The sequence below is a fragment of the Panacagrimonas sp. genome (genome assembly GCF_965216805.1).
Classification (GTDB): Bacteria; Pseudomonadota; Gammaproteobacteria; order Nevskiales; family Nevskiaceae; genus Panacagrimonas.
Map to the genome: position 1 here is coordinate 458,818 of NZ_CBDCGN010000002.1, position 55,057 is coordinate 513,874.

The window sequence follows — 55,057 nt, forward strand, 5'->3', positions numbered from 1 at the left end:
TTTACGAAGAAGGGCTGAAGATGTCGCCCTTCAAGTGCGCCGAGAACTACGAGCTCAAGAAGGATCTTGTCACCTTTCTTCAGAACTCGGTCCGCGAGCCGAAACTGCAGTTCGAGGACATGAAGACCAAGCTTTTCACGTGTCGCCGCATGGAGCAGCGCATCCATGGCTGCATTCAGGAGTTCGGCCTGGATTATGTGCTGGCTTCACTGCGCAAGGGCCTGGAGGACGCCAAGGCCGAGACGCAGCGTCGTCTGGCCGAGTGGCCCGACGGCAAGGTCCGTTCGATTGTCATGGCGGATTCGACCCTGCGCGAGAACGCGCTGATCAAGATCCAGTGCGAAGTGAGCAAGATCGGCAGCGAGCTGATCTGCGATTTCCGCGGTTCGTCACCCGAATTCGCCAATCGGGCCAACAACACGCTGCTGTCCTCGCTCAAAGGCATGCTGGCGCAGCTTTTCCTCGCGTTCGTGTGGCCGGACATGCCACGCAACCAGGCGGTATTCGCGCCGATCAAGGTCATCACGGATCCCAAATCTGCGCTGCACTCTTCGTACAATGCGCCGAACGCGCAGTCGATGATGACGTTCTTCCCGTCCTTCAGCTGTGTGCAGCTGGCGGTGGCGAAGTTCGTGTACTCGACGCCTCTGAAATATTCAAAGGTCATCGCGCCCTGGCACAACATGATCCGCACCTTCATCTGGGGCGGCATCACCCAGCACAACGAGATGGTTGGCAACCTGTGCGCCGATCTCAACGGCATGGGCGGCGGCGCACGCGCGGATCGCGACGGCGAACATGCTGTTGCCCCAATCTTCGCGGCCATGTCCGACCTCGGCGAGCAGGAACTCAACGAGGAGGAGATCCCGTTCATCCAGATCGTCAGCAAGAAGGTGATGACGGATAACGTCGCCTTCGGCAAGTTCCGCGGTGGCCAGGGCTACGAGATGATCGCCAGCTCCATCGGCAGCCCGCTGTGGGGTTTCATGACCACCTGCATCGGCAGCAAGGTGGGCTGCGTTCCGGGAGTCTTCGGTGGCTACGGCGCGCCGACCTACCCGCTATGCAAGATCAAAGACGTCGATGTGTTCGAGGTCATGAAGACCGACCCCGAGGCGTTCGAGTTTTCGATCGTCGATCTTATGAACAAGAAGCCGTTCAAGGATGCTACGTACACCACGCATCACACCGGTCTGCAATTTGAACTGGCCAAGCGGGGCGAGCTGTACATGATTACGCAGGGTTCGGGCGGTGGTTATGGAGATGTGCTCGACCGTGACCCGGAGCTGGTGATCAGGGATATCGAGGAGAATCTGCTGTCGCACGACGCGGCGCGGCGGGTGTATCACGTCGTCTACAACCCCGAGACCTTGGTACTCGACCGCGAGGGAACCCAGAAAGCGCGCCAGGCCGAGCGTGAGGCGCGAAAGAAGCGCGGTGTTCCGTTCAAGGAATTCGTCAAGCAATGGAACAAGCCGGAACCTCCGGCGGACCTACCGTATTATGGAAGCTGGGGAGGGGATCGCGAAACCATCTATGCGGGCCCTTACGGTGGCGTGCCAAGAGCAACCATGAACGCATCTGATATCCAACCGATTTACATGCCGAACCCGCGCGACGTCAAGATCGCTCAGTTGGAGGCGCGCATCAGGCAGTTGGAGGGCGGCAACTAGGTGTAGTCTATAGCCGGAAGATACAGCGTTAACACTTAAGGGTAATTGCTAGTTCCTGACGGATCGGAATCCAGGTTACCCCGGTTGAACGTAACGGATATGTCTTACGTTTTAAGCGCTGCGCACCGCGTGTCGGGTGCTAAGCGTGCGCCAAACTAGAACCGGATTTCAACCGCCGGAACCCCAGGTTGAACTGAGGAGGAGGGAAACAGCATGCGTATCAGAAAGTATGATTTTGACTACAGCCGTCGCATCTTCATGGAGAAGGTGGCGATGGGTGCTGGAGCCGGGGTATTGGCGCCGTTGTGGCCGACGATTGCCAACTCTGCCGATGACATCAGCAAGGCCTATCCGGACGAGCTGCTGTCCATCGAGATGTACACCAAGGGCAAGGTCAAGCCAGGTGACGTCATCACCGCCGACAACGTCGAGGTGGTCAAGGATCTGCTGGAGCCGATTGCCTACGAACAGGTCAAGAACCACGGCCGCCGGATCAATATCGTCGAATCCAACAAGGACGTCACCAAGCTGTTCAACGCCACCTACCTGGAAAAGACCCTGCAGAACAAGGGACGCGCCAAGGTCGGACCGGACGGCAACATCTGGACCGACGGCGACACCTCCAAGCCCTGGATTGGCGGCCTGCCCTTCCCCGACGCCACCGATGGCTTCCAGACCCAGGCCAACCTCACCCTCAACTGGGGACGGCATGACTACAGCCAGTACGCCATCCCCTTCTACAGCCTGAACCCGGACGGCGAAGTCGGCTACCGGCATGAGCTGGTGTGGTGCGAACTCAACACCACCTCGCGCCTTGACGGTACCGTGTTCCAGGGCCAGGGCGACAAGCTGCGTCTGCAGTCGGTGTTCTTCACCGCCCCCAACGACACCAAGGGCAGCTCCTTCCTGTCAGTGTGGTACTACGACCAGCGCAAGTTCCCCGATCTGTACGGGTACTTCCCCGCGTTCAAGCGCGTGCGCCAGTTCCCCACCAACCAGCGTTTCGAGCCGCTGGTGCCGGGCGTCACCTTCTTCCTGTCCGACGCCTGGGCCGCTGGCGACCCCATCCTGACCTGGGGCAACTACAAGATCGTCAAGCGCATGCCCATGCTGGGTGCGATCTCGGGCTACCACAATTGGCCGGGCGGCAAGCACCCCACCTGGGACATGACCACCCATGGCGGCCCCAAGGGCAAGACCTTCTACGACACCTGGATGGAACTGATTCCCGAAGCCATCGTGTTCTCGGCCGAGCCCACCGGCTACCCACGCGCCCCGGTGGGTCGCAAGGAAGTCTATGTGGACGCCCGCAACATGATGTTCCCCAGCCAGGTCACCTATGACCGTCGTGGCGACATCTGGAAGCAGTTCGAGCCTGGCTTTGGCCAGTACAAGAACGATGTCGAAGAGATTCTGGCGCTGGACGGCAAGCCGGACTGGAGCTGGATCTACTGCCATACCCACGACATCCAGTCGGGCCGCATGACCCGTTTCCGCCACGAAAAGAGCCTGCCCTCGGGCTACAAGAGCAAGTACTCGACCGAAGGCGAGGACGTCTATAACAAGTACCTCACCACCTCAGCCATGGCACGCCTGGGGACCTGAGGCAGAACTGTCCACGACAGAACGGTTGTCTCCTCAACAGCGCCCGGCCTTTATGGCCGGGCGTTTTTTTTGCTAGGTCTGGCCGCGTCGCGGTCGTGTCTCCAGCATTCGCGACCACGGGGCTTCGGCCTATTTACCGAATACAGGAACCCAAGTTCGCGTAAACGCCGACAAGCGGTGCGTCCACTGCATTGGAAGCCCCGTAGATAGGACATCTGATCGGTTTTCGGAACGGTAATACAGGTTTCGGGTCGATCAGATGAGGAACCCATAAAGTCGGTGTCGGGCTTGCGCCCAGTCACCGAATCCCAGCGCAACGATTTGAGGACTACGGTAGGAGACTCACCATGCGTATCAGGAAATACGATTTTGATTACAGTCGCCGCACATTCATGGAGAAGGTCGCCATGGGTGCCGGGGCGGGCGTGTTGGCGCCGTTGTGGCCGACGATTGCCAACTCTGCCGATGACATCAGCAAGGCCTATCCGGACGAGCTGCTGTCCATCGAGATGTACACCAAGGGCAAGGTCAAGCCAGGTGACGTCATCACTGCCGACAACGTCGAGGTGGTCAAGGACCTGCTGGAGCCGATTGCCTATCAGCAGGTGAAAGAGCAGGGTCGCCGCATCAACATCGTCGAGTCCACCAAGGACGTCACCAAGCTGTTCAACGCCACCTACCTTGAGAACACCCTCAAGAACGCGGGTCGCGCCAAGCTGGATGCCGACGGCAACATCTGGACCGACGGCGACACCTCCAAGCCCTGGATTGGCGGCAACCCCTTCCCCGATGCCAAGACCGGCTTTGAAGTGCAGGCCAACCTCACCCTCAGCTGGGGTCGTCACGACTACAGCCAGTACACCGTTCCCTTCTACAGTCTGAGCCCGGACGGCGAAGTCGGTTACCGGCATGAGCTGGTGTGGTGCGAGCTTAACACCACCGCCCGCAGCGACGGCACCGTCTTTCAGGGCCACGACGACAAGCTGCGCTTCCAGTCCGTCTTCTTCACCGCCCCCAACGACACCAAGGGTAGCTCCTTCCTGAGCGTCTGGTATTACGACCAGCGCAAGTTCCCCGACCTGTACGGGTACTTCCCCGCGTTCAAGCGCGTGCGCCAGTTCCCCACCAACCAGCGTTTCGAGCCGCTGGTGCCGGGCGTCACCTTCTTCCTGTCCGACGCCTGGGCCGCCGGCGACCCCATCCTGACCTGGGGCAACTACAAGATCGTCAAGCGCATGCCCATGCTGGGTGCGATCTCGGGCTACCACAATTGGCCGGGCGGCAAGCACCCCACCGACGACATGACGGTCCACGGCGGCCCCAAGGGCAAGACCTTCTACGACACCTGGATGGAACTGATTCCCGAAGCCATCGTGTTCTCGGCCGAGCCCACCGGCTACCCACGCGCCCCGGTGGGTCGCAAGGAAGTCTATGTGGACGCCCGCAACATGATGTTCCCCAGCCAGGTCACCTATGACCGTCGTGGCGACATCTGGAAGCAGTTCGAGCCTGGCTTTGGCCAGTACAAGAACGACGTGGCCGAAGTGGCCGGTCCTGGCGGCAAGCCGGACTGGAGCTGGATCTACTGCCACACCCACGACATCCAGTCGGGCCGCATGACCCGTTTCCGCAACGAGAAGAGCATCCCCTCGGGCTACAAGCGCCAGTTCACCACCGAGGGCGTAGACGTCTACAACAAGTTCCTCACCACTTCGGCGATGGCACGCCTGGGGACCTGAGAAACCTGTTTTACGTTCAAATGCGCCCGGCCTTCATGGCCGGGCGTTTTTTTTTGGCGCGATCCGGAAGCTGCGTCTGAACAAGGCATCCAACGGATTGGTGGACAGCCAGCGCAGGACTTCCCGGCGATCCGCGGTCCTGCCGGACTGGATCGCCGCGCGTTCGCGCCAGGTCGCCGGAAGGCCGGCCAGGCCGTCGCGCACCGCCGTCAGCATCGCTGCACGCTGTGCAAGCGAACCGCGCTTGAGCACGCTGCGCAGCAGCGTCCATGCCACGCTGCCCGGCAGGCTGAGGGCGAGCCAGGGCATCGGCAAACAGCGTGTCAGTACCCAGATCAGATTGCGGTTGCCGTGGTAAAGCGAAAAAACGCTGGTGCCCGACTCGGTGCTGGCGCCGCCAACGTGTTGGATCTGCGCCAGTGCTGACTGCCACACCTGCGCGCCCTGCAGTCGTGCTCGCAGGCACAGGTCCACATCCTCGACGTAGCAGAACAGTCGTTCCTCGAAGCCGCCCAACCGTTCGAACCAATCCCTGCGGATCATCATGGCGGCTCCGCAAGCCGCCAGGACCGGTCCTTGCGCAAGCACAGCCGGCACCGGCCTGCCGTAGCCGGCACGCCAGGTCACGCCGAACAGGGACAGACAGTCACCGCTACCGTCCATCGTCGTCGCTGTCCCGGCGCGGAACTGGGTGGACCCGAAGATCGAATAATCCGGATGCCGGCGTGCCTCCTCCAGCAGACAGTCCAACCAGTTCGGGGCCGCGATGGCATCCGGATTGAGCAACGCCAACCACGGCGCGACGGCGTCGCGTGCGGCCAGATTGTTGCCGGCAGCGAAGCCCAGGTTATGTGGCAGCGCAATGCGTCGAAACCGCCGGTCCGGCAACGTTGGATAAGCCGACTCGTCGGTGGACGCGTTATCTACCAACACCACCTCGAACTCCGGCATCGTCTGCATGCGCAAGGACTCCAGGCAGCGTGCGAGCCAGCGGCCGCTGTTGTAATTGACCACCAGCACGCGCACACGGGGTGGATGCGGGGGAGCACCGCTCATGGTCTTATCCGGCCGCCAATTCGCGCAGCGCGGCGTCCAGCCCGACCCGCCAATCCGGCGCGGTCAAGCCGAGTTCCGCGCAGGCGCGCCCGCTGTCGAGGCGCGAATTGCCGGGGCGCGGCGCACGTGTGGGGTACTCTGCGGTGGCGATCGCTTCGATCTGCGGCAGGCTGTCAATCAAGCCGGCCGCCTGTGCGCGGATGAGAATCTCCTGTGCAAATCCGTGCCAGTTCAGATGTGGCACGCCGCCGTAATGCCACGTGCCCGTCGGCACGGGCTGGCCGTCCATTAGTCTGCCCGTCAGCGCCAGCACGGCTTCTGCGATGTGTCCCGCCCAAGTGGGCCCGCCCCATTGGTCGCTGACGACGCGCAGGTGGTCGCGGGTTGCGCCCAGGCGCAACATGGTCCGTACAAAGTTGCTGCCATGGGCAGCGAATACCCAGCCCACGCGCAGAACCGAATGCCGCTCTGCGCTGCGGGCCGCCAATTCACCGGCGAGCTTGGAAGCGCCGTAGATGCCGCGCGGATTGGCGAGGTCATCTTCGCGGTACGGCCGTTCCAGCTTGCCGTCAAAGACGTAGTCGGTCGAAAGGTGGATGAGGTGAGCCTGAGCCTGCTGCGCATAAGCGGCCAGAACCTCGATGGCGTCGCGATTGACGCTAAACGCCAGGGCGGATTCGTCTTCCGCGCGGTCCACCGCGGTGTAGGCGCCGACCGACAACACCAGCTCCGGGCGAAATCGTTGCAGCCAAGGTCGCAGCGTGGCGGGGCGGGCGAGATCGAACTCGGCCCGACCCGGCGCCAGCAGCTGGAAGCCGGCCGCTCTCCGACGCACCTCGGTGCCGACCTGCCCGCTGCCGCCTGTCAGCAGGACCCGCATCGTCCGCTCAGTCATAACCGGGCAGGTCGGGGTGGTCCGACAGTGCGGGTAACTCGCGGTCCTTGCCAGAAAGTATGGGCGCCACCCCCGTGTCCGGCCAGACGATGCCGATATCCGGGTCATTCCAGATCACGCCACGTTCCGATTGCGGGTGGTAGTAGTCGGTACATTTGTAGATGAAGTCGGCCTCCTCCGACAGCACCAGGAAGCCGTGCGCAAAGTCGGGCGGTACATACAGCATGCGGTGACGAATATCGTCGAGCTCCAGACCGAACCACTGGCCGAAATGCGGCGATCCGCGGCGGATGTCGACCGCCACGTCAAACACCCGACCGCGCGAAACCCGCACCAGCTTGCCCTGTGGCTGCACGCGCTGGAAATGCAGGCCTCGCAAGGTGCCCCGACGCGACCGCGAATGGTTGTCCTGCACGAACCGCCCGCCGATGCCGGCCTCGCGCAGCAGCGAATCGCGAAAGGTTTCGACAAAAAATCCACGAGCGTCGCCATGAACCTCAGGCTCCAGGACGAATACGCCAGGCAGTGCAGTGGAAGCGACGTTCATGCGACAGACTCTGAAGCGCGGTGCATTGGTGAAGCGGGGTAGAAGAAGGCTAACAGCTTGAAGCCGGCTCTCCCAAGGTCGTATCCGGGCGCGCCGGCTGCACTAAAATGCGGGCTCCGGTCCGGCCCGCGCGCGGACACCCCAGTTGCCGGCGCAAGGGCGCCCATCCGATCCCGTGATTGCCGCCACCACCCTCAGCGAAGCTTTCGGTCATTGCTACCTGACCGACCCCGAACGCTGCCGTCCTTACGAAGTTCCCGAACGAGGCCTGCCGGGCTACAGCAGCGGTGTACTGCTGCCGGATACGCCGGAGCAGGTTTGGCAGGCGCTGGAAATCGCCAACCGCGAGGGGCTGAGTTACGTGCTCAGCGCCGGTCGCACCGGCTTGGTCGAGGCGCAGCGGCCGCAAGGCGAAGTCGTGCTGAGCCTGGAGCGCCTGCGGGAGGTGAAAGCGTTTCGCCTCGCCGACGGACGCGGGTGCGAGTTTGCGCCTGGCATCGGCATCGATGAGGCGCGCCGGCAGTTACTGGCGTGGTGGACGCACCAGGGACGGCCCGAGCTGGCCGGTGCCACCGTCATCGCCGAGGCGGGCCTTGCTGTGGACGCGCTCAACGAGCTGCTTGGCGCGGTCGGTCGGATGTTTCCGATGGAGATGGGATCCACCGCGACCGCCAGCGTCGGCGCCTGCGTGGCCAATGCCTCGGCCGGGGCCAACGCGGTGTGCTACGGCACCGCTGCGCATATGGCGGCGGCGGCTTGGGGTTACTGGGGCGATGCGAGCGAGGCGGGGCCGTGTAGCGCTGGAGGTTGGACGCGACCCGCGGTGGACGAGCTGGCCATCGATTCCATGCGTCTGCCGCCTGCCTGGGGACTGGCCGGATCGCAGGGCGTTTTCGGCCTGATCACGCGAGTCGAGTTACGTACTCAGGCGATCCCGCAAAGTCGGGAGGGCGTGCTGCTGGCAGTGGACGGCATGCCCGAAGCGATGGCCCTGCTGTCGCTCGCCCGCGCCGAATTCGGCAACGGCATCGAAGAATTCGAGTTTCTGTCGCGCAGCGCCGTCGAGTTGGTGCTGCGACGCCGGGGCGGCGACGTGCGCCTGCCGTTCGATGCCACCCCGGACCTGCCCTACCTAGTGCTGCTGCAGATCAGAAGCGATCGCGAGGACGAAACCCTGGCCGAGCGGCTCTATGCATTCTGCAGCGGTGCCGGCGGAATCGATGACCGTCGCATCGGCTACGCGCCGCTGCCCGCGCTGAAAAAAATCCGCCACTCGGTGACCGAGGCCAGCAACCTCGAACTGCGCGCCCTCGGCGGCGGTCGGCTGTCGTTCGACACGGCCACCCCGGTGGCCCGTTTCGGTGCTTATCTGCACAAGCTGGCCACCGAACTGCGCCGCATCCGGCCGGATGTGCAGCTGATCGACTTCGGTCATGCCGGCGTCGGCGGCGCGCACCTGCACCTCCTCGGCAGCGCCGATCGTTCGGTCGCTGCGGATGCCGCCGAACTGACCCGCTGCGTCATCAACATCACTCTGGACGCTGACGGCACTTTCAGCGCCGAGCACGGCGTCGGACCGAAGTGGGCAGACGAGATGCTGTCCTGCACACCGGCGGCGCGGCTGCAGGAACTGGCCGCGCGCAAGCGCCGCTACGATCCCCGCTTGGTGCTGCAGCCGCGCAGCTTCGGCTTTGACCGTCTGCTGAAAGTTTGAGCGCATTCTTGCTCCTGCTGACCTGCCCGTTACTGGGTTGGATGGCGGCGCGCTATCGGTGGGTGCCCGAAGGTGCGCGCGACGGCATCAATGCCTGGGTCCTGCGCATCGCCTTTCCGGCCTTGGTGCTGGAACTGGTGCCGCGTTTGCAATGGGACAGCCGCCTGCTGTTCGCCGCCGCCACCCCGTGGCTGACCGTGCTGGGGGCCGCCATCCTGATTCCCCGGATCGGGCGTCGCGCCGGCTGGAGTCGCGACAGTATCGGCGCGTTGGTGTTGACGTGCGGGCTGGGCAACACCGCTTTCATCGGCTTGCCCATGATCCAGGCGCTGGCAGGTCCGCAGGCACTCGGACCTGCGCTGATCGCCGATCAGCTTGGCAGCTTTCTGGCGCTGTCTTCGGTTGGGGTGGTGCTGGCGTCCGTGTATGCCGGGGATCGCGTCGAGGTCCGCGACGTGGCGCGGCGTCTGTTGAAGTTTCCACCTTTCATAGCACTGCTGCTCGCGTTCGCGGTGCGGCTGACGGTCGGCGACTGGCCGGCGCCGGTTTCGACCGTGCTGCACCGCCTGGGCGATACGCTGACCCCGCTGGCCTTGTTCGCCGTGGGCCTGCAGTTCCGCTTCGGAGCCCTGCGCGGTCGGGCGCCGATGCTGGCGACCGGATTGGCGTGGAAGCTGGTCCTGGCGCCGCTGGCAGCGGTGCTGCTGGCCTCCGCTGTGGGCGTGGGCGGTACGCCGATGCTGGCTGGGGTGCTGCAGGCTGCCCAGGGCCCGATGATTACTGCGGGCATTCTGGCGCAGGAGCACCGGCTGGATCCGGAGTTGGTGACCGTGGTCGTCGGCGCCGGCATCGCCATCTCGTTCGTCACCGCGCCGTTGTGGTACCTGCTGTTGTCGTAACCCGGTGGGCCACCGCGTCTCGATGGCGTATCTTTCGGGCTACCAGATCAACCCGACAGGAAAGCCTTGCATGCACCGTCTACCGATTTTCCTGGTCCTGGCCGCGCTGAGCGGTTGCGCCAGCCTGCAGCCGGCGCCGCCGCCGGCCCCGAGTGCGCAGTTCGTGGTGCCGGAAGGCAGCGAGTTCGTCTCCAACCTGTTTGGTTATTCTCAGGCTGTACGTGTCGGGCCGTGGATCATGGTCTCGGCGCAGCCGGGATACGACGTGGACAAGCGTGGCTTTCCGGAGACCCTGGCGGAGCAGGCGGCGATGGCATTCAAGAATCTGGCACTGGTGCTGGCCGCTTCGGGGGCCACGCTGAACGATGTCGTCTCCCTCGCCAGCCATCAGACCGACATGGAGCAGTTTCCGGAAGTGGTGGATGCGCGCAACGAGGCCTTCGGCGAGCATCGCCCGACCTGGACTGCGGTAGGCGTGTCGGCACTGCCGCTGGCCGCGATGCAGTTTCAGATCAGCGCCACGGCTTATGTCGGTCCTGGGGGCGTGCAGGGCGCTGCCCCACCAGCTGCCGTCGCACCGGCTGCGGGGAACGAGACCCTGGAATCAGCCGAACAAGGCAATCCGCCGCGCTTCTTCAATCGGCCGGGGTATTGACGATCACGCGGCGGTCTTGCGCAACCAGCCACCGTCGGCGGCCTGTTCGAACACATTGAGTTCGTAACCGCGTTCCTTGTAGTAGCGATAACGGTCGCGCGATTGCGCGCGTCGCGCAGGGTCTTCGGACACCACCTCCAGCACGCGTTCGAAGCTGGAGAACCAGGCGGGCACGCCCTCGGCCAAATTGACCAGAATGCTGCGATGACTGTCGGGAGGCTCCGCTCCACCGATCAGTACCGGCGGAATTGGATCTTCGATCGGTGACCCCGGGTGGTGACGTTCGTGCGGCACGAAGCCGCCCTGGCGGAAGCTCCATAGGGCTCCGTCCACGGCGTCGGCGGCGGCGGGGTCGGGCGCGTGCACATAGAGGCGATGACCGGCGCCTACCGCTTTCTCGCACAGACGGCAAGCGGCGGCCACCGCACCGCCGCCGTCCGACAGCAGATAGAAGTCGATCCGCGTCATGTCGGGTCAGTCTTCGCTCTGCCGCGCCGCCAGGTTGAGCAGGTACTGCACCAGCAGCGGCACCGGTCGACCGGTGGCTTTCTTGCCGATCCAGGCGGTGCCGGCGATATCCAGGTGCGCCCATTTCATCTTGCGGGTGAAGCGGTGCAGGAAGGTGGCGCCGATAATGGCGCCGCCCTCGCGGCCATTCTTGGTAGCGATGTTGGCGATGTCGGCGCACTCGCTCTTGATGTGGTCATCGTATTCCGGCCACAGCGGCAGTTCCCACACGCGGTCGCCGATCTGTTCGCCCGCCTGGGTCAGGGCACGTGCCAGTCCGGCGTTGTTGGCAAACAGGCCGCTGGGATAGCCGCCGAGTGCGACGACGCAGGCGCCGGTGAGCGTCGCCATGTCGATGCACACCGCGGGATCGAATTCGCGCTCCACGTAGGTCAGCGCATCGGCCAGGATGAGCCGGCCCTCGGCATCGGTGTTGAGGACCTCGATGGTGATGCCGGCCATGCTGGTCACCACGTCGCCAGGCTTGACCGCCTGGCCATCCGGCAGATTCTCCGACGCCGCCACCACGCCCACCAGGTTGATCGGCAGCTCCAGTTCCTGCACGGCCTTGAAGGTGCCCAGCACCGCCGCCCCGCCGCACATGTCGAACTTCATCTCGTCCATCTGCGCAGCGGGCTTGATGCTGATGCCGCCGGCGTCGAAGGTCAGCCCCTTGCCGACCAGCGCCACCGGCTTTTCGCCTTTCGGGCCGTTGAGATACTCCAGCACGATCAGTTTGGCCGGCTGCCGACTGCCGGCCGACACGGACAGCAGGGAGCCCATGCCGAGCTGCTGCATGTCCGCCTCTTCCAGCACCCGGACCTTGACGCCCTTGCGGGAAGCCAGCGCCTGGGCGGTTTCGGCCAGATAGGTCGGGGTGCAAAGATTGCCGGGCAGATTACCCAGATCTTTAGCCAGCGCCTGACCGACGCCGATGGCCAGCGCATCGCGCATACCGGCTTCGCCAGCCGGAAGGTCGGAGCGGCGCGGCACATCGAAGGTCAGGCGTTCGAGCTTGTAGCTGGGCAAATCTTCGCGCGCCTGCTCTCCGCGGCAGGCGTCGAAGCGGTAGTACTCCGCCTGCGTGGCGAGCAATGCCTGCAGCACGTTCCAGCGGAAATCGCGGCCCTTGATTTCCTGATGGGTGAGAAAGTTGACCGCGTCGATCGAGCCGGTGTTGCGCAACGCACTGCTGCTTGCCGCGATCGCCTTGCGGAAAGCGGCTTCGTCGAACCCGCGTTCGCGTCCCAGTCCCACCAGCATCACGCGGTCCGCGAAAGTACCCGGTACGTTGTGCAGGACCAGTGACTGGCCGAGTTTGCCGTCCATATCGCCGCGACGCATGACGCTGCCGACGGCGCCACCCGACGCGCGGTCGATGATCTCGGCCATCGTCGTCGGGCTGCGGCGTTCGAATATGCCCACAATCACACAGGCAACGCGCTGCTTTTCGGGGTTGCCGCTCTTGACGAAATATTCCATGGCTTCCTTTTTCATGACGAGTGCCGCGGGGCGCTTATTTGTTCGAGTCCAGGATCGCGAATCTGCCCCAAATTGAAATCCTTGCAGGGCCGAGACCGGCAAGGACGCGTCAAAGTTCAACGGTGGCGGCCGGGCCGCCGATATTATCCGGTTTGCGTGGAATTCATTCGTTCTGTCGGAGGCAGCGGCGACTAAAAACTTTCTGCGGTGCGCTTGCGAACCGGGGCAGACCGGTGGCGTCCAAGGGCTGCGGGCATTTGCCGATTAAACTTGTGTTTTCGACCGCCGGACTCTCGCTCCCGATGCTGCGTAGCACCCTAGACCGATATCTGCTGCGCGAAACGCTGGCCGCAACTTTGGCGGTCACCCTGGTCCTGCTGGCCATCATGCTGTCGGCACGCTTCGCGCGCTTCCTGGCGGCGGTCGCCACCGGCGATCTGCCGCGCGATCTGCTGGCACTGGTGGTGGGCCTTTCCAGTCTGCAGTACCTGGTGCTGCTGCTGCCGGCCGCCTTGTTGCTGGCGGTGATGCTGACTCTGGGCCGGCTCTACAAGGACAGCGAGATCGCCGCGATGATGGGTTGCGGTGTCAGCCTGGGCGGGCTTTATCGGCCGTTTCTCGGTTTGTCGGTGCTGATGGCGATCATCACCGCCTGGCTGGCGTTCGACGCCGGCCCGTGGGCCGGCCGGCAGGTCGACTTCATCTCCAAGGACGCCCGCCGACTGGTGCAGTACACGCCGTTCGAACCGGGGCGATTTCGTGAAGTCGGCGGCGGGCGCGCCGTGTTCTACACCGAGCAACTCGATGCCACGGGCGAAAAGCTCACCACGGTGTTCGCCCGAATTCAGGAAGACGATTCGGAAAGCGTGGTCATCGCCAGCGAAGGACGGCAGGTGATCGACACCCAAACCGGGGAGCGCCACGTGACGCTTTACGGGGGCTGGCGCTACGCCGGCACGCCGGGTCAGGCCAGCTTCGAGGTCGTGCGATTCGAGGAGTTCGAAACGCGCATCACCCCACCAGACTTTGTCTACGCCAGCAGCAAGCGCAAGCTGTCGACGACCGCGGACCTGTGGGCTTCGGACGACCCCGAAGACCAGGCCGAACTGGCCTGGCGGGTGGCGGCGCCGGTATCGGTGCTGGTGCTCGGCCTGCTGGCGGTACCGCTGGCACATCTGCGTCCGCGGCAGGGGCGTTACGGCAAGCTGGTGATCGGTATCGTGCTGTACCTGCTCTACTCGAATCTGCTCGGTCTGGGGCAGGCCTGGATCGCCAAGGGGCAGGTGCCGCCCTGGATCGGGTTGTGGTGGGTGCATCTGTTGTTCGGGGCAGGTGCGCTGTGGTTGTTCGCGCGGCGCCAGGGCTGGTGGCAGCGGGGCGCGCGGACATGAGGCTCTGGTTCGGGCGCCTGGACCGCTACGTGATGACGGCCATCCTGGGCCTGAGTGCCGTCGTCGGGCTGGGACTAGTGTCGCTGTACAGCTTCATCAGTTTCATCACCGAGATCGACCAGAGCAATGATCGCCTGGGCGTGGCCCAGATATTTGTCGTGACCCTGCTGACCATGCCGGCCGGTCTGTACCTGCTGATGCCGTTGGTGGCCATGCTTGGAACCTTGCTGGGCGTGGGCCAGCTGGCGACCCAAAGCGAGATCACTGCGATGCGCGCTGCCGGCTACTCCAACCTGCGGCTGGGTCGCGCCGCACTGATCGCCGGCCTGTTTCTGGGTTTGCTGGCGATGGCGCTGGGCGAAAGCGTGGCGCCGCTTGGGCAACAGGCGGCCGAGCGCATGAAGTCTGGTGTGCGCGCCGACAACCTCGACGACACCGGCGTGGGCCCGGTGTGGCTACGCGATGGAGCCGACTTCTATTACATCCGCCGTCTGCAGGCCGACGATCGCTTTGCCGATGCCGAGATCTACCGCTTCGACGACGAGCTGAACCTCAACTCCATACTCTCGGTCGACGGCGCCAGCTACGACGCCGGGAACTGGCAGTTCGAAGGCGTGGTGGAGACCCGTTTCGAGGCATCGGCCGTGCACGTGGAACGCCGGGCGACGCAGATCTGGCCCAGCGGTATCGAGCCGGAGGTGTTGGAGCTGTACGTGCTGGAAGCCGACACCTTGTCGGCGGCGGGTTTGATGCGGCTGATCGGCTACCTGGACAGCAACGGGCTGGATACTCGCGAGCAGCAACTGGAGCTTTGGCGCAAGTTTGTGGCGCCGCTGACCGTCATGGCCATGGTGTTGTTCGCGGTGCCGTTCGTGTTCGGGCCGACGCGCGGCGGTGGCGCCGGCCAACGACTGCTGATCGGCGTGTTGGTGGGTATCGGGTTCCATCTGCTCAACGAGATTTCCGCCAATTTCGGGGCGCTTTACGGCTGGCCAGCGCCTGTCGCGGCGGGCCTGCCCACTGCCTTGCTGATGGCAGTGGGAACCGCCAGGCTGGGTTTCGCCCGCTAGCCCGCATTTCTCTCGGGTGGATCGAGCGATGGCTGTATGTCGAGGACATGCAGGGCGCCGGGGTGGAGCGAACCCGGGGCGAGTGAACCGCAAGCCCTGCGCGCCGCAGGCAGGCCAGCGCCGATCCAGCCGGAGAATCCTCCCGACAGGTCGTTTCCGAACCCAGCTCCGGGAACGCCGTGAGGATGGGAAGTGGCAAGGGATTCTGCGGCGACCCGTGGGAAATGCGGGCTGGGGGTTCGGCATCTTTCCCGCGGCAGTCCGGGCAGCAGCTAGGGCGCGTCGGTCTCTTCGCCCACCAGTCGGTACAGCATGCCGTCGTAAGCGGTGACCAGAATCTCGCCGTCCGGATCGAAGCCGAAGCTGCTTGGGTTGGGCAGGCTGCCGATCTCCACATTGCCGGTTGCCACGCCGCCGGCCTCGGTCAACACCCAGACCCGGCCGCTGATGAAGTCGCCGTAGACGTAGCGACCCACCAGGGAGGGCAGCGCGCGCCCGCGATACACCACCCCGCCGGTGACGCTGCGACCCTGGGAGCGTGGATAGGTGAACACGGGCGCCACGAACTCGGTGAACGCCACATCGTCCGGGTTGACGTTGGAGCGAGTGCCTTCGTAAAGGCGCCAGCCGTAGTTGCCGCCGCGCTGGATCAGATCGATCTCCTCCTGGCTGCCCTGACCGACATCGCCCGCCCACAGGCGCCCGTCGGCGCTGTCGAACGACATCCGGAACGGATTGCGCAGGCCGTAGGCCCAGATCTCGCCGCGCGCGCCGGCGGTGTTCACGAAGGGATTGTCGGCGGGAATGCTGCCGTCGCTTGCGATGCGCAGAATCTTGCCGAGCAGATTGCCCAGATTCTGTGCGTTGTTCTGCGGGTCGTTGGCGCTGCCACCGTCGCCCGAGGCCACATAAAGACGTCCCTCCGGTCCGAATGCCAGCGCGCCGCCGTTGTGATTGCTGAAGGGCTGCGAGAAGCGCAGCAACTGCACCTCGCTGGACACATCGGCGACGCGGGTGATGCGGTCGGCGGTGAAACGGGCGACCACTGAATCGCCGGTGTCAGCGTTCGGATTGACGTTGGCGTTGTAATAGACGTAGACGTGACCGTTGCTGGCATAGTCGGGATCGAACGTCAGGCCCAGCAGGCCTTGTTCGCCGGCGGCGCGGGTGCGGTCGCGCAGGTCCAGGAAGGTCGGCGCCGCCGAGGCCGTCTCATCGCTGGCATCGAACACACGGATCAGGCCGCCTTGCTGGGCCACATACAAATGCGTGTCGTCGCCGGGCGCAGCGCTGATCGCCAGCGGCGAGTCGAAGCTCAAGCCGGGATACGCCGGCTGCAATGCCAGCTGCTGATCGATAGGCGGCTCACCGAATCCGCCACTGCCGCCACCGCCGCACGCGCACAGCATGGCCGCGAGCAAGAGCACACCGGGTTTGTACATGAGGACGCTCCGAATAGGTCGACTGGACCCTGCCGAAGCATACGCAGACATGGCACTCCGCGATGCAGGCCGTCCGTCTGACCGGCGGGCCGATTGGTTAGAATGTCTCTCCGTTCCGACCGACCTAGCGCATGTCGCGTACCGCACTCGTTGCCGGCCACACCGGGCTGGTGGGTCGCCAGCTGATCGCCGCCTTGGTGCTTGATCCGCGCTATGCCAGCGTCAAGGCGGTCGGCCGGCGGGCGCCTGACGTCAGCCACCCCAAGCTGGAGTTCGTGCAGACCGAGCTCGCAGAGCTGCGGCGTGTGCAGGACCGGCTGGGTGCCGACGATGCATATTGCTGCCTGGGCACGACCTTGCGTGCCGCCGGCTCCAAGACCGCATTCGAACGGGTCGACTACCACATGGTGGTGGACTTCGCGCGTGCAGCATGCGAGGCCGGCGCGCGCAGGTTCTATCTGGTGTCGTCGTTGTCGGCCAGTCCGCGATCACCGCTCTACTACAGCCGCGTCAAGGGCCGCACCGAGCAGGCGGTGATCGAGGTCGGATTCGACACCGTGCATATTCTCAGACCCTCGCTGTTGCTGGGTGCGCGCCAGGAGCATCGTCCGGGCGAAGCCATCGCGCAGAAGCTGGCGCCGCTGGTCAACCTGCTGCTTTCCGGGCCGTTGCGACGATATCGCGCGGTGCCGGCCGAGGAAGTGGCGCAGGCATTGCTGAGCTTGTCGAGCCGGGATACGACCGGGCCACACGTGCACACGTTGCCGCTGGAAGCTGAAGCCGCCTAGACCGCACTTCTCACGGGTCGCCGGAGAATCCCTTGCCATTTTCCGTCCTCGCAGCGTTCTTCGAGTTCGGTTCCGAAACAGACAGTCGGAAGATTCTCCGGCGCGTTTGGCTAGCAGGGAGTGACTCAATGTCACTCCCGGCCAAGGCCAAACGCCGTCCTCGACCTACGGCCATCGCTTGATCCCCCCGTGAGAAATGCGGGCTAGTGGTGGCGTGAACGCAGCGCCGCAATCGCCTGCAATTGCACTGGCGACGCATTGACCGGTTCCGAGCGACCGCTGACCAGGTCGGCAATGAACTGGGCGTCGCGGATCGACAGGGCCTGCTTGGCGTCGAATCCGGTGAAGCCGACGCTGCCGTGCTCGGCGTAGTAGCGCGACACCTTGAGCCACAGCGTCTGGTTGCGGCTGCGGTCGAATACGCGAAACCAGCTTTCCGCCGGCAGACTCAGCGCGAGCAATTCACTGTCGGGCGTGTCATCCCCGATCACCGGCGCGGCGAAGCTGCCCGCCGAAGTGGCTTGCGCCGCTGCGATGACGGGTTCGGGTCCGCCCGACGAAATCGGCGGCACCGGTTCTTCGATCCGCGGTGTCTGCGACTTGGCTGACGCGGCGATGGATGAATCCGGGCGCCGCTCGATCGGCGCCTGCATCGCTGTTTCCTCACCGGGCTCCTTGCCGCTCTGCACTAGGTCGGGCAGGCGCTGTGGCTCGGGTGGCGGGTCCAGACGCAGTTCCGGAACCATCGGCGGACGCAGCAACTCCGCGCCAGGCACGCGCAGTTGCGGCGAACCCGGGGCGGGGAATTCGGCCATCACCGCCGCGGTTTCCTGTGGACTGAGCAATTGCAGATCTTGTCGCTCGCGATCTTCCGGCGTCATCGCGGCCAGACGCTGATCCAGCTCGTCATAAGCCTGGCGCAGGCAGTCGGCAGCGGCTTCGATCTTGTCGTCGCGCATGCCGATCTCACCGAGGTCGGCGCGTACGGCGTCGATCAGGCGCTGGCGCATGCCGCGGTGATCGTCGTTGACCTCCAGAGCGTCCGTGCCGATCAGGATCTGCACCAGGCGGTTGATCGCATCGATCCACGGCCGGCTGTTCATGCCGTGCCGCAGGAGTCGCGCGGCCATCAGCGGGCCCCAGCCCAGGCGCAGAAAGCTCACCAGCGCCTGCGGCGGCCGCCGACCCAGGGTATGGACTTCCAGTTCCTGAGCCACCGTGCGCCGCACCTTGTTGAGCACGTTTTCGCGGCGGGTTTCGGATTCGTCGCGCTGCTGGTCCAGGAACGAGGCGATCTCGGTCATGGTCAGTGGCAGCAGGCGGCGCACCTCGGGTCGCACAAACGTGGCGGACAGGTCGATCTGTTCGGCGATATGGCGCAGGCGCTCTTCCAGGCGTTTGACCACCGCCGGGCTGGCGACGCGCGAGGACGCTGCGGTCTCCGCGGCCTCGGCCACCAGGCGGCGCACGGGATGCACGCGGTTGGCGAAGAAGCTGCCGTCGGCCAAAGCGATCTTGATCAGCGGAAAGCGCAGCCGTTCGAACAGCGGCCGCATGGCCTTGGGCAGGTGCGGATCGGACAGGATTTCGTTGCACATCTGCCCGACCAGCGACATCCGCTGGGCCGGGGCAACCTGGCCGATCGTAGGATGAGCCAGTGCGTCGATGGAGGTGAAGCCGAGCAGTTCCTCCGCGAACGCGGCATCTTGTGGCCGAAAGTCGCCCAGTCGGTCGCCGATATCCTGCAACGCCTCGCGGGTGGAGCGGTCCAGCGCCGGCAGTTCCAGCAGATCGCCGTCTTCCACCGGCGGCGTCGGCACACCGTAGGGCGACCACTTCGGCGCAGCCGCCTGGGGGGACGCCAACGGCGTCACGCCATGCGCGTCGAGCAAGCGGATGGCGGACTGGTACAACTCGCCCAGGCGCGAGGCGCAGTACTGGTCGAACAACTTGTACAACAGCAGCCGCACCGACAGCGCAAGGTCCAGTCCGCGCAGGCTGGCCTTGAAGGCGTTGCAGACGGTGGCGGGCGATAAGGCATGGCGCGACACCGGCACGCCCAGGTTGCGCACCAAGTGCTGCAGTCGCAGACCGAGTTCGCGCAGCGCGTCGCGATGCAGGGTTTCGGCCTTGGTCGACAGGTTGCCGACCGCGATTTTCTCCTCCAGCTCTTCGGTCTGCTGCAGCGCCAGGCGATCGAGGTCGAACTCGTCGGTCTCGTCGGGGGTCGCGCTTTCGAAACTGGATTGCACCGCGTGGTCGAACTCGCGTTCGATGCGCGCCCGTTCCAGGCGCAGCAACCGCATGGTATCGAAGGCAAAGCGCTGTTCGTCCCCTGCCACGGCGCGCTGGCTCATCGCAAACAGGCTGTCGTCGGCGCCCTCGAACAGCGCGCGCAACTGGTCACCGAGAATCGGCTGCGCCAAGTCGCGCAGCGCTGCGATCAGGGGATGAGCCATCGGCCGCTTTTCAGCAGCCGAACTGGGCGGCGGTTTGCTTCCGGGGTACGGAAACAGGCGGTGCACGGTGGCGCTCATCGCAGGACGCGTCGCAAAGGTTCGAAGGTTTGGCCGAGACCGGGTGGGGCCCGGTCGATGAATGCAAAGACGAGGCCCAACCTTAACCGGCGAGAATGAATTGTGCGCGTCAAGCGATCTCCCTCAGGGGTGGCGCAGACGCCGGGTGGACCTGCGCCGACGGACGGAACGCAGATGTGCTTGATCATTCATATCCGCTTATCCGCATAAGAGGATATGAAGCGTATAATCGTCGGATGTATGACGCCAGCGCCCCCGCCCTTCGCCCCGATTGCACCGCCCAGCTCCGGGACCTGCTCGCCCGCCGCATCCTCGTGATCGACGGCGCGATGGGCACCATGGTCCAGGGCTACAGGCTGGGCGAGGCCGATTACTGCGGCGCGCGGTTCAAGGACTGGCCGTCGGACCTCAAGGGCAACAACGATCTGCTGGTGCTGACCCAGCCCGACATCATTCGCGAGATCCACGCGAAGTACCTTGCGGCCGGCGCGGACATCATCGAGACCAACAGCTTCAACGCGCAGCGCATCTCGATGGCCGATTACGGCATGGAGGCGCTGAGCTACGAGATGAACGTGGCGGCGGCGCGTGTCGCGCGCGAGGCGGTGGACGCGATCAGTACCCCTGAGCGTCCGCGCTTCGTTGCGGGCGCCCTCGGGCCGACCAATCGCACCGCGAGCATCAGTCCGGACGTGAACGATCCGGCCAAGCGGAACGTGAGCTACGACGAGCTGGTCGAGGCTTATCTCGAACAGGCGCGCGGGCTGGTGGATGGCGGCTCCGACCTGTTCCTGATCGAGACCATCTTCGACACGCTCAACGCCAAGGCAGCGATTTTCGCTTGCCTCACGCTGTTCGAGGAGCGCGGGCGCGACTGGCCGATCATCATCTCCGGCACCATCACCGATGCCTCGGGTCGCACACTCTCGGGCCAGGTCGCCGAAGCATTCTGGAACTCGGTGCGCCACGCTCGTCCGCTGGCCATTGGCCTGAACTGCGCGCTGGGCGGCAAGGACATGCGGCCCTACATCGCCGAGCTGTCGCGGCTCGCCGATTGCCACATCTCCTGCTATCCGAACGCCGGCCTGCCCAATGCCTTCGGCGAGTACGACGAGCTGCCTCAGGACACCGCTGCGATCATCCGCGAGTTCGCCCAGAGCGGGCTGGTCAACATCGTCGGCGGCTGCTGCGGAACCACGCCGCCGCACATCGGCGCGATTGCGCAGGCCGTGTCGGATGTATCGCCGCGCGTGCCGAGCGAGGTGCCGCGCCTGTGCAAGCTCGCCGGCCTGGAGCCGCTGACGATCACCAAGGAGCGCGGCTTCATCAACGTCGGCGAGCGCACCAACATCACCGGTTCGGCTGCGTTCAAGAAGCTGATCAAGGAGGGTGACTACAACGCCGCGCTGACCGTCGCGCGTCAGCAGGTCGAGGCCGGCGCGCCGGTGATCGACATCAACATGGACGAGGGCATGATCGACGGCGTCGCTGCGATGACCCGGTTCCTGAACTTGATCGCGGGCGAACCCGACATCTCGCGCGTGCCGATCATGATCGACTCCTCGAAGTGGGAGGTGATAGAGGCCGGCCTCAAGTGCGTACAGGGCAAGCCCATCGTCAACTCCATCTCGATGAAGGAGGGCGAGGAGAAATTCGTCCGCGAGGCCAAGCTGTGCCTGAAGTACGGCGCGGCGGTGGTGGTGATGGCCTTCGACGAGCAGGGCCAGGCGGACAATCTCGAACGCCGCAAGGTGATCTGTTCGCGCGCGTACAAGATTCTTGTGGAGCAGGTCGGCTTTCCGCCCGAGGACATCATCTTCGACCCGAACGTGTTCGCGGTCGCGACCGGCATCGCCGAGCACAATCTGTACGGGCTGGATTTCATCGAGGCCACGCGCTGGATCCGCCAGAACCTGCCGCACGCGCATGTCAGCGGTGGCGTGAGCAATGTGTCGTTCTCGTTCCGCGGCAACAACCCGGTTCGCGAAGCGATTCACAGCGTGTTCCTGTACCACGCGATTGGCGCGGGCATGGACATGGGCATCGTCAACGCCGGCGTGCTACCGGTGTATGCGGATCTCTATCCCGAACTGCGCGAGCGCATCGAGGACGTGATTCTCAATCGCCGGCCCGAGGACGGCACCGAGCGGCTCATCGAAATTGCCGGCAAGTTCAAGGGCGATGGCGCGAAGCAGGAAGTGGCCGACGAAGCCTGGCGCGCGTTGCCGCACGGCGAGCGCATCACGCACGCGCTGGTGAAAGGCATCGACGCCTTCGTGGAAGCCGATACCGAGGCGCTGCGCGCCGAGATCGCCGCGCGCGGCGGACGGCCGATCGAGGTCATCGAAGGGCCGCTGATGGACGGCATGAACGTGGTCGGCGACCTGTTCGGCGCCGGCAAGATGTTCCTGCCCCAGGTGGTGAAATCCGCGCGCGTGATGAAGAAGGCGGTGGCCTACCTGATCCCCTTCATCGAGGCCGAGAAGGCCGCTTCGCCAGAAGCGGCGGGCGCTGCAAGACCCAAGGGCAAGATCGTGATGGCCACGGTCAAGGGCGACGTGCACGACATCGGCAAGAACATCGTCGGCGTGGTACTCCAGTGCAACAACTACGACGTCGTGGACCTGGGCGTGATGGTGCCTGCGCAGAAGATTCTCGATGCCGCGAGGGCCGAGAAGGCCGATGTGATCGGCCTGTCTGGCCTGATCACGCCCTCGCTCGACGAGATGGCGAACTTCGCCAAGGAGATGGAGCGCCAGGGCTTCGACATTCCGCTGATGATCGGCGGCGCGACGACCTCACGCGCGCACACCGCGGTGAAGATCGACAAGAGCTATCGCGGCCCGGTCGTGTGGGTGAAGGACGCCTCGCGCTCGGTGCCCGTCGTGTCTGCGCTGCTCTCACCTGAGCAGAAGCCCAAGCTGGTCGCCGAGCTCGAGAAGGAATACGAGAGCATCCGCGAGCGCCACGCGAACAAGGATCGGCAGGAGAAGTTCCTGCCGCTCGCGGCGGCGCGCGCGAATCGCACGCCGATCGACTGGAAGAGCTATCGGCCGTTCAGGCCGCGCATGCTTTTGCAGCAGGCCAGGGACGTCTGTGAGGGCCCCGCGTGCGATCACCACCACGAGCACGCGACGCAGTTCGTAAAGGTGCTTCGCGACTACCCGCTGGCCGAGCTGCGCGAATACATCGATTGGCAACCCTTCTTCATTGCCTGGGAGATGAAGGGCAAGTTCCCCGAGCTGCTCAACAACCCGGCGACGAGCGAGGTCGCGCGCAAGCTGTATGCCGACGCGCAGACCATGCTCGACAAGATCATCGAGGAGAAGTGGCTGACGGCTAGTGGCGTGATCGGCCTGTTTCCGGCGCAGCAGGTCGGCGACGACGACGTCGCGATCTACGCCGACGAAACCTATTCGAGCGAGATCGCGCGTCTGCACAACCTGCGTCAGCAGACCGAACATCGCCCCGGGGTTCCGAACCGATCTCTGGCCGATTACATCGCGCCGAAAGACTCCGGCCTGCCCGATTACGTCGGGGCGTTCGCGGTGACCGCGGGTCTCGGGTGCAAGGAACGTGTCGATGCCTTCAAGAAGGCCAACGACGACTACAGCGCAATCCTGCTCGAATCGCTCGCGGATCGTCTAGCCGAGGCCTTCGCCGAACGCCTGCACCAGCGCGTGCGCAAGGAGTTCTGGGGCTATGTGCCGGACGAGCATCTCGACAGCGTCTCGCTGATCGACGAGAAGTACCAGGGCGTGCGTCCCGCACCCGGCTATCCGGCCTGCCCGGAGCACACTGAGAAGGCGACGCTCTGGAAGCTGCTGAACGTGGAGCACAACATCGGCATGCAGCTCACCGAGTCTATGGCCATGTGGCCGGCGGCCGCGGTGAGCGGATGGTACTTCGCGCATCCGCAATCGCAGTACTTCATCCTCGGCCGCATCGACAGGGAGCAGGTCGAGGACTACGCGCGGCGGAAGGGCTGGGACCTGCGCACCGCTGAGAAGTGGCTGGCGCCCAACCTGGGGTACGAACCGGAGGACTGAGGGTGGGTGGATGCCGGGAGGGTAAGAGGCTTTCGGCCATCGCACCCGGCCGCAATGCCGCCGAAGGCGTGAGTATTCCGAGTTCGAAAGGGCCTGAAGGGTTCGGATGCTCGGTTGTGTCGGCGAGACCTTTCACGAAGGCTGCCGGTCTGGCCGCATTTGCAGACTCGACGCCGCGAGGTCGTGCCGCGTCGCATTACACTCCAGCTCCGCCACAAGCCCCATTTCGAGAACCGCGCATGAGCGATACCGCCGATAAGCCGGAGCCCCCGCACTGGCTGGATCCGCCGCGCTGGTGGCGCCGGATTCGGCCGTTGCGCTGGGTGTTGGCGGCCGTCGCGGGAGCGTGGGTTGCGTATGCGCTGGGTTGGCTGGACCGTCTGGCCTGGAAGGATCGCACGCTGCCTGAACTGCTGAGCGTCGGCACGCATCCCGACCAAGGTCTGTATACCAAGGTCGCGGTGGGTGTGAGGCTGGTCGACTCGTTCCGAAGCTATGCGGATGTGGTTGCGACCACGGCGACGCTGGAAAACCAGGGGTACTCGGATTATTCGCTCGCCACTCGCCGGGCGCCGGATTCTTCGCGCTATCCGATGTATCGCTTCGAAACCCTGCGGGTCCCGGAGTATCGCCACCTGGACTCGCCGGGCGAGTTGACCCTGCAGTTCTTCAACGACCGCCTGTTCGAGGCCGAATTCGTGCCGACCGAGCCCGAGCGCTATGCGCGCAAGATTCGTGCGCTGGGCCTGCAGCGCCAGGCTAATGCTCGTGCCGAAAAAATCGACGGGCATCTGCGCATCGCCAGTACCGTGGACTTGGCGATCAGCCAGGTTGGTCGCCACCTGCGCTCGCGCGCCTACGTGCTGTGGCAGGACCTGCGGCTGGTGGACGAGCGCACGCAGTGGGACGAGGCGTACGGCGCCATCCCCAAGCGCATCGTCGACCAATGAAGGCCGACGGCGGGAGCGCGCGCCGCGCTCAGTGGTGGTGACCGCCGGGACCGTGCACGTGGCCGTGCTGAAGCTCTTCTTCGCTGGCTTCGCGCACCTCGGCAATTTCCACGTCGAAGTTGAGCGTTTGGCCGGCTAGCGGGTGGTTGCCGTCCACGGTCACCATGTCGCCGGCGACGCGCGTGACCATGACCGAGGTCGGCCCATTGGGTCCCTGGGTCTGGAAACGCATGCCTTCCTTGACGTCGTTGATGCCCTGGAAGGCGCGGCGTGGCACCTGCTGGATGAGCTGCTCGTTGCGCTCTCCATAGCCCTGCGCGGGCTCGACCCGTACCTGCAATTTGTCGCCAGCCTGCTTGCCGACGAGCGCGGATTCCAGCCCCGGAATGATGTTGCCGGAGCCGTGCAGGTAGGCCAGCGCGTCGCTGCCCTGAGAAGAGTCGAGGATTTCCCCACCTTCGTTGGTGAGCGTGTAGTGGATGCTGACGACGCAGCGATCTGCGATTTCCATATTGAGAGTCCAACGGATGCGAACGGCTTTTCAGGGTAACGCAAAGCATTGCATGCTGCTGCCCCGTTGCAGGCAGCAGTTGCAGGCAGCAATCATGGAGAAACACATCAGATGGCGGATTCGAATCAGGGCTCGATCATGGGCGGCGCGATCTGGATGATCGTGATTTCGGTGTTGTTGTTCTGGCTGCCTGGAGTCGGTGGATTCATCGGTGGGCTGGCGGGCGGCAAGGTGTCGGGCGGAGTGGGGCCGGCGCTGCTGGCTTGGCTGCTGTCCTCGATCCTGGTGGGCATCCTGTTTGCGCTGCTCGGCACGCTCATGAGCGGCATGATCCTGATTGGCGCGCTGGCCGGTTTCGGTGGGTTGGTGCTGGGTTTTATCGATGCCGGCACACGCCTGCTCGGCGCGGTGATTGGCGGATTGCTGGCCTGACCGGCGATCGGACGCCGGCCTTACCAGGGGACCTGACTGCCGTCCCAGGCGTAGAAGCCGCCGCTGTCGGCTGCGGTACGCGCGCCGATGACATTCAGAAGATGCGCTGCGGCCTGTTCGGGGCTGAAGCGGTCGGCCGCTTTGGAACTGCCCTGGAACGGCCGCGACAGGTCGGTATCGACCGTCCCCGGATGCAATGCCAGCACGCACAACCGCGGCGCGCGTCGTTTCGCTTCCACGGCCAGGGTACGCAGATACTGGTTGTGGGCAGCCTTGGCGCCGCGATAGGCGTACCAGCCTCCCAGGCGGTTGTCGCCGATGGAGCCCACCCGCGCGGACAGACTGGCGAACACCGCCGGTTGGTCGTGCGACAGCGCAGCCAGTGCGTGACGACCCAACAGCAACGGGCCAACCGCGTTGACCCGCAGGCTGTGCAGCAGCGTGTCGGTGTCGAGATCTTCCCACCGGCGCTCCGGGCGCAGACCAAGCGGTTCGTCCTGCAAAACCCCCACTGTATTGAGCAGCAGGTGCAAGGGTTCGCGCCGCATGATCAGGGGCGCGAACGCCGAGCGCACCGTGGATTCGTCGGTGATATCCAAGCGCAGGAGTTGCAGGCGCTGCGGATTGGACGCGGCCAGCGCCCGCAGCGTCGGGGCGGCCAATGGGTCGCGACAGGCCGCGTAGAGCCGTTGACAGCGTGAATCGCCCAGCAGCGTTTTGGCCAGGGCCAGGCCGATGCCGCGGCTGGCCCCGACCACGCAGGCGGTGAAGGGCTGTGGGAACAAGGCTTGAAGTGACGGCAGGATCATGGTCCAGGCGATGTGAGGGGCTCGGTGTCGGCGTCAAGTAATAGCGTGCCGGAGCCGTTGTCATCGGTTTCGTGCAGGCTTTTGTCGGTCGGCGCATGCCGGTGGTCGGTGGCCGGTTTGCCGCAGCGAACGGCCGGGTGACATGATCCGGGAGAGATTTCGCGCTGAACGCGCAGTGCAGATGGAGGAGCCGTGCCCCTTTTGAATCGACTGGTCGTGGCGACCGGCCTGCTGATCGGACTGGCAGGATGCGGCGGTGGCAGCTCCACCAATGCTCCAGGCTCCCCCGGCGACCCCGGCACCGATCCCGGTAGTGGGGAGCCGCGGGCGACCTGCCAGCAGGACTTCACCCCCGAACGCGTCGCCGCTGGCGAGAACTGCGATCCCAATCTCAACCGAACTCAGTTCTGTCCGCTGGTGCCGGGGGCCGAGTACCTTCGCAGCCGGTCGGAGGTGATCGCCTGCGACGGCGTGACCGTCAGCAAGCACCCGATCGTGGGCGGTGGGTTTCAAACCGACTACATCGCCATTCGCAGCAGCGCTGGCGGCGCGCCCTCCGCAGTCTATCTGGCACTGCACTATCTGGGCGCGTCGGCCGATTATCAGGCCAATCTGACCCGTTTGAGCGAGCTGGCCAAGGCGCGCAACGTGCTGGTGGTCGTGCCTCAGGCGCCGGGGATAGGCGGCCTGCTTCCCCTGCCGGACGGCCTGCCACCGGTCGACGGCAATTTTCTCGCGCGCTGGCCGACCGCACTCAGTCAGCCGGTCGAAAGCTACCTGCAGCTGCTCGACGCCACCGTGGCCGATGCCCGCGTCCGTTTCGGGGCTGGCAGCGCGCCGCTCTACGCGGCCGGGCTGTCCAACGGCGTACCCATGGCCTATTTTTACGCCTGTGGTCGCGCTGATCGGGTCGACGCGATTCTGGCGGTGGCCGGCAACCAGAACAACGAGAGTGCGTCGGCCTGCCAACCCTCGCGCGCGGTCGGGTTGGTGATCATCCATGGCACTGCGGATCCGATCATCGCCTACGGCGGACTGCTGGGCTTGACCCGTCCGATCCCGACCAACTTCGAAGACTTCAAGGCGCTCAACCAGTGTGTGGGCAGCGACGGCGAGGCGACCCTGGTCGGTGCCCAGGGCGACGTCAGGCTGGACTTTGCGCCCGATTGCGCGGGCGGACGCAGGGTGGTGCTGGCCAGTCTGCTCGGCGGCGGCCACAACTGGCCGGGCGATGACTCCGGTCTGTTGCTCGGATTGGACCTGCCGGTCGGCCCTTTCGGCCCGGCCCGCAACGACATCGACGCGACCATCCAGGGCTTCGACCTGCTGCGTTACGCGGCCGGAGATTGAAGGCTGCACCGTCGCCGTATCGGCAGGCGCCCGCGCGTTGACACTCCCGGGGCTCGCCCCTATGATTCGCGCCCCTATACGACGGGCAGGTAGTCAATCCTGCTCGTCGTTTCTTTCTCAAAGGCGGGATTCTCGCAGTGCCAACGATCAATCAGCTTGTGCGCAGCGGGCGCACAGTCGCCAGCTACAAGAGCAAGGCGCCGGCCCTGACGGCCTGCCCCCAGAAGCGCGGCGTCTGCACCCGTGTCTACACCACCACCCCCAAGAAACCCAACTCGGCGCTGCGCAAGGTCTGCCGCGTGCGGCTGACCAATGGCTTCGAGGTGACCAGCTACATCGGCGGTGAAGGGCACAACCTGCAGGAGCACTCGGTGGTCATGATTCGCGGCGGTCGCGTCAAGGACCTTCCCGGTGTGCGCTATCACACCGTGCGCGGCGCGCTCGATTGCGCCGGCATCGACAAGCGTCGCCAGAGCCGTTCCAAGTACGGCGCCAAGCGTCCCAAGCCCGGCGCCGCCACCGCCGGCGCTGCCAAGAAGAAGTAAGAGAGCCCTATGTCTCGTCGTCGCAGTCCCGAGATCCGCGTCATCCTGCCGGATCCGAAGTACAAGAATCTCGTCGTCACCAAGTTCATGAACATGGTGATGGAGGATGGCAAGAAATCGGTTGCCGAAAAAATCGTCTATGGCGCACTTAGCCAGATTGCGGCCAAGAAGAAGTCGGACGAGCCCGCTGCCATCCTGCAACAGGCGTTCGATAACGTGGCGCCAGCGGTTGAGGTCAAGTCTCGCCGGGTCGGTGGTGCGACCTACCAGGTCCCGGTTGAAGTGCGTGCTGTGCGTCGCGTGACGCTCGCCATGCGTTGGGTCATCGACGCGGCCTCCAAGCGCGGCGAGAAGTCCATGGCCGACCGCCTCGCAGGCGAATTGCTGGACGCCTCCGAACATCGCGGTGCCGCTGTCAAGAAGCGTGAAGACACGCACAAGATGGCCGAGGCCAACAAGGCGTTCGCACACTTCCGCTGGTAAGCGGACCAATGTACAACCCGGTCCGGTAGCGGCGCCCTTGGCGGCTTCGCGACCCGGGCCCGTATCACACTGAGTCTGGTCATGGCCCGCAATACGCCCATCGAGCTCTACCGCAATATCGGTATCTCCGCTCACATCGACGCCGGTAAAACGACAACCACCGAGCGCGTCCTGTTTTACACGGGCGTCAACCACAAGATCGGTGAAGTCCACGATGGCGCTGCCACCATGGACTGGATGGAGCAGGAACAGGAACGCGGCATCACCATTACGTCGGCGGCGACGACGACGTTCTGGAAGGGCATGGCGAACCAGTTCGACCAGCACCGTATCAACATCATCGACACCCCGGGGCACGTCGACTTCACCATCGAGGTCGAGCGCTCCATGCGCGTGCTCGACGGCGCCTGCATGCTGTACTGCGCGGTCGGCGGCGTGCAGCCGCAGTCCGAGACCGTGTGGCGCCAGGCCACCAAGTACAAGGTGCCGCGTCTTGCGTTCGTCAACAAGATGGACCGTACCGGCGCCGATTTCTTCAAGGTGGTCAAGCAGATGAAGGAAAAGCTCCGGGCCAACCCGGTGCCGATCCAGATTCCGATCGGCGCCGAGGAAAAGTTCCAGGGCGTGGTGGACCTGGTGAAGATGAAGGCCATCATCTGGAGCGAGGAGGACCGCGGGATCACCTTCACCTACGGCGAGATTCCGGCCGAGTTGGTCGAGACGGCCAAGGAATGGCGCGAGAAGATGGTCGAGGCCGCGGCCGAGTCTTCCGAAGAGCTGATGAACAAGTACCTGGACGAGGGCGACCTCACCGAGGACGAGATCAAGTCGGCCTTGCGCAAGCGCACCCTGGCGCTGGAAATCTTCCCGATGCTGTGCGGCTCTGCGTTCAAGAACAAGGGCGTGCAGGCCATGCTCGACGCTGTCGTCGAATACCTGCCGTCGCCGACCGAAGTGGCTGCCATCGAGGCGCACGATGTCGACGATTACGAGAAACTGATCGAACGCAAGGCAGACGACAAGGAGCCGTTCTCGGCCCTGGCGTTCAAGATCATGACCGACAAGTACGTCGGCGCATTGACCTTCATCCGCGTGTATTCCGGCGTGCTCAAGCAGGGCGACTCGGTGTACAACTCGCGCAACGGCAAAACCGAGCGTATCGGTCGCTTGGTGCAGATGCACGCCAATGAGCAGAAGGCGGTCGAAGAAGTCCGCGCGGGCGACATCGCGGCCTGCGTCGGTCTCAAGGACGTTTATACCGGCACCACCCTGGCCGACCAGAACAAGCCGGTTGTGCTGGAGCGCATGGTGTTCCCGGAGCCGGTGATCAGCCAGGCAGTGGAACCCAAGACCAAGGCCGACCAGGAAAAGATGGGCATTGCGCTGTCGCGCCTGGCTCAGGAAGACCCTTCGTTCCGCGTCCATACCGACGAAGAAACCGCCCAGACCATCATGTCCGGCATGGGCGAACTGCACCTGGAAATTCTCGTCGACCGCATGAAGCGCGAATACAGCGTGGAAGCCAATGTCGGCGCGCCACAGGTGGCCTACCGCGAAACGATCCGCAAGAGCGTCGAGCAGGAAGGCAAGTACGCCAAGCAGTCGGGCGGCAAGGGGCAGTTCGGCCACGTCTATCTGAAGCTGGAACCGAACGAGACCGGCAAGGGCTACGAGTTCGTCAACGAGATCGTCGGCGGGTCGGTGCCCAAGGAATTCATCCCGGCGGTCGACAAGGGCTTGCGCGACGCCGTCAAGACCGGAGTGCTCGCCGGTTACCCGGTGGTCGACATCAAGATCACGCTGTTCGACGGCTCGTACCACGAGGTCGACTCCAGCGAAATCGCCTTCCGCGTCGCCGCGTCCATGGCCTTCAAGGAAGGCTGCCAGAAGGCCGACCCGGTGGTGCTCGAGCCGATCATGGCGGTGGAAGTGGAGACGCCCGAAGATTACACCGGCGACGTGATCGGAGATCTCAACCGCCGTCGCGGCGTCATCCTGGGCATGGACGACAACTTCGGCGCCAAGAAAGTCAATGCCGAGGTGCCGCTGGCGGAGATGTTCGGTTACTCCACGACCTTGCGTTCGATGAGCCAGGGCCGTGCGACGTACACCATGGAATTCAAGAAGTATCAGGAAGCGCCGCGTCACGTGACCGATCAGCTGGTCAAGAAGAAGTAACGAACTCAGAAACTGGAACTTGAGGTTTTAAGAGATGGCCAAGGAAAAATTCGAGCGCATCAAGCCGCACGTGAACGTGGGGACCATTGGGCATGTGGATCACGGCAAGACCACCACTACGGCGGCGCTGACCAAGATTTCGTCCGACAAGTACGGCAAGACCAAGTACGTGGCGTATGACGAGGTGGCCAAGGCCTCCGAAAGCCAAGGTCGTCGCGACAGCACCAAGATCCTGACCATTGCCACCAGTCACGTCGAATACGAGACCGACTCTCGTCACTACGCCCACGTCGACTGCCCGGGCCATGCCGACTACGTCAAGAACATGATCACCGGCGCTGCCCAGATGGACGGTGCCATTCTGGTCGTGTCGGCGGTCGACGGCCCCATGCCGCAGACCCGCGAACACGTCCTGCTGGCCAAGCAGGTCAACGTGCCCAAGATCGTCGTGTGGCTCAACAAGTGCGACCTGGTCGAAGACGAAGAACTGCTCGACCTGGTCGAGATGGAAGTGCGCGACCTGCTCAGCAAGTACGGCTTTCCGGGCGACGACACCCCCGTCATCCGTGGCTCTGCCACCAAGGCCATTGCCGGCGAAGCCGACTGGGTCAAGAAAGTCGAAGAGCTCTATACCGCCCTCGACACCTTCATCCCCGAACCCGCTCGCGAGACCGACAAGCCCTTCCTGCTGCCCGTCGAAGACGTCTTCTCCATCTCCGGTCGCGGTACCGTGGCCACTGGCCGTATCGAGCGCGGCATCATCAAGGTGGGCGAATCCGTCGAGATTGTCGGCATTCGCCCCACCGCGGTGAGCACCATCACCGGCGTCGAGATGTTTCGCAAGCTGCTCGACCAGGGTCAGGCTGGCGACAACGTCGGACTGCTGCTGCGCGGCACCAAGAAGGAAGACATCGAGCGCGGCCAGGTGCTGTGCAAGCCGGGCTCCATCACCCCGCACACCAAGTTCGAGGGCGAGGTGTACGTTCTGACCAAGGAAGAAGGCGGCCGTCACACCCCGTTCTTCAAGGGCTACCGGCCGCAGTTCTATTTTCGCACCACCGATGTCACCGGCAATGTGCAGCTGCAGGAAGGCACCGAGATGGTGATGCCGGGCGACAACGTCAAGGTCACGGTGGAACTGATCAACCCGATTGCGATGGAAGAGCAGGTTCGCTTTGCGATCCGCGAAGGCGGCCGCACCGTCGGCGCCGGCGTGGTCACCAAGATCCTGGCGTAACGTTCCAATCCCCGCCGCGAGCTTGATCGCGGCGGGGATTGCAGGCAGCAGACACGGCGCGTGGAAATCGCGCCTTTTTTGTCGGCGCGAGCTTTCGCGGGCGCCGGAGTCGCCGTAAAAATTTCGTTTGGAAAGTCGTTGCAGATGCCAATACGCATGGCTATACTGCGCGCCCTTTCAAGCTTGCCCCCGATTTACATCCGCCCCGAAAATGCCTTTCGGTGCGCGTCCATCCAGAGATTTTCTGATGACGTTGCGGATGTTCCGGGGTCGTTCTTTAAGACCTGAGTGAGAGCATGGCCGCGACCAGCCAGTCGATTCGTATTCGGCTAAAAGCCTTCGACCACCGCCTGATTGACAAATCGGCGCGTGAGATCGTGGAAACAGCCAAGCGCACGGGCGCCGTGGTACACGGACCCATTCCGCTGCCGACCCGCAAAGAGCGCTTCACGATCCTCGTGTCGCCGCACGCCGACAAGGATGCGCGCGACCAGTACGAGATTCGTACGCACAAGCGATTGATGCAGATCGTCGATCCTACGGAAAAGACCGTGGATGCCCTCTCCAAGCTGGACTTGCCTGCGGGCGTTGAAGTCCAGATCAAGGTCAACTAAGGACGAGGACGCCACCATGTCGATTGCCATCATTGGCCGCAAGGCCGGCATGACGCGGGTTTTCACCGAAGCCGGTGAGTCCATCCCCGTCACTGTCATCGAATGCACCCCCAACCGCGTCACCCAGGTTAAGTCCGTCGAGATCGACGGCTATCGCGCGGTGCAGGTTACGGCGGGCGAGGTCAAGCCGTCGCGGGTCAACAAAGCGCAGACCGGCCACTTCAAGAAGGCTGGCGTGGCCGCCGGCCGCGGACTCTGGGAAATTCGCGTGCAAGGCGACGAGTTCGGCGACGCCGCCCCCGGTTCGGAGATCAAGGTCGATGCCTTCGCCGACGTCAAGCGCGTCGACGTCACGGGCACGTCGATCGGCAAGGGTTTCGCCGGCGTGCAGAAACGCTGGCATTTCGGCGGCGGTCGTGCCAGCCACGGTAACTCGCTGAGCCACCGCGTACCGGGCTCTATCGGCCAGCGCCAGTCGCCCGGCAAGGTTTGGAAAGGCAAGAAGATGGCGGGCCACCTGGGCGCGGATCGTGTCACCGCGCTGAACCTCGATCTGGTTCGTGTGGACGCCGAAAAGAATCTGCTGCTGGTCAAGGGTGCGGTCCCCGGGTTTGCCGGTGCCGATGTCATTGTCCGGCCTACGGTGAAGTAAAGAGCCACCCATGGAAATCCAGGTCCACAACAGCGACGTCAAGGTATCGGTTGCCGATACCGTGTTCGGCGTCGAATACAACGAGCCCCTGATCCATCAGGTCGTGACCGCCTATATGAATGGCGGTCGTGCGGGCACCAAGAAGCAGAAGACCAAGGCCGAAGTTCGCGGCGGCGGACGCAAGCCATGGAAGCAGAAGGGCACCGGCCGCGCGCGTTCGGGGTCCATCCGCAGCCCGCTGTGGCGTGGTGGCGGCCGCACGTTCGCGGCGGTGCCGCGCGACTTCTCGCAGAAGGTCAATCGCAAGATGTATCGCGGCGCCATCCGCTCCATCGTGTCCGAGCTGGCCCGTGGCGGTCATCTGCTGGTGACCGATGCGGTGGCCGCGGATTCGGCCAAGACCAAGGGCATGATCGAACGGCTCAAGACCTTCGGCAGCAACGACGTGCTGTTCGTGACCGACAGCGTTGACCAGAATCTGTTTCTGTCGGCGCGCAACCTGCACAAGGTGGGCGTTACCGATGTGTCCGGACTGGATCCGGTGGCGTTGCTGACCCACGAGAAGGTGGTTATCACGACCGAAGCGGTCAAGAAACTCGAGGCCTGGCTGTCATGAGCACCCCGATCCAAGCAAAGGTAACGGCCGGCCGGCTGCACCGCATCATCGTGGCGCCGGTGGTTTCCGAAAAGTCCACCCGCGTCGCCGAAAAGCGCAATCAGGCTGTATTCAAGGTTGCCCGCGATGCGACCAAACCGGAAATCAAGACCGCGGTGGAGACCCTGTTCAAGGTCCGGGTGACCGACGTGAACACGCTCAACATGGCAGGCAAGAACAAGCGCTTCGGCCAGTCCATGGGCCGTCGCTCCGATTGGAAGAAGGCGTACGTCACCCTGGCCGAAGGCCAGGAGATCGACTTCGTCGGCGGCGTGAAGGAGTAAGCCATGCCATTGGTCAAGATGAAACCGACCTCTCCGGGTCGGCGCCACCAAGTCAAGGTCGTCACGCCGGGACTGTGGAAGGGCGAGCCGCATGCGGCCCTGCTCGAAAAGAACAACCCGGGCGGCGCACGCAACAACAACGGCCACATGACCACGCGCCACAAGGGCGGCGGTCACAAGCATCACTACCGGCTGGTGGATTTCAAGCGCAACAAGGACGGCATCACCGCCCAGGTGGAGCGCATCGAGTACGACCCCAACCGTTCGGCGCACATCGCCTTGCTGTGCTATGCCGACGGCGAGCGTCGCTACATCATCGCGCCGCGCAATCTGGCGGCCGGCGACACCGTGCAGTCGGGTAAGGATTCGCCGATCAAGCCCGGCAATGTGCTGCCGCTGCGCAACATTCCGATCGGCTCGACGATCCACTGCATCGAGATGCGTCCGGGCAAGGGCGCACAGCTCGCGCGCTCGGCCGGTGCCGGCGTGCAGCTCGTCGCCCGCGAAGGCGAGTACGCCACCCTGCGTCTGCGCTCCGGCGAGATGCGCAAGGTGCACGCGGATTGCCGCGCCGCCATCGGTGAGGTCGGCAACTTCGAGCACAACCTGCGCCAGTACGGCAAGGCCGGGGCCAAACGCTGGAAGGGTATTCGTCCGACCGTGCGCGGCGTGGTGATGAACCCGGTCGACCATCCGCACGGTGGCGGTGAAGGCAAGTCCGGCCAGGGCAACCCGCATCCCGTCACGCCGTGGGGGCAGCAGACCAAGGGTCTGCGCACTCGCAACAACAAGCGCACGCAGAAATTCATCGTGCGTAGTCGCCACAAGAAGAAGTAAGGATCGAAGGCCATGCCGCGTTCGCTCAAGAAAGGCCCGTTCGTCGACCACCATCTGGAAAAGAAGGTGGCGGACATGTCGGGGTCACGCATCAAGAAGCCGATCAAGACCTGGTCGCGCCGCTCCATGATCACGCCCGAATTCGTGGGTCTGACCCTGCAGGTTCACAACGGCAAGCTGCACATGCCGGTGTTCGTGACCGAGAACATGGTCGGCCACAAGCTCGGCGAGTTCGCCCCCACGCGGACCTTCAAGGGCCACGGTGGCGACAAGAAGGCCGGAGGTAAGTGATCGTGCAGACCCAATCCGTACTCAAGTTCGTTCGCCTGTCGCCCATGAAGGGCCGGCTGGTGGCGGATCTCGTCCGCGGCAAGAAGGTGGACGAGGCGATCAACATCCTGAAGTTCTCGAATCAGCGCGCAGCCGGCATCATCAAGAAAGTGCTGGATTCGGCGATCGCCAACGCCGAGAACAACGACGGCGCCGATGTCGACGAACTCAAGGTCACCGAGATTTTCGTCGACGAAGGTCCGACCATGAAGCGCATCCGTCCGCGGGCCAAGGGCCGCGCCGATCGTATTCTCAAGCGCACCTCGCACATCACCGTGCGTGTCAGCGACGGGCAGAAGGGTTAATCCATGGGTCATAAAGTCAATCCGACCGGCTTCCGTCTGGGCATCACCACGCAGTGGACGTCCAACTGGTATGCCGAGCGCAGCGCCTACGGCGAGAACCTGCGTCGCGACATGGAAGTGCGTCAGTTCCTGCGCAAAAAGCTGGCTGCGGCGTCGGTGTCCAAGATCCGCATCGAGCGTCCCTCCAAGTCGGCTCGTGTGACCATTTCGACGGCCCGCCCCGGCATCGTCATCGGCAAGAAGGGTGAGGACATCGAGAAGCTGAAGGTCGAAGTGGCCGCCAAGATGGGTCTCAAGCCGGACAGCGTGCACATCTCGGTTGAAGAGATTCGCAAGCCCGAGCTGGACTCCCAGCTCATCGCGGAAAGCGTCGCCCAGCAGCTTGAGCGCCGCATCATGTTCCGTCGCGCCATGAAACGCGCGGTGCAGAACGCGATGCGCCAGGGCGCCCAGGGGATCAAGATCCAGGTCGGCGGTCGCCTCAACGGCGCGGAGATTGCGCGCGTCGAGTGGTACCGCGAGGGCCGGGTACCGCTCCACACGCTGCGCGCGCATGTCGACTACGCCACCGCCGAGGCCAAGACCACCTACGGCGTCATCGGGGTCAAGGTCTGGGTGTTCAGCGGTGAAGTGTTCGACGACCGTCGCAGCCACAAGAAGGATGAGGCCGCCGAAGCCACGGCAGCCTGATCCGGAACCATCAATAGGAGCTCGCTGCCATGATGCAGCCCAAGCGAACCAAATTCAGAAAGCAGCAGAAGGGCCGCAACACCGGCCTCGCCCAGACCGCGAACAAGGTCAGCTTTGGCGACTTCGGCCTGAAGGCCACGGAGCGCGGCATGCTGACTGCGCGCCAGATCGAGGCAGCCCGCCGCGTCATCACCCGCTACGTCAAGCGGGGCGGCAAGCTGTGGATCCGCGTGTTTCCGGATGTGCCGGTCACCAAGAAGCCCCTGGAAGTGCGCATGGGTTCGGGCAAGGGCAACGTCGAATACTGGGTCGCCAAGGTGCAGCCGGGTCGCATGCTTTACGAGATGGAAGGCGTCACCGAGACCGAGGCGCGCGAAGCGTTCCGTCTGGCGGCCGCCAAATTGTGCGTGAAATCCACGTTCGTGCAGCGGACGATCCTCTGATGAAGACCACCGAATACCTGAAGACCCAGCGTGCCAAGGACGCGGTCGGATTGAAGGAAGAGCTCACGGCGTTGCGCCGAGAGCAGTTCAACCTGCGCATGCAGGCTTCCATGGGCCAGATGAACCAGCCGCACCTGACGCGCGAAGCGCGCAAGAAGGTGGCGCGCGTGATGACGCTGCTGTCCGCGCAAACTGTCGGAAAGAGCAAGTGAGATGAGCCAAAGCAACGAACCCAAGGTCGAGCGCCGCATCGTCGGACGTGTGATCTCGAACAAGATGAACAAGACGATCACGGTGCTGGTCGAGCGCAGCGTGAAGCACCCGCTGTACGGCAAGATCATGCGTCGCTCCACCAAGTTGCACGCGCACGACGAACAGAGCGCAGCCAAGGAAGGCGATCTGGTTGCCGTGGTCGAAACCCGGCCGATGTCCCGCACCAAGCACTTCAAGCTGGTTGAAGTGCTGTCCGCCCACGCTTAAGCGCATCTCGAAAGGCAAGCCATGCTGCAACAGGAATCGTTCCTTGTCGCTGCCGACAATAGCGGCGCCAAGCTGGTCCAGGTGATTCAGGTCAAGGGTGCGACACGGCGGCGCTACGCCAATGTCGGTGACCTGATCAAGGTCACGGTCAAGGACGCCATCCCCCGTGGCAAGGTCAAGAAAGGCGAGGTGCACGATGCGGTGGTCGTGCGCACGCGGCATCCCATCCGCCGTCCGGACGGCTCCGCCATCCGCTTCGACACCAACGCGGCGGTGCTGCTCACCAGCAAGCTGGAGCCCATCGGCACTCGTATCTTCGGGCCCGTGACGCGCGAACTGCGCGACCGGTTCATGAAGATCGTATCCCTGGCTCCCGAAGTGATCTGAGGTTGGTCTGACATGAACAAGATTCGCAAGGGCGACGACGTCGTCGTCATCACGGGCCGGGACAAGGGTCGCCGCGGAACGGTCAACACCGTTCGCGCGGACGGCAAGCTGGTGGTGCAGGGCATCAACGTCGTCAAGAAGCACCAGAAGGGCAACCCGCAGGCGGGTGTGGCCGGGGGCATCGTCGAGAAGGAGATGCCGATCCAGACCTCCAACGTGATGCTGTGGAATGCCAAGGCCAGCAAGGGCGACCGCGTAGGCTTCCGTTTCGAGGGCGAAGGCGAGCAGCGCCGCAAAGTGCGCTATTTCAAGTCCAACCAGGAACTGGTGGACGGTTGAGACGGAACATCAAGATGGCAACTCTCCAAACCCCGACGCTACAGAAAGACTTTCGCGAGAAGATCGCGCCCGCGTTGCAGAAGCAGCTCGGTTGCAATGCGATGGCCGTGCCGCGCCTGCAGAAGATCACGCTCAACATGGGCGTGGGCGAAGCGACCACCGACAAGAAGGTTATCGAGCACGCGGTGGCCGACATGACCGCCATCGCCGGTCAGAAGCCGGTGGTGACCAAGACGCGCATGTCCATCGCCACCTTCAAGGTGCGCGAGAACTATCCGGTCGGCGTCAAGGTCACCCTGCGTGCCGAGCGCATGTACGAGTTCCTGGAGCGCCTGATCGCGGTGGCGCTGCCCCGCATCCGCGATTTCCGCGGCATTTCGGCGCGCGGCTTCGACGGTCAGGGCAACTTCAATTTCGGTATCACCGAGCAGATCATCTTTCCGGAAATCGAGTACGAGAAGGTCGATGCGCTGCGCGGCATGAACATCACTTTCACCACCACGGCGAAGACGGACGATGAAGGTCGGGCTCTGCTCGATGCCTTCAGCTTCCCCTTCCGCAAGTAACAGGCGTCGAGTCCCATGGCCAAACGCAACATGATCGAGCGCGAAAAGAAGCGCGCAAAGCTGGTCGCCAAGTTCGAGAAGAAGCGCGAGGCGCTGCGCGTCGTGCTCAAGGACGCCAACGCGTCCTTCGAGGACAAGCAGGCGGCTTCGGTGACGCTGCAGAAGATGCCGCGCGACGGCAGCTATACGCGGCAGCGCAACCGCTGCGCCATCACCGGGCGTACGCGCGGTGTGTATCGCAAGTTCGGCCTGGCCCGCCACAAGCTGCGCGAGGCGGCGATGCGTGGCGAAGTGCCCGGCCTGAAGATGGCGAGCTGGTAAAGGTAAGGACGTGATGGGTGACGGGTGATCGGTGACGCAAGGCTCACCCCACCACATTGCCTATCACCGATCACGAATCACAGGAAGCACCCATGTCAATGACCGATCCGATTGCCGATTTCCTCACGCGCCTGCGCAATGGCCAGACTGCGCGCAAGAAGTCGGTTCGCTGCCCGTCCTCGAAAGCCAAGGAAGCCATCGCCCGCGTGCTTCAGGACGAGGGATACATCCTGGGCTTCGACGTCGCCAGCGAAGAAGGCAACAAGAAGACCATGACCGTGGCGTTGAAGTATTTCGACGGCAAGCCGGTCATCGAGCGCATCGAGCGCGTCAGCACGCCATCGCTGCGGGTCTACAAGGCCAGCGACGAGATTCCGACCGTGCTGGGCGGACTGGGCGTGGCGATCGTGTCGACTTCGGCTGGTGTGGTGACCGACAAGCAGGCGCGCGCAGCCGGCCAAGGCGGCGAAGTGCTGTGCGTTGTCGCCTAAGACTGAATTGATCAGGAAGAAAGAAACATGTCCCGCGTAGCAAAAATGCCGGTCAAAATTCCGGCGGGCGTGCAGATCACCATGGCGGACCGTTTGGTGACGGTGAAGGGCGCCAAGGCGTCTCTGAATCTGGACCTGCCGGCGTCGGTGGAAGTCGAGATCGTCGATGGTGTGCTCAGCGTCAGCAGTGCCTCGGTGCAGAGCAATGCCATGCAGTCGGGCACTGTGCGTGCGCTAATTGCCAACATGGTCGAAGGCGTAACCCAGGGTTATCAGAAGAAACTGCAACTGGTCGGCGTCGGTTATCGCGCCGCCTCGCAGGGCAAGAAAGTGAATCTGGCGCTGGGCTTTTCGCACCCCATCGAGTACCCGATTCCGGAAGGCGTGACGGTGGAAACGCCCAGCCAGACCGAAATCGTCGTCAAGGGCGCGGACAAGAAGATGGTCGGCCAGGTGGCAGCAGACATCCGGCGTTTCCGTCCGCCCGAGCCCTACAAGGGCAAGGGCGTGCGTTACTCGGACGAGAAAGTCGAACTGAAGGAAGCGAAGAAGAAGTAAGAACACCGGGCACCCGTCGAGGTTGAATTGCCGGAAGGCAATAGGCGCTGCGGTATCGACGGCAAGCCGAGTGGTTCTCTTGCAGAGCAGAGCCGCACAAGTTTCAAGGCGTACCTGACCACCCCCGCGAACGCATCGAGGGCGGGGATCCAGGCATCCGTAACGAGTCACAGGACATCGCGGTATGAAAGACAAAAGAACTTCCCGTCAGCGCCGGGCCAAGCGCACGCGACATCACATCCGGGCGCTCGGCGCGCATCGGCTGGCGGTGCACCGCACGCCGCGGCACATCTATGCCCAGATCATCGCGCCCGACGCCGCGCACACGATCGTCGCGGCGTCGACGGTGGAGAAGGCGGTTGCCGAGGGGCTGGAATCGACCGGCAACGTCGAGGCTGCCAGGAAAGTCGGTGCCGCAATCGCCGAGCGTGCCAAGGCGGCCGGCATCACCAAGGTCGCGTTCGACCGTTCCGGATTCAAATACCACGGCCGTGTACAGGCCCTGGCCGATGCCGCGCGCGAAGCCGGCCTGGAGTTTTAAGCGATGGCTCAGCACCAATACGACGACGCGCAATCCGGCAGCGATCTCAAGGAGAAGCTGGTCACGGTCAACCGCGTCAGCAAGACGGTCAAGGGCGGCAAGCAGTTCGCCTTCACCGCACTGACGGTGGTCGGCGACGGTGCCGGTCGGGTCGGTTTCGGTTATGGCAAGGCGCGCGAAGTGCCGCAGGCGATCTCCAAGGCGATGGAGCAGGCCCGCAAGAACATGATCAACGTGCCGCTCAAGGGCCTCACCCTGCAGCACGAAATCTGGGGCACTCACGGCGCCACCAAAGTGTTCATGCGCCCCGCCTCGGACGGTACCGGCGTCATCGCCGGTGGCGCCATGCGTGCGGTGTTCGAAGTCGCCGGCGTGCAGAACGTATTGGCCAAGTCTTTCGGGTCGCGCAATCCCATCAACATGGTGCGTGCGACGCTGGAAGGCCTGAAGAAAATGAACATGCCGTCGGAGATCGCTGCCAAGCGTGGCAAGACTCTCGACGAGTTGATGGCCTGAGGGAGCCGACATGGCCGACACCAAGCAGATCAAACTGACCCTGATCAAGAGCACCTTTGGCCGCCTGCAGAAGCACAAGGACACCGTGCGCGGACTGGGCCTGGGCAAGATGCACTCGACGTCCGTTCTCACTGCCACGCCGGAAGTCATGGGCATGGTCAATAAGATCGGGTACATGCTCAAGGTCGAGGACGCCTAGCGGCGCTGGCCCCTCGTTCAGGCACGGGGCCGGACCGCCGCAATCGAACGTAATGGAACACACATGAAACTCAACACCATCAAACCCGCCGACGGTGCCAAGACCGAGCGTGTGCGTGTCGGACGCGGCATCGGCTCGGGCATGGGCAAGACCGCCGGTCGCGGCCACAAGGGCCAGCGCGCCCGCAAAGGCGGTCGCGGCAAGAAGGGCTTCGAGGGTGGCCAGATGCCGATCCAGCGTCGCCTGCCCAAGCGTGGCTTCAACTCGCCGTTGCTCGGTCTGACCGCGCAGGTGCGGCTGTCCGACCTGCAGAAACTCAAGGCTGAGGGGGTGATCGACATCGCCGTGCTCAAGGCCGAAGGCTTCGTGCCGGCCGGCGCCGAGATCGTCAAGGTCATCAAGACCGGTTCGCTGTCGCGCTCCATGAGCCTCAAGGGTTTGAAGCTCAGCGCCGGTGCGCTGGAAGCGGTCACCGCTGCCGGCGGCACCGTTTCCGACTAAGACCACCCGAGCGCTCCCGACGACCATGGCGAAAACGCCTGCCAGCGCTGGAATGGTGCCGGACCTCTCGAAGCTCGGAGAGGTGCGCGGACGCCTGTTTTTCCTGATTGGCGCGCTGGTCGTGTTCCGCATCGGCTGCTTTATTCCGGTGCCCGGCGTCGATCCGGTGCAGCTCGCGGCGTTGTTCGACCAGACACGCGGCTCGATCCTGGACATGTTCAACATGTTTTCGGGAGGAGCGCTGGAGCGCCTGTCGATCATGGCGCTCGGCGTGATGCCGTACATCTCGGCGTCGATCATCGTGCAGCTGATGGCAGCGACAGTGCCGCAGCTCAAGGAGCTGAAGAAGGAAGGCGAGGCCGGCCGTCGCCAGCTCACCAAATACACCCGCTACGGAACCCTGGGCCTCGCGATTTTCCAGGCCATCGGGGCGTCGTTGGCGCTGCAGAAAAGCGGCGTCGCGATCGCGCCCGGCTTCGCCTTCGTGTTCACGGCGACGGTGTCGCTGGTCACCGGCACCATGTTCCTGATGTGGCTGGGCGAGCAGATCACCGAGCGCGGGATCGGCAATGGCATGTCGATGATCATCTTTGCCGGCATCGTGGCCGCCTTGCCGCCGGCGGTGGGATCAACCGCGCAGCTGGTTAGCGAGGGTTCGCTGAATCCGGCACTGGTGATCGTGCTCGCGCTGCTGACAGTGGCTGTCACCTATGCCGTGGTGTTCGTGGAGCGCGCCCAGCGACGCATTCCGGTGCATCACGCGCGTCGCCAGCAGGGGCGCAAGATGTTCGCCGCGCAGACCCAGCATCTACCCTTGAAACTTAACATGGCGGGCGTGATCCCCCCGATCTTCGCGTCGTCGATCATCCTGTTTCCGGCGACGCTGGCCCAGCTTTTCGGCGGTGCCGACGGCGGCGGCGGCTTCATGCAGGTGCTGTCCAATGCCCTGTCGCCGGGACAGGCGCTGCACGGCTTTCTATACGCCGGCATGATCATCTTCTTCTGCTTCTTCTACACCGCGCTGGTATTCGATTCTCGCGACACCGCGGAGAACCTGAAGAAATCCGGTGCGTTCATCCCGGGCGTCCGTCCTGGCGCGATGACCGCCAAGTACATCGATCAGGTGCTGACGCGTCTGACCGTGGCGGGCGCCGCGTACATCACGATCATCTGCCTGATGCCCGAGTTCATGATCGCCTACGCGGCGGTGCCGTTCGCCTTCGGCGGCACTTCTCTGCTGATCGTGGTGGTCGTGATCATGGACTTCATGGCGCAGTTGCAGGCCCACCTGATGTCGCACCAGTACGACGGTCTGCTGAAGAAGGCAAACCTCAAGGGGCTGGGCGGTTCAGGTTCCGGGGACAACAAGAAATCGGGCGCAGGCATGAAAGCGCTGGGTTCGAACAAGGCCCCGACCCGCTGAGCGGGGCTCCATCTGTAGCTTCGAGGTTTTTATGAAAGTCCGTACCTCCGTCAAGAAGATTTGCCGCAACTGCAAGATCGTGCGCCGCCAGGGTGTCGTGCGGGTGATCTGCTCCGATCTGCGTCACAAGCAGCGCCAAGGGTGAGCAGACACGCGCTTTTTTTGGAGCTTCGGAGCCGGTCGGCCACAGATCGAGGAATCGGTCAGGTGGACCCACTCCAGGTGGTGCAGAAGGCCGCGTAGCGGCAGGTGCCGCAGGGGCCAGGTAAGGCCGGGAGGGTGCCTGCGAAGGCCGAATCCCAGGCCGAAGTCAACGTCGCAAGTTGTAGATGATCTTGTTGTTCCGTACAATTCGCGCCCTTTTTCGCGCGTCCCAGATTCTGGAGTCCACCGCGTCATGGCACGTATCGCCGGCGTCAATATCCCCGATAAGAAGCACACGGTCATCGCCCTGAGGGCGATCTACGGCATCGGTGCCACGCGCGCGAAAGCGATCTGCGCGGGCGCCAACGTCGATCCCACCATCCAGGTGCGCAACCTGACCGAAGGTCAGCTCGATGCCATCCGCGCCGAGATCGGCAAGGTCACGGTCGAGGGCGATCTGCGCCGCGAAGTGTCCATGAGCATCAAGCGATTGATGGATCTGGGCTGCTATCGCGGCCAGCGTCATCGTCGCGGTCTGCCGGTGCGCGGCCAGCGTACCCGCACCAACGCCCGCACCCGCAAGGGTCCGCGTCGCGCCATCAAGAAGTAATCAAAGGCCGTCTATTCCATGGCAACAGCCTCCAGCTCGAACAAGCCGCGCAGCAAGCGCGTCAAGAAGAACGTGACCGACGCCGTCGTGCACGTGCATGCGTCCTTCAACAACACCATCGTGTTGATCACCGATCGGCAGGGCAATGCGATCTCGTGGTCCACCGCCGGTGCGGCTGGCTTCAAGGGCTCGCGCAAGTCAACGCCTTTCGCCGCGCAGGTCGCCGCCGACAAGGCTGCACAAGCTGCCGCCGAGCATGGCGTGAAGAATGTGGAAGTCCGCATCAAGGGGCCTGGCCCCGGCCGCGAGTCGGCGGTTCGTGCGCTCAACGCTGCCGGCTTCAAGGTTTCCAATATCACCGACGTCACGCCGATCCCGCATAACGGGTGCCGGCCGCCCAAGCGTCGTCGCGTCTAGAGGATCGGATCATGGCTCGTTATATCGGTCCCAAGTGCAAGCTGTCCCGCCGTGCCGGCACCGACCTGCTGCTGAAGTCGCGCGGTCGTTCGCTGGAAACCAAGTGCAAGCTCGACACGCCTCCTGGCCAGCACGGTGCGCGCAAGCCGCGGCCGTCGGATTACGCCAACCAGTTGCGCGAAAAGCAGAAGCTCAAGCAGATGTACGGCGTGCTGGAACGGCAGTTTCGTAACTACTATCTGAAGGCTTCCACGCAGAAGGGCGCCACCGGCCTGAATCTGTTGTTGCTACTGGAAGGGCGGCTGGACAATGTGACCTATCGCATGGGCTTTGGCCGTACGCGCTCGGAATCCCGGCAGTTGGTGAGTCACGGTGCGATGCTCGTCAATGGAAAGCCGGTGAACATCGCGTCCTACCAAGTGCAAGAAGGCGACACGGTGGAGATTCGCGAGAAGTCGCGCGGTCAGGCCCGCATCGCCGAATCCCTGTCGATCGCGTCGCAGATCGGCTTCCCGGAATGGATCGAAGTGGACGAAAAAGGCCTCAAGGGCACCTTCAAGTCCAAGCCCAGCCGCGATCAGATCCTGCCCGACATCAACGAAAATCTCGTTGTCGAGTTGTATTCGAAGTAAGGCCGCAACCCGCGGCGTGTTTGCGGTATCCCCAAGGTCAGACGATTCGCTGTTCTGAAATCCGGATACAGGCAACTACCAAACAGAGGTTCACATGCAAGGTTTTGTTTCCGAGTTGCTCAAGCCGCGCGAGATCAAGGTAGAAACGGTCTCCACCAATCGGGCTCGCGTGGCCATGGAGCCGCTGGAGCGCGGCTTCGGCCACACGCTGGGCAACGCGCTGCGGCGCATTCTGCTATCTTCGATCCCCGGCGCCGCCGTCACCGAAGTGCAGATCGACGGGGTGGTGCACGAGTACAGCGCGATCGAGGGCGTGCAGGAAGACGTCATCGACATCCTGCTCAACATCAAGAATGTCGCCATCCGCATGCACGCCCGCGAAGAGGCGACCCTGCGTCTGGAGAAATCCGGCAATGGGCCGGTGACTGCGGCCGATATCCAGCTCGACCATGACGTCGAGATCGTGAACCCCGAACTGGTGCTTGCCCACCTCACCGGCGGCAAGATCAAGGCGACACTCAGGGTGACGCGCGGTCGCGGCTACCAGCCGGTAGCGGCGCAGGCGATCGATGCCGAATCGACGACGGTCGGCCTGCTCAAGCTCGAAGCCTCCTACAGCCCGGTGCGCCGTGTCAGCTACAGCGTCGAGCGTGCGCGCGTCGAACAACGTACCGACCTCGACCGGCTGATCCTGGACGTGGACACCAACGGCGGCGTCGACGCCTCCGAGGCCGTGCGTCAGGCCGCGCGCATTCTGCGCGACCAGTTGACCGTGTTTGCCGACCTGGAGCCCGAGACTGGCGTGCAGGCGGTCGGGGTAAAGGCGCCGAGCGGTTCGCTCGACCCCATCCTGTTCCGTCCGATCGACGAGCTGGAGTTGACGGTACGTTCGGCCAACTGCCTCAAGGCGGAGAGTGTTTACTACATCGGCGAGCTGGTGCAGCGCACCGAGAACGAACTGATGAAGACGCCCAACCTGGGCAAGAAGTCGCTCAACGAGATCAAGGAAGCGCTTCGTGCGCACGACCTCGAGCTCGGCATGCGGCTGGACAACTGGTCGGCGCCGAAGTCGGCGGCCAACTGATCGCAAGTCACAAGAGTTAAGGGAATCGACGATGCGTCACGGAAATGCAGGCCGCTCGTTCGGCCGCACCAGCAGCCACCGCAAGGCGACCATGCAGGCTGTTGCGGTGGCCTTGTTCAAGCACGAGCTGATTCGCACCACGGTGCCCAAGGCCAAGGAGTTGCGCCGTCTGGCGGAGCCCTTGATCACGCGCGCCAAGGAAGACAGCGTTCACAACCGTCGCATCGCGTTCTCGCGCCTGCGCGATCGCGACACCGTGCAGAAGCTCTTCAATGAACTGGGCCCGCGCTACAGCAAGCGCCCCGGCGGTTATCTGCGCATCCTGCGCTGCGGTTATCGCGCCGGCGATAACGCACCGATGGCGTACGTGGAGTTGGTGGGTCGCCCGGTGGGTGCGGTCGCAGAGAACGCCGAAAGCAACGCAGACTAGTTGCCGGGCGGTCGGAGCGATGACAATCAAGGCGCCCGCGCGGCGCCTTTTTTGTGTCTCGTGTTTTTGGCGTCGGCAACACGCCGGATCGAGCGCGTAAAGCTCGTTGACGCCCTGAGTTGGCGCCTTTGAATGGAGCGTGGTTCGCTTTCCGCAGCGGCTCGAGTCGGATCGCGGCCAGCATGGAGGGTCTGCCGCGGTAGGTTTGACCCGCCGGCTCTGCTAGCATTCTGCGCCCGTTTTCCGACCCCGCAGCGGGCCCAGGACCCACGCCATGACGTTTGTCACCGAGAACACCCGCATACGCTCGATTCGGGCGGTATCCACGCCTGCGCAGGTGCAGGCAGAGCTGCCGCTGAGCGAGCGCGCCGCCGATACGGTGCTGCAGACCCGCAGGGAAGTTCAGGACATCCTTGCCGGGCGCGACCACCGGCTGCTGGTGGTGATCGGGCCGTGCTCGATTCACGACCCGGAAGCCGCGCTGGAATACGCTGGCAGGCTCAAGGGCCTGCGCGAGCAGGTCAAGAAGAACCTCCTCGTGGTGATGCGGGTGTACTTCGAAAAACCTCGCACCACGGTGGGCTGGAAAGGGCTCATCAACGATCCCGACCTGAACGACGGTTACGACATCGATCGTGGTCTGCGGGTCGGTCGCAAATTGCTGCTCGACCTCAACGAGATGGGGATGCCGGCGGGAGTGGAGTATCTGGACATCCTCACCCCACAGTATCTGTCGGACCTGGTGTCCTGGGGTGCCATCGGCGCACGCACCACGGAATCGCAGTTGCACCGTGAAATGGCTTCCGGGCTGTCCTGCCCGGTGGGATTCAAGAACGGTACCGACGGTAGTGTGAAGGTGGCGGTGGACGCCTGTTTGTCGGCGCGTTCGCCCCATCGCTTCCTGTCGTTGACCAACAACGGCGAGATCTCGATTTTCGAGACCGCGGGCAACGAGGACTGCCACATCATCCTGCGCGGCGGCAGCTCCGGTACCAATTACGACGCGGCAAGCGTCGAGGCCGCCAGCGCGGCGATGACCAAGGCCGGCTTGGCCCCGCAGCTCATGGTGGATTTTTCGCACGCCAACTCGTCCAAGCAGCACAAGCGCCAAGTGGTGGTGGCTCAGGACGTGGGCGGCCAGATCGCCGGCGGAGAGCAACGCATCATGGGGGTGATGATCGAATCGCACCTGATGGAGGGGCGACAGGAGATCGGACCTCGCCAGAGCATGGTCTACGGTCAGAGCGTGACCGATGCCTGCATCCACTGGGAAGACAGTGTGGAAGTGATGCGCGCCTTGTCGGCGGCGGTGGCGCAGCGTCGCGAGGGCTTGGCCAAGAGCGCCTGAGCGCCCGCCTCCCGCGGCGTGTTCCGATACGCTGGCGCGGACGCGAATCAGTCTGCCCGATTCAGCGTGACGCGCGCGTAGCGGCGCGAGCCCACCTGCAACAGGTAGGTGGCGCCCGGCTGCAGGGTCAAGGCCTTGTCCTCGACCCGCTGCTGGTCGACCCGCACGGCGCGTTGCTCGATCATGCGTGAGCCCTCGCCATTGCTTGCCACCAGGCTGGCCTCCTTGAGAACGCGCGCCAGCGGCATGCCGGTTGCGGGTACGGCGATGCTCAGTTCGGGGATGTGATCGGGCAGCGCGCCCTTGGAGAACTGTTCGATGAATGCGGTCCGCGCGGCTTCCCCCGCTGCAGCACCGTGAAAGCGCGCGGCGATCTCCACCCCCAGCTCCATCTTGATGTCGCGCGGATTGGCGCCGTCGGTCACGCGCCGCCGTAGCTGTTCGATCTCCGCCAGCGGTCGGAACGACAGCAACTCGTAGTAGCGCCACATGAGGGTGTCGGAGATCGACATGATCTTCCCGAACATCTCCCGGGCCGGTTCGTCGACGCCGATGTAGTTGCCCAGCGATTTGCTCATCTTCTGCACGCCGTCCAGCCCTTCCAGGATCGGCACCATCAGCACCGACTGCGGTTTCTGGCCGTAGGCCTGCTGCAGGTGGCGGCCCATGAGCAGGTTGAACTTCTGGTCGGTACCACCGAGTTCGACGTCGGCGCGCAGTTCCACCGAGTCGTAGCCCTGCAGCAGCGGGTAGAGGAACTCGTGGACAGCGATGGGCTGGCCGTCCTTGTAGCGCTTGGAGAAGTCGTCGCGCTCCAGCATGCGTGCCACGGTCTGCTGGGCCGCCAGGCGGATCATGCCGTCGGCGCCGAGCTTGTCCAGCCAGCGGGAGTTGAACTCCAGCGTCGTGCGCTCGGGGTCCAGCACCTTGAATACCTGCTCGCGATAGGTGCGGGCGTTGGCTTCGACCTCGGCGCGCGTCAGCGCCTTGCGCGTCTCGTTCTTGCCGGTCGGGTCGCCGATCATGCCGGTGAAGTCGCCGATCAGGAAGATCGCCTCGTGGCCGGCCTCCTGAAAGGCACGCATCTTGTTAAGCAAAAGCGTATGGCCGAGGTGCAGGTCGCGCGCGGTGGGATCGAAGCCGGCCTTGATGCGCAGGCGGGCGCCGGTCCGGGTCGCCTCGGCGATTTTCTTTCGGAACTCTTCGAGGGGGAGGATTTCAGAGCTACCGCGTTCGATTTCGGACAGAAGCATTTGGGCGAATGGCCGGGTGGTGACGGTCGTCGGCAAACCTCAGGCGGGATGGCAGAAGCCGGCGAGAAGCGCTTGCGCGACCTGAGGATTTGTGTTTTCGTACGCCCCTGTTTTGCCCGAGTTGCGACACGCGTCACATTCCAAAAGCGCCGGGCCGCGTCCGCAAGGATCTGCTCGCGGACGAAAGCCTCAATCGAGTCAACAGGATGAAGCTGGATTATAGCCCAGTCGAGCGGTCCCCCCGCTCGGCCAGAAGAATCATAATGGTCGCGGCCGTCTGTGTAGTCGGACTCGCAACGCTCATTTCCCGAGAGACCAACGCCAAGCGCCACAGCCTGGAACCGTCCGAGCTGCTGGCTGACGTCGCAGTGGCCGAGGCCATCGCTTACGAGCAGGCGCTGCAGGGCGCGGTCGCCGACAGCCTGATCGTGCCTTCTGCCAGCGACTGGACGCGGATCGAGATCAAGGCCGGGGAAACCCTTTCCACCCTGTTCGAAGCCGAGGGCCTTAGCCCGGAGCAGTGGATGTCCATTCTGGAACTGGGCAAGGACGCGCGGCAGCTCAAGAGCATCAAGGCGGGCGAGGTGCTGGAACTGCGCAAGTCCGGCGACCAGTTGCTGGAGCTGCGCTACGACCTGGACGAGTTGCGGACCCTGCAGGTGCGCCGGGTGGAGCAACGTTTCGAGGCCAGCACCAACACCGCCGCGCTGGACCGCCATCCCCGTACAGTGTCCGGCACCATTGACAGTTCACTGTTCATGTCCGGCCAGAAGGCGGGACTACCGGTTCGCGTGGTGATGGAACTGGCCGAACTGTTCCGCTACGACATCGATTTTGCGCTGGACCTGCGCGTGGGCGACCGCTTCACCGTGGTGCTCGAAGAGCTCTACAAGGACGGCGACAAGCTGCGGGACGGCGACCTGCTGGCTGCGGAATTCGTCAACCAGGGCAAGGTCCATCGCGCCGTGCGCTTCCGCGATGCGCAGGGCCGTTCGGCTTTCTATACCCCTGACGGCCAGTCGCTGCGCAAGGCCTTCTTTCGCACGCCGCTGGACGTGGTACGCATCAGTTCGCATTTCAACCTGCGCCGGCGCCATCCCATCCTCAACACCATTCGTGCGCACAAGGGCACCGATTACGCGGCAGCATCCGGTACGCCGATCAAGGCCACCGGCGATGGCAAGGTCGCCTTCATGGGCACCAAAGGTGGCTACGGGCGGGTGGTGATCCTCAAGCACGGCTCGCAGTACGAAACCCTGTACGCGCACATGTCCCGCTATCGCGCCGGGCTCAAGACCGGCGCACCGGTCAAGCAGGGTCAGGTAATCGGTTACGTTGGTGCCTCGGGTTTGGCGACGGCGCCGCATCTGCATTACGAATTTCGCGTCAACGGCATCCACAAAAACCCGGTCAACATCGTGATGCCGCGCGCCAATCCCATTGCGCGCAACCAGCTCGCCGCGTTCCAGCACCAGATTGCGCCGTATATTGCGCAGATCGAAAGCGCTAAGTCGCCGAAGTTGGCGCAGGCGCCATCGGCGGTGGTGCCGGCCATCTCGGCGCTGGAACCCGCGGCGCGCTGAGGCGCCCGCCGGCATGCCCGAGCGCTATATCGGGGCGATGTCGGGCACCAGTCAGGACGGCATCGATGCGGTCCTGGCGGAATTCGAAGACGGCCGCTTCGTGTCCGTGCTGGCGCATTGGACCGGCCACTACGAGCCGGCACTGCGCCCGGCGCTGCTGGAACTGAGCCGCGAGGCCACCCCGGTGACCCTGGCGGGCTACGCCCGGCTGGACCGCCAGGTGGCTGACGTGTTTGCCGATACCGTGCTGGCGCTGCTGCGCTCGGCCGGGGTGGATCCGCGCAGTGTCCGCGCAGTGGGCAGTCACGGCCAGACCGTGTTTCACGACGCGAAAGGCGTGCAATCCAGTCTGCAGCTCGGGGACCCTTCGCGGATCGCCGCGCGCCTGGGGATTCCGGTGGTGGCCGATTTCCGCCGCGCCGACGTCGCGCTGGGTGGTCACGGGGCGCCCCTGCTGCCGGTGTTCCACCACGCCTTGTTTGCCCGCGACGACGAGATTCGGGCGGTGCTCAACCTGGGCGGTATCGCCAATCTCACCCTGCTCCCCAACGCCGACCCCGGCCAGGTGCGCGGCTTCGACTGCGGCCCCGCCAACTGCCTGATGGACGAGTGGATCGAGCATCATCAAGGCAAGACCTGCGATCTCGATGGTGCCTGGGCCGGCCGCGGTACGCTGCTGCCGGACCTGCTGGCCGCATTGATGTCGGAGCCCTATTTCGGCCTGGGGGTACCCAAGAGCACCGGGCGCGGATTGTTCAATCTGGATTGGGTGGCGGCACGGGATCCGGTCCTGGCCGGTCGCGAACCGGCCGACGTGCAGCGCAGCCTGTGCGAGCTGACGGTACGCACGGTGGTGCAGGCTCTGCAACGGGAAGCCCCGGCCACACGTCGGCTGATCGTGTGCGGCGGCGGTACGCGTAACGGATTCCTGATGCACTGTTTAGGTGCGGCGTTGCCACAAGTGGTGGTGGAAACGGCCGGCGACCACGGTATCGAACCGCAATGCGTCGAGGCCGCTGCGTTCGCCTGGCTGGCCTGCCGACGCCTGCGCGGTGAAGCCGGCAACCTGCCGTCGGTCACCGGCGCGCGCCGTGCAGCGGTGCTGGGCGGCGTCTATGCGCCCTGAAGAAATCAGCGGCCACCTAAAAAAACGGCGATTAGCCACGGATCAATCCATAAACCTGCCGAAAATGGTCGCTTCACCGATCGGGTGACTTGATCGTCGCTGCCAAGTCGCCGAACTTCAACCCGTGTCATCCGTGAAATTCGCGGCAAGTGCTTTTCCCAGGGTCATCAGTAGAGATCCACCGGGTCCACGTCCACCGACCAGCGTAGGCGCCGAGCACCAGGAATTCCGGCCCAGTCCCCGACCTGCTCCTTGAGCACGACCTGCAGTCGCTGTCGGTGCGTGCTGCGCAGCAGCAGTTGCACGCGGTAGCGGCTGGCGCGGCGTTCCATCGGCGCTGGAACCGGGCCCATCACCTCCAGCCCGCAGTTGCCCAGCCGATCGGCCACTGCTTGCAGAAATTTGAGCGGCGCAGCAGCGTCCAGGGCGTCGGCGCGGATCAGCGCGAGATGACCGAACGGCGGCAGGCCGGCCATGCGCCGTTCCTCTAGCAGCTCGTCGGCCAGACCACGATAACCGTCGCGCAGCCAGCGCTGCAGTCGTGGATGCTGCGGCTGGTGCGTCTGCAGGATCACTTCGCCCAGGGTGTCGCCGCGTCCCGCGCGTCCCGACACCTGGGTGAGTAATTGGCCCATGCGTTCCAGCGCCCGGAAGTCGGCACTGAACAGGGCGGCGTCGGCGTCGACGACACCGACCAGGCTGAGTCGGGGAAAATCGTGACCCTTGGCCAGCATCTGGGTGCCGACCAGAATGCACGGCCGCCCTCGCCGAACCTCGTCGAGCAAGCGTTCCAGCTCGCCCGCGCGACCGACGCGGTCGGAGTCGAAGCGTTCGACCGGAATCCGCGGAAAGATGGTTCGCAGCGCGTCCTCCAACCGCTCGGTGCCCTGGCCGACCGGCACCAAATGCGTGCCGGAACATTGCTCGCAGCGCAGCGGTACCCGGGCGGCGTTGCCACAGTGATGGCAGATCATGCGTCCACGCGCACGGTGCAGGGTCATGCGCGCGTCGCAGGCCGTACATGGCGCCACCCAACCGCACTCATGACATAGCAGGGCCGGCGCGTAGCCGCGACGGTTGACGAACATCAGCGCCTGACCGCCGGCCGCGGTATGCCGGTGCAGGGCTTCCAGCAATGTCGGCGACAGGCCGTCGCTCAGGTGCAGGCCGCGCATGTCGGCCAGGCGCAGATTCGGCATCGCCCGCGCCTGCACACGCGTGTCGATGCGCCAGTGCCGGTAACGGCCACGTCGGGCGTTGTGCAGCGTCTCCAGCGCAGGAGTGGCCGAACCCAGCAGTACCGGAATGTGGGCCTGACGCGCACGCATGATGGCGCTGTCGCGTGCGGAGTAGCGGAAGCCCTCCTGCTGCTTGTAGGAGACGTCGTGCTCTTCGTCGACCACGATCATCGCCAGCCGCGGCATCGGTACGAATACCGCGGAGCGCGTGCCGACCAGGATACGACAACGGCCGTCGGCCGCCGCCAGCCAGGCCTGACGGCGCTGGGCCTCGGTCAGACCGGAGTGGAAAATTCCAACGTCGTCGCCGAAGCGCTGGCGAAAGCGGTCCAGCAGTTGCGGCGTCAGGCCGATCTCAGGCGTCAGGACCATGGCCTGACCGCCGGCTTGCATCGCGTCGGCGATCCAGCGCAGATAGACCTCGGTTTTGCCGCTGCCGGTAACGCCTTCGATCAGGCTCACCGAAAAGCCGGCAACGCCGGACCGCAACGCGGCCAGCACGCTTTGCTGTTCCGGCGTGGGCAACGGCTGCGAGGCGGCGGCGAGGGCGTCGAACTCCTGGCGCGGCCGGGCAACCGCTTTCCGCGCCCTGCGGCCCGGTATGCGTGCCACGCGCAGGCTGGCCGGCAGTGCCGCGGCCAGGACTTCGCCGATGGGATGCGAGTAGTAATCGGCCGCCCAGCGGCACAACTCGAGAATGGCCGCCGGAACCAACGGCTCGGGATCCAGGCAACGCAGCACCGGCCGGCACGCCAAGCCGTCGGCGGCCACTGCGGTCGGTGATTCCAGCGCCACCCCTACCACTTGCCGCCGTCCCAGCGGCACCAGCAAGCGATGCCCGGGACGGATATCGAGCTCGCCAGCCAGATAGTCGAGCGGGTGACGGAAGGGGGCAGGCACCGCGACCCGCACGCGCCGTTCCATCATGGGGCGAAACTGTGGATAAGCCTGTGAATTTGCGATCGGATGGTGCCCATCACGTTCAGCTTGGAGCGTAAGCCGACGTCATCCCAGCGCGTGAAATGGCCAATAAGTTAATTAAATTCATATTGATGGATTTACATTGCAGCAATTTGAATGAACTTGGGGTTGACGCCATGCCCTCTGTATGAGCGGCTCGGAAATGTGCATAAGCGATTCGTTTGACCCCGGCGCCATGCCTCCGAAGCCGCACAAGCGACGCCGCAGAAGACCCGACGAGTGTGGTGCATCCGCAGCGTCGATGCACCGATTCCAACTGGATTGCGCGCCGAGATGCGAGCGACGGGCGCGATGCACCGCAATGGTGCGTTGTCGCGACGATATCGCCTGCAAAACCGATCCGTGGCGCCCGATGTGGCTGGCACGCTCCGTGCTCAACCCGCCTTGGTGCCGGCCCGGGGATTCGAGGTCAGTGCATGTATCTAGACCTTACGCAGCTTAATCAAGGAGTTACAAATGAAATTGATTACAGCCATCATCAAGCCTTTCAAGCTCGATGAAGTGCGCGAGGCGCTATCCGAAATTGGCGTGGCCG

At 64.2% G+C, this 55,057-nt stretch carries 60 protein-coding genes (2 of these 60 running past the window's edge); 49 read left to right on the top strand and 11 right to left on the bottom strand.

Annotation, left to right across the window (positions count from 1 at the left end; genetic code table 11):
• The 3 genes from ACOOHP_RS02165 to ACOOHP_RS02175 all read left to right on the top strand — a co-directional run.
• Positions 1–1,673, top strand: partial view of a hydantoinase B/oxoprolinase family protein gene (locus ACOOHP_RS02165; RefSeq protein WP_420466932.1) — the 3' portion only. 595 nt of this gene lie to the left of the window's left edge; only the last 1,673 of its 2,268 coding nucleotides appear in the window; its start codon lies off the left edge, out of view; its stop codon occupies positions 1,671–1,673.
• 213 nt (positions 1,674–1,886) lie between these two features.
• Complete coding sequence (locus ACOOHP_RS02170; protein ID WP_420464823.1) at positions 1,887–3,278, top strand: DUF1329 domain-containing protein; 1,392 nt, start codon at positions 1,887–1,889, stop codon at positions 3,276–3,278.
• Between the two features lie 347 nt (positions 3,279–3,625).
• Positions 3,626–5,017 (top strand): DUF1329 domain-containing protein, encoded by a 1,392-nt coding sequence (locus tag ACOOHP_RS02175; RefSeq protein WP_420464824.1) that lies wholly within the window; start codon positions 3,626–3,628, stop codon positions 5,015–5,017.
• Between the two features lie 33 nt (positions 5,018–5,050).
• Here the strand turns inward: ACOOHP_RS02175 and ACOOHP_RS02180 are convergent, their stop codons facing one another.
• The 3 genes from ACOOHP_RS02180 to rfbC are packed head-to-tail and all read right to left on the bottom strand — an operon-like array spanning position 5,051 to position 7,515.
• Positions 5,051–6,073 (bottom strand): glycosyltransferase family 2 protein, encoded by a 1,023-nt coding sequence (locus ACOOHP_RS02180; RefSeq protein WP_420464825.1) that lies wholly within the window; start codon positions 6,071–6,073, stop codon positions 5,051–5,053.
• A gap of 4 nt (positions 6,074–6,077) precedes the next feature.
• Complete coding sequence (rfbD, locus tag ACOOHP_RS02185) at positions 6,078–6,953, bottom strand: dTDP-4-dehydrorhamnose reductase (RefSeq protein ID WP_420464826.1); 876 nt, start codon at positions 6,951–6,953, stop codon at positions 6,078–6,080.
• A 7-nt stretch (positions 6,954–6,960) separates the two neighbouring features.
• Positions 6,961–7,515 carry a dTDP-4-dehydrorhamnose 3,5-epimerase gene (gene rfbC / locus ACOOHP_RS02190; protein ID WP_420464827.1) on the bottom strand — a complete coding sequence of 185 codons (555 nt, stop codon included), beginning with the start codon at positions 7,513–7,515 and terminating at the stop codon, positions 6,961–6,963.
• A 175-nt stretch (positions 7,516–7,690) separates the two neighbouring features.
• Here rfbC and ACOOHP_RS02195 point away from each other — a divergent pair, with 175 nt between their 5' ends.
• From ACOOHP_RS02195 to ACOOHP_RS02205, 3 genes are all read left to right on the top strand, one after another.
• A complete protein-coding gene (locus ACOOHP_RS02195; protein WP_420464828.1) occupies positions 7,691–9,229 on the top strand; it encodes an FAD-binding oxidoreductase in 1,539 nt (512 codons plus the stop codon).
• Between the two features lie 8 nt (positions 9,230–9,237).
• Entirely contained in the window at positions 9,238–10,128 is an 891-nt protein-coding gene (locus ACOOHP_RS02200) for an AEC family transporter (protein ID WP_420464829.1), read from the top strand.
• A 70-nt stretch (positions 10,129–10,198) separates the two neighbouring features.
• Entirely contained in the window at positions 10,199–10,783 is a 585-nt protein-coding gene (locus tag ACOOHP_RS02205; protein WP_420464830.1) for a RidA family protein, read from the top strand.
• A gap of 3 nt (positions 10,784–10,786) precedes the next feature.
• Here the strand turns inward: ACOOHP_RS02205 and ACOOHP_RS02210 are convergent, their stop codons facing one another.
• Both ACOOHP_RS02210 and ACOOHP_RS02215 read right to left on the bottom strand, forming a co-directional pair.
• Positions 10,787–11,251 carry a DNA polymerase III subunit chi gene (locus tag ACOOHP_RS02210; protein ID WP_420464831.1) on the bottom strand — a complete coding sequence of 155 codons (465 nt, stop codon included), beginning with the start codon at positions 11,249–11,251 and terminating at the stop codon, positions 10,787–10,789.
• 6 nt (positions 11,252–11,257) lie between these two features.
• Positions 11,258–12,772, bottom strand: coding sequence for a leucyl aminopeptidase (locus tag ACOOHP_RS02215; protein WP_420466933.1), 1,515 nt, complete (start codon positions 12,770–12,772; stop codon positions 11,258–11,260).
• A 302-nt stretch (positions 12,773–13,074) separates the two neighbouring features.
• On the opposite strand from ACOOHP_RS02215, the gene lptF reads away from it, so the two are divergent.
• Together lptF and lptG are read left to right on the top strand one after the other, a co-directional pair.
• A complete protein-coding gene (lptF, locus tag ACOOHP_RS02220; protein ID WP_420464832.1) occupies positions 13,075–14,163 on the top strand; it encodes an LPS export ABC transporter permease LptF in 1,089 nt (362 codons plus the stop codon).
• Positions 14,160–15,233: an LPS export ABC transporter permease LptG gene (gene lptG, locus ACOOHP_RS02225; protein WP_420464833.1), complete on the top strand. Its 1,074-nt coding sequence runs from the start codon at positions 14,160–14,162 to the stop codon at positions 15,231–15,233. Before lptF ends, lptG begins: the two co-directional genes overlap by 4 nt.
• A 272-nt stretch (positions 15,234–15,505) precedes the next feature.
• Here the strand turns inward: lptG and ACOOHP_RS02230 are convergent, their stop codons facing one another.
• Positions 15,506–16,675, bottom strand: a complete 1,170-nt coding sequence (locus ACOOHP_RS02230) for a PQQ-dependent sugar dehydrogenase (RefSeq protein ID WP_420464834.1) — start codon at positions 16,673–16,675, stop codon at positions 15,506–15,508.
• Between the two features lie 131 nt (positions 16,676–16,806).
• Here ACOOHP_RS02230 and ACOOHP_RS02235 point away from each other — a divergent pair, with 131 nt between their 5' ends.
• Complete coding sequence (locus ACOOHP_RS02235) at positions 16,807–17,463, top strand: NAD(P)H-binding protein (RefSeq protein ID WP_420464835.1); 657 nt, start codon at positions 16,807–16,809, stop codon at positions 17,461–17,463.
• A 203-nt stretch (positions 17,464–17,666) separates the two neighbouring features.
• Here the strand turns inward: ACOOHP_RS02235 and ACOOHP_RS02240 are convergent, their stop codons facing one another.
• Positions 17,667–19,922, bottom strand: coding sequence for a DUF1631 family protein (locus ACOOHP_RS02240; RefSeq protein WP_420464836.1), 2,256 nt, complete (start codon positions 19,920–19,922; stop codon positions 17,667–17,669).
• Positions 19,923–20,236: 314 nt separating this feature from the next.
• On the opposite strand from ACOOHP_RS02240, the gene metH reads away from it, so the two are divergent.
• Entirely contained in the window at positions 20,237–24,049 is a 3,813-nt protein-coding gene (metH, locus tag ACOOHP_RS02245; RefSeq protein WP_420464837.1) for a methionine synthase, read from the top strand.
• A gap of 239 nt (positions 24,050–24,288) precedes the next feature.
• The gene (locus ACOOHP_RS02250) at positions 24,289–24,999 is read left to right on the top strand and encodes a hypothetical protein (protein ID WP_420464838.1); all 711 of its coding nucleotides are present in this window, start codon (positions 24,289–24,291) and stop codon (positions 24,997–24,999) included.
• Between the two features lie 28 nt (positions 25,000–25,027).
• On the opposite strand, the gene ACOOHP_RS02255 is transcribed toward ACOOHP_RS02250, so the two are convergent.
• The gene (locus tag ACOOHP_RS02255; protein WP_420464839.1) at positions 25,028–25,510 is read right to left on the bottom strand and encodes an FKBP-type peptidyl-prolyl cis-trans isomerase; all 483 of its coding nucleotides are present in this window, start codon (positions 25,508–25,510) and stop codon (positions 25,028–25,030) included.
• A gap of 111 nt (positions 25,511–25,621) precedes the next feature.
• Between ACOOHP_RS02255 and ACOOHP_RS02260 the strand changes: the two genes are divergently transcribed.
• Positions 25,622–25,942, top strand: coding sequence for a hypothetical protein (locus tag ACOOHP_RS02260; protein ID WP_420464840.1), 321 nt, complete (start codon positions 25,622–25,624; stop codon positions 25,940–25,942).
• A 20-nt stretch (positions 25,943–25,962) separates the two neighbouring features.
• Here ACOOHP_RS02260 and ACOOHP_RS02265 read toward each other — a convergent pair whose 3' ends face one another.
• Positions 25,963–26,751 carry an SDR family NAD(P)-dependent oxidoreductase gene (locus tag ACOOHP_RS02265; protein ID WP_420464841.1) on the bottom strand — a complete coding sequence of 263 codons (789 nt, stop codon included), beginning with the start codon at positions 26,749–26,751 and terminating at the stop codon, positions 25,963–25,965.
• 192 nt (positions 26,752–26,943) lie between these two features.
• Between ACOOHP_RS02265 and ACOOHP_RS02270 the strand changes: the two genes are divergently transcribed.
• From ACOOHP_RS02270 to ACOOHP_RS02435, 34 genes are all read left to right on the top strand, one after another.
• On the top strand, positions 26,944–28,101 hold the full coding sequence (locus tag ACOOHP_RS02270; protein WP_420464842.1) for an alpha/beta hydrolase family esterase: 1,158 nt from the start codon (positions 26,944–26,946) through the stop codon (positions 28,099–28,101).
• A 137-nt stretch (positions 28,102–28,238) separates the two neighbouring features.
• Complete coding sequence (gene rpsL / locus ACOOHP_RS02275; RefSeq protein ID WP_420464843.1) at positions 28,239–28,646, top strand: 30S ribosomal protein S12; 408 nt, start codon at positions 28,239–28,241, stop codon at positions 28,644–28,646.
• 9 nt (positions 28,647–28,655) lie between these two features.
• A complete protein-coding gene (rpsG, locus tag ACOOHP_RS02280; RefSeq protein WP_420464844.1) occupies positions 28,656–29,129 on the top strand; it encodes a 30S ribosomal protein S7 in 474 nt (157 codons plus the stop codon).
• A gap of 81 nt (positions 29,130–29,210) precedes the next feature.
• The gene (gene fusA / locus ACOOHP_RS02285) at positions 29,211–31,307 is read left to right on the top strand and encodes an elongation factor G (protein ID WP_420464845.1); all 2,097 of its coding nucleotides are present in this window, start codon (positions 29,211–29,213) and stop codon (positions 31,305–31,307) included.
• 34 nt (positions 31,308–31,341) lie between these two features.
• On the top strand, positions 31,342–32,544 hold the full coding sequence (tuf, locus tag ACOOHP_RS02290; RefSeq protein ID WP_420464846.1) for an elongation factor Tu: 1,203 nt from the start codon (positions 31,342–31,344) through the stop codon (positions 32,542–32,544).
• Positions 32,545–32,840: 296 nt separating this feature from the next.
• Positions 32,841–33,158 carry a 30S ribosomal protein S10 gene (gene rpsJ / locus ACOOHP_RS02295; RefSeq protein WP_420464847.1) on the top strand — a complete coding sequence of 106 codons (318 nt, stop codon included), beginning with the start codon at positions 32,841–32,843 and terminating at the stop codon, positions 33,156–33,158.
• A 16-nt stretch (positions 33,159–33,174) separates the two neighbouring features.
• Positions 33,175–33,810: a 50S ribosomal protein L3 gene (gene rplC, locus ACOOHP_RS02300; protein WP_420464848.1), complete on the top strand. Its 636-nt coding sequence runs from the start codon at positions 33,175–33,177 to the stop codon at positions 33,808–33,810.
• Positions 33,811–33,820: 10 nt separating this feature from the next.
• Positions 33,821–34,426: a 50S ribosomal protein L4 gene (gene rplD, locus ACOOHP_RS02305; RefSeq protein ID WP_420464849.1), complete on the top strand. Its 606-nt coding sequence runs from the start codon at positions 33,821–33,823 to the stop codon at positions 34,424–34,426.
• Positions 34,423–34,749 carry a 50S ribosomal protein L23 gene (gene rplW / locus ACOOHP_RS02310; protein WP_420464850.1) on the top strand — a complete coding sequence of 109 codons (327 nt, stop codon included), beginning with the start codon at positions 34,423–34,425 and terminating at the stop codon, positions 34,747–34,749. Before rplD ends, rplW begins: the two co-directional genes overlap by 4 nt.
• A gap of 3 nt (positions 34,750–34,752) precedes the next feature.
• Positions 34,753–35,586, top strand: coding sequence for a 50S ribosomal protein L2 (rplB, locus tag ACOOHP_RS02315; RefSeq protein ID WP_420464851.1), 834 nt, complete (start codon positions 34,753–34,755; stop codon positions 35,584–35,586).
• A gap of 12 nt (positions 35,587–35,598) precedes the next feature.
• Positions 35,599–35,877 carry a 30S ribosomal protein S19 gene (rpsS, locus tag ACOOHP_RS02320; RefSeq protein ID WP_420464852.1) on the top strand — a complete coding sequence of 93 codons (279 nt, stop codon included), beginning with the start codon at positions 35,599–35,601 and terminating at the stop codon, positions 35,875–35,877.
• Between the two features lie 44 nt (positions 35,878–35,921).
• On the top strand, positions 35,922–36,221 hold the full coding sequence (rplV, locus tag ACOOHP_RS02325) for a 50S ribosomal protein L22 (RefSeq protein ID WP_420466934.1): 300 nt from the start codon (positions 35,922–35,924) through the stop codon (positions 36,219–36,221).
• 3 nt (positions 36,222–36,224) lie between these two features.
• Positions 36,225–36,911 (top strand): 30S ribosomal protein S3, encoded by a 687-nt coding sequence (gene rpsC, locus ACOOHP_RS02330; protein ID WP_420464853.1) that lies wholly within the window; start codon positions 36,225–36,227, stop codon positions 36,909–36,911.
• A 29-nt stretch (positions 36,912–36,940) separates the two neighbouring features.
• The gene (gene rplP / locus ACOOHP_RS02335) at positions 36,941–37,354 is read left to right on the top strand and encodes a 50S ribosomal protein L16 (RefSeq protein ID WP_420464854.1); all 414 of its coding nucleotides are present in this window, start codon (positions 36,941–36,943) and stop codon (positions 37,352–37,354) included.
• Positions 37,354–37,566 (top strand): 50S ribosomal protein L29, encoded by a 213-nt coding sequence (gene rpmC, locus ACOOHP_RS02340; RefSeq protein WP_420464855.1) that lies wholly within the window; start codon positions 37,354–37,356, stop codon positions 37,564–37,566. Before rplP ends, rpmC begins: the two co-directional genes overlap by 1 nt.
• Position 37,567: 1 nt before the next feature.
• Positions 37,568–37,834 (top strand): 30S ribosomal protein S17, encoded by a 267-nt coding sequence (rpsQ, locus tag ACOOHP_RS02345; RefSeq protein ID WP_420464856.1) that lies wholly within the window; start codon positions 37,568–37,570, stop codon positions 37,832–37,834.
• Positions 37,835–37,855: 21 nt separating this feature from the next.
• On the top strand, positions 37,856–38,221 hold the full coding sequence (gene rplN / locus ACOOHP_RS02350) for a 50S ribosomal protein L14 (protein WP_420464857.1): 366 nt from the start codon (positions 37,856–37,858) through the stop codon (positions 38,219–38,221).
• A gap of 12 nt (positions 38,222–38,233) precedes the next feature.
• Positions 38,234–38,560, top strand: coding sequence for a 50S ribosomal protein L24 (gene rplX / locus ACOOHP_RS02355; protein ID WP_420464858.1), 327 nt, complete (start codon positions 38,234–38,236; stop codon positions 38,558–38,560).
• Positions 38,561–38,574: 14 nt separating this feature from the next.
• Positions 38,575–39,126, top strand: coding sequence for a 50S ribosomal protein L5 (gene rplE, locus ACOOHP_RS02360; protein WP_420464859.1), 552 nt, complete (start codon positions 38,575–38,577; stop codon positions 39,124–39,126).
• 15 nt (positions 39,127–39,141) lie between these two features.
• A complete protein-coding gene (rpsN, locus tag ACOOHP_RS02365) occupies positions 39,142–39,447 on the top strand; it encodes a 30S ribosomal protein S14 (protein ID WP_420464860.1) in 306 nt (101 codons plus the stop codon).
• Positions 39,448–39,539: 92 nt separating this feature from the next.
• Entirely contained in the window at positions 39,540–39,938 is a 399-nt protein-coding gene (gene rpsH / locus ACOOHP_RS02370; RefSeq protein WP_420464861.1) for a 30S ribosomal protein S8, read from the top strand.
• A gap of 27 nt (positions 39,939–39,965) precedes the next feature.
• Positions 39,966–40,496: a 50S ribosomal protein L6 gene (rplF, locus tag ACOOHP_RS02375; RefSeq protein WP_420464862.1), complete on the top strand. Its 531-nt coding sequence runs from the start codon at positions 39,966–39,968 to the stop codon at positions 40,494–40,496.
• Positions 40,497–40,680: 184 nt separating this feature from the next.
• Positions 40,681–41,037 carry a 50S ribosomal protein L18 gene (rplR, locus tag ACOOHP_RS02380; protein WP_420464863.1) on the top strand — a complete coding sequence of 119 codons (357 nt, stop codon included), beginning with the start codon at positions 40,681–40,683 and terminating at the stop codon, positions 41,035–41,037.
• Between the two features lie 3 nt (positions 41,038–41,040).
• Complete coding sequence (rpsE, locus tag ACOOHP_RS02385) at positions 41,041–41,553, top strand: 30S ribosomal protein S5 (RefSeq protein WP_420464864.1); 513 nt, start codon at positions 41,041–41,043, stop codon at positions 41,551–41,553.
• A gap of 10 nt (positions 41,554–41,563) precedes the next feature.
• A complete protein-coding gene (rpmD, locus tag ACOOHP_RS02390) occupies positions 41,564–41,752 on the top strand; it encodes a 50S ribosomal protein L30 (RefSeq protein WP_420464865.1) in 189 nt (62 codons plus the stop codon).
• 63 nt (positions 41,753–41,815) lie between these two features.
• Complete coding sequence (gene rplO, locus ACOOHP_RS02395; protein WP_420464866.1) at positions 41,816–42,253, top strand: 50S ribosomal protein L15; 438 nt, start codon at positions 41,816–41,818, stop codon at positions 42,251–42,253.
• A 25-nt stretch (positions 42,254–42,278) separates the two neighbouring features.
• Complete coding sequence (gene secY, locus ACOOHP_RS02400; RefSeq protein WP_420464867.1) at positions 42,279–43,676, top strand: preprotein translocase subunit SecY; 1,398 nt, start codon at positions 42,279–42,281, stop codon at positions 43,674–43,676.
• A gap of 31 nt (positions 43,677–43,707) precedes the next feature.
• A complete protein-coding gene (rpmJ, locus tag ACOOHP_RS02405; protein ID WP_420464868.1) occupies positions 43,708–43,821 on the top strand; it encodes a 50S ribosomal protein L36 in 114 nt (37 codons plus the stop codon).
• 252 nt (positions 43,822–44,073) lie between these two features.
• Positions 44,074–44,430: a 30S ribosomal protein S13 gene (gene rpsM, locus ACOOHP_RS02410; RefSeq protein WP_420464869.1), complete on the top strand. Its 357-nt coding sequence runs from the start codon at positions 44,074–44,076 to the stop codon at positions 44,428–44,430.
• Between the two features lie 18 nt (positions 44,431–44,448).
• On the top strand, positions 44,449–44,847 hold the full coding sequence (gene rpsK / locus ACOOHP_RS02415; protein ID WP_420464870.1) for a 30S ribosomal protein S11: 399 nt from the start codon (positions 44,449–44,451) through the stop codon (positions 44,845–44,847).
• An 11-nt stretch (positions 44,848–44,858) separates the two neighbouring features.
• The gene (gene rpsD, locus ACOOHP_RS02420) at positions 44,859–45,479 is read left to right on the top strand and encodes a 30S ribosomal protein S4 (protein WP_420464871.1); all 621 of its coding nucleotides are present in this window, start codon (positions 44,859–44,861) and stop codon (positions 45,477–45,479) included.
• A gap of 94 nt (positions 45,480–45,573) precedes the next feature.
• Complete coding sequence (locus ACOOHP_RS02425; protein WP_420464872.1) at positions 45,574–46,563, top strand: DNA-directed RNA polymerase subunit alpha; 990 nt, start codon at positions 45,574–45,576, stop codon at positions 46,561–46,563.
• A 31-nt stretch (positions 46,564–46,594) separates the two neighbouring features.
• Positions 46,595–46,993, top strand: coding sequence for a 50S ribosomal protein L17 (gene rplQ / locus ACOOHP_RS02430; protein ID WP_420464873.1), 399 nt, complete (start codon positions 46,595–46,597; stop codon positions 46,991–46,993).
• A gap of 274 nt (positions 46,994–47,267) precedes the next feature.
• Entirely contained in the window at positions 47,268–48,341 is a 1,074-nt protein-coding gene (locus tag ACOOHP_RS02435) for a 3-deoxy-7-phosphoheptulonate synthase (protein WP_420464874.1), read from the top strand.
• Positions 48,342–48,388: 47 nt separating this feature from the next.
• Here ACOOHP_RS02435 and tyrS read toward each other — a convergent pair whose 3' ends face one another.
• A complete protein-coding gene (gene tyrS / locus ACOOHP_RS02440) occupies positions 48,389–49,594 on the bottom strand; it encodes a tyrosine--tRNA ligase (protein ID WP_420464875.1) in 1,206 nt (401 codons plus the stop codon).
• 263 nt (positions 49,595–49,857) lie between these two features.
• Between tyrS and ACOOHP_RS02445 the strand changes: the two genes are divergently transcribed.
• Together ACOOHP_RS02445 and ACOOHP_RS02450 are read left to right on the top strand one after the other, a co-directional pair.
• Positions 49,858–51,177 carry a peptidoglycan DD-metalloendopeptidase family protein gene (locus ACOOHP_RS02445; protein ID WP_420464876.1) on the top strand — a complete coding sequence of 440 codons (1,320 nt, stop codon included), beginning with the start codon at positions 49,858–49,860 and terminating at the stop codon, positions 51,175–51,177.
• Between the two features lie 13 nt (positions 51,178–51,190).
• Positions 51,191–52,303, top strand: a complete 1,113-nt coding sequence (locus ACOOHP_RS02450; RefSeq protein ID WP_420464877.1) for an anhydro-N-acetylmuramic acid kinase — start codon at positions 51,191–51,193, stop codon at positions 52,301–52,303.
• 167 nt (positions 52,304–52,470) lie between these two features.
• Here the strand turns inward: ACOOHP_RS02450 and ACOOHP_RS02455 are convergent, their stop codons facing one another.
• The gene (locus tag ACOOHP_RS02455) at positions 52,471–54,468 is read right to left on the bottom strand and encodes a primosomal protein N' (protein WP_420464878.1); all 1,998 of its coding nucleotides are present in this window, start codon (positions 54,466–54,468) and stop codon (positions 52,471–52,473) included.
• 510 nt (positions 54,469–54,978) lie between these two features.
• On the opposite strand from ACOOHP_RS02455, the gene glnK reads away from it, so the two are divergent.
• Positions 54,979–55,057: the 5' portion of a P-II family nitrogen regulator gene (glnK, locus tag ACOOHP_RS02460; RefSeq protein WP_420464879.1), read on the top strand. Its footprint extends 260 nt past the window's final position; 79 of the gene's 339 nt are visible here — the first part of the coding sequence; it begins with the start codon at positions 54,979–54,981; its stop codon lies off the right edge, out of view.

Bases quoted from the DNA above. Each gene is read 5' to 3' on its own strand.
- rplO (WP_420464866.1), top strand. From the start codon at position 41,816: ATGAAACTCAACACCATCAAACCCGCCGACGGTGCCAAGACCGAGCGT.
- rpsE (WP_420464864.1), top strand. From the start codon at position 41,041: ATGGCTCAGCACCAATACGACGACGCGCAATCCGGCAGCGATCTCAAG.
- ACOOHP_RS02450 (WP_420464877.1), top strand. From the start codon at position 51,191: ATGCCCGAGCGCTATATCGGGGCGATGTCGGGCACCAGTCAGGACGGC.
- ACOOHP_RS02425 (WP_420464872.1), top strand. From the start codon at position 45,574: ATGCAAGGTTTTGTTTCCGAGTTGCTCAAGCCGCGCGAGATCAAGGTA.
- lptF (WP_420464832.1), top strand. From the start codon at position 13,075: ATGCTGCGTAGCACCCTAGACCGATATCTGCTGCGCGAAACGCTGGCC.
- rpsN (WP_420464860.1), top strand. From the start codon at position 39,142: ATGGCCAAACGCAACATGATCGAGCGCGAAAAGAAGCGCGCAAAGCTG.
- rplQ (WP_420464873.1), top strand. From the start codon at position 46,595: ATGCGTCACGGAAATGCAGGCCGCTCGTTCGGCCGCACCAGCAGCCAC.
- rplV (WP_420466934.1), top strand. From the start codon at position 35,922: ATGAAGGGCCGGCTGGTGGCGGATCTCGTCCGCGGCAAGAAGGTGGAC.
- ACOOHP_RS02205 (WP_420464830.1), top strand. From the start codon at position 10,199: ATGCACCGTCTACCGATTTTCCTGGTCCTGGCCGCGCTGAGCGGTTGC.
- ACOOHP_RS02435 (WP_420464874.1), top strand. From the start codon at position 47,268: ATGACGTTTGTCACCGAGAACACCCGCATACGCTCGATTCGGGCGGTA.
- metH (WP_420464837.1), top strand. From the start codon at position 20,237: ATGTATGACGCCAGCGCCCCCGCCCTTCGCCCCGATTGCACCGCCCAG.
- ACOOHP_RS02250 (WP_420464838.1), top strand. From the start codon at position 24,289: ATGAGCGATACCGCCGATAAGCCGGAGCCCCCGCACTGGCTGGATCCG.
- rplF (WP_420464862.1), top strand. From the start codon at position 39,966: ATGTCCCGCGTAGCAAAAATGCCGGTCAAAATTCCGGCGGGCGTGCAG.
- rplP (WP_420464854.1), top strand. From the start codon at position 36,941: ATGATGCAGCCCAAGCGAACCAAATTCAGAAAGCAGCAGAAGGGCCGC.
- rfbD (WP_420464826.1), bottom strand. From the start codon at position 6,953: ATGCGGGTCCTGCTGACAGGCGGCAGCGGGCAGGTCGGCACCGAGGTG.
- secY (WP_420464867.1), top strand. From the start codon at position 42,279: ATGGCGAAAACGCCTGCCAGCGCTGGAATGGTGCCGGACCTCTCGAAG.
- rpmC (WP_420464855.1), top strand. From the start codon at position 37,354: ATGAAGACCACCGAATACCTGAAGACCCAGCGTGCCAAGGACGCGGTC.
- rplB (WP_420464851.1), top strand. From the start codon at position 34,753: ATGCCATTGGTCAAGATGAAACCGACCTCTCCGGGTCGGCGCCACCAA.
- ACOOHP_RS02240 (WP_420464836.1), bottom strand. From the start codon at position 19,922: ATGGCTCATCCCCTGATCGCAGCGCTGCGCGACTTGGCGCAGCCGATT.
- rpsK (WP_420464870.1), top strand. From the start codon at position 44,449: ATGGCAACAGCCTCCAGCTCGAACAAGCCGCGCAGCAAGCGCGTCAAG.
- rpsD (WP_420464871.1), top strand. From the start codon at position 44,859: ATGGCTCGTTATATCGGTCCCAAGTGCAAGCTGTCCCGCCGTGCCGGC.
- rpsC (WP_420464853.1), top strand. From the start codon at position 36,225: ATGGGTCATAAAGTCAATCCGACCGGCTTCCGTCTGGGCATCACCACG.
- rpsG (WP_420464844.1), top strand. From the start codon at position 28,656: ATGTCTCGTCGTCGCAGTCCCGAGATCCGCGTCATCCTGCCGGATCCG.
- rpsQ (WP_420464856.1), top strand. From the start codon at position 37,568: ATGAGCCAAAGCAACGAACCCAAGGTCGAGCGCCGCATCGTCGGACGT.
- rplN (WP_420464857.1), top strand. From the start codon at position 37,856: ATGCTGCAACAGGAATCGTTCCTTGTCGCTGCCGACAATAGCGGCGCC.
- ACOOHP_RS02170 (WP_420464823.1), top strand. From the start codon at position 1,887: ATGCGTATCAGAAAGTATGATTTTGACTACAGCCGTCGCATCTTCATG.
- rpsJ (WP_420464847.1), top strand. From the start codon at position 32,841: ATGGCCGCGACCAGCCAGTCGATTCGTATTCGGCTAAAAGCCTTCGAC.
- rplD (WP_420464849.1), top strand. From the start codon at position 33,821: ATGGAAATCCAGGTCCACAACAGCGACGTCAAGGTATCGGTTGCCGAT.
- rplC (WP_420464848.1), top strand. From the start codon at position 33,175: ATGTCGATTGCCATCATTGGCCGCAAGGCCGGCATGACGCGGGTTTTC.
- rplE (WP_420464859.1), top strand. From the start codon at position 38,575: ATGGCAACTCTCCAAACCCCGACGCTACAGAAAGACTTTCGCGAGAAG.
- rplR (WP_420464863.1), top strand. From the start codon at position 40,681: ATGAAAGACAAAAGAACTTCCCGTCAGCGCCGGGCCAAGCGCACGCGA.
- ACOOHP_RS02445 (WP_420464876.1), top strand. From the start codon at position 49,858: ATGGTCGCGGCCGTCTGTGTAGTCGGACTCGCAACGCTCATTTCCCGA.
- lptG (WP_420464833.1), top strand. From the start codon at position 14,160: ATGAGGCTCTGGTTCGGGCGCCTGGACCGCTACGTGATGACGGCCATC.
- rpsS (WP_420464852.1), top strand. From the start codon at position 35,599: ATGCCGCGTTCGCTCAAGAAAGGCCCGTTCGTCGACCACCATCTGGAA.
- ACOOHP_RS02175 (WP_420464824.1), top strand. From the start codon at position 3,626: ATGCGTATCAGGAAATACGATTTTGATTACAGTCGCCGCACATTCATG.
- ACOOHP_RS02180 (WP_420464825.1), bottom strand. From the start codon at position 6,073: ATGAGCGGTGCTCCCCCGCATCCACCCCGTGTGCGCGTGCTGGTGGTC.
- rpmJ (WP_420464868.1), top strand. From the start codon at position 43,708: ATGAAAGTCCGTACCTCCGTCAAGAAGATTTGCCGCAACTGCAAGATC.
- ACOOHP_RS02455 (WP_420464878.1), bottom strand. From the start codon at position 54,468: ATGATGGAACGGCGCGTGCGGGTCGCGGTGCCTGCCCCCTTCCGTCAC.
- ACOOHP_RS02260 (WP_420464840.1), top strand. From the start codon at position 25,622: ATGGCGGATTCGAATCAGGGCTCGATCATGGGCGGCGCGATCTGGATG.
- ACOOHP_RS02255 (WP_420464839.1), bottom strand. From the start codon at position 25,510: ATGGAAATCGCAGATCGCTGCGTCGTCAGCATCCACTACACGCTCACC.
- rplX (WP_420464858.1), top strand. From the start codon at position 38,234: ATGAACAAGATTCGCAAGGGCGACGACGTCGTCGTCATCACGGGCCGG.
- ACOOHP_RS02215 (WP_420466933.1), bottom strand. From the start codon at position 12,772: ATGGAATATTTCGTCAAGAGCGGCAACCCCGAAAAGCAGCGCGTTGCC.
- fusA (WP_420464845.1), top strand. From the start codon at position 29,211: ATGGCCCGCAATACGCCCATCGAGCTCTACCGCAATATCGGTATCTCC.
- tyrS (WP_420464875.1), bottom strand. From the start codon at position 49,594: ATGCTTCTGTCCGAAATCGAACGCGGTAGCTCTGAAATCCTCCCCCTC.
- rpsH (WP_420464861.1), top strand. From the start codon at position 39,540: ATGTCAATGACCGATCCGATTGCCGATTTCCTCACGCGCCTGCGCAAT.
- ACOOHP_RS02230 (WP_420464834.1), bottom strand. From the start codon at position 16,675: ATGTACAAACCCGGTGTGCTCTTGCTCGCGGCCATGCTGTGCGCGTGC.
- tuf (WP_420464846.1), top strand. From the start codon at position 31,342: ATGGCCAAGGAAAAATTCGAGCGCATCAAGCCGCACGTGAACGTGGGG.
- ACOOHP_RS02265 (WP_420464841.1), bottom strand. From the start codon at position 26,751: ATGATCCTGCCGTCACTTCAAGCCTTGTTCCCACAGCCCTTCACCGCC.
- ACOOHP_RS02235 (WP_420464835.1), top strand. From the start codon at position 16,807: ATGTCGCGTACCGCACTCGTTGCCGGCCACACCGGGCTGGTGGGTCGC.
- rpmD (WP_420464865.1), top strand. From the start codon at position 41,564: ATGGCCGACACCAAGCAGATCAAACTGACCCTGATCAAGAGCACCTTT.
- rpsM (WP_420464869.1), top strand. From the start codon at position 44,074: ATGGCACGTATCGCCGGCGTCAATATCCCCGATAAGAAGCACACGGTC.
- rfbC (WP_420464827.1), bottom strand. From the start codon at position 7,515: ATGAACGTCGCTTCCACTGCACTGCCTGGCGTATTCGTCCTGGAGCCT.
- rplW (WP_420464850.1), top strand. From the start codon at position 34,423: ATGAGCACCCCGATCCAAGCAAAGGTAACGGCCGGCCGGCTGCACCGC.
- ACOOHP_RS02210 (WP_420464831.1), bottom strand. From the start codon at position 11,251: ATGACGCGGATCGACTTCTATCTGCTGTCGGACGGCGGCGGTGCGGTG.